The organism is uncultured Cocleimonas sp. (assembly GCF_947495625.1).
GTDB lineage: Bacteria > Pseudomonadota > Gammaproteobacteria > Thiotrichales > Thiotrichaceae > Cocleimonas.
In genome coordinates, this window is the sequence record NZ_CANLZW010000035.1 from 1 (window position 1) to 50,099 (window position 50,099).

Annotated in this window: 44 protein-coding genes; 18 read left to right on the forward strand and 26 right to left on the reverse strand. The window is 39.7% G+C overall.

Going from position 1 to position 50,099, the window contains the following annotated elements; translation table 11 throughout:
* The first annotated feature begins 372 nt into the window (after window positions 1-372).
* The 6 genes from Q1A31_RS16865 (at window position 373) to Q1A31_RS16890 (ending at window position 5,486) form a co-directional block, all read left to right on the forward strand.
* Window positions 373-2,127, forward strand: coding sequence for an acyltransferase (locus Q1A31_RS16865; RefSeq protein WP_299879490.1), 1,755 nt, complete (start codon window positions 373-375; stop codon window positions 2,125-2,127).
* Window positions 2,128-2,388: 261 nt separating this feature from the next.
* Window positions 2,389-2,604, forward strand: coding sequence for a hypothetical protein (locus Q1A31_RS16870; protein ID WP_299879493.1), 216 nt, complete (start codon window positions 2,389-2,391; stop codon window positions 2,602-2,604).
* Between the two features lie 443 nt (window positions 2,605-3,047).
* Window positions 3,048-3,266 (forward strand): GDCCVxC domain-containing (seleno)protein, encoded by a 219-nt coding sequence (locus Q1A31_RS16875; protein ID WP_299879496.1) that lies wholly within the window; start codon window positions 3,048-3,050, stop codon window positions 3,264-3,266.
* A gap of 172 nt (window positions 3,267-3,438) precedes the next feature.
* Window positions 3,439-3,789: a DUF3147 family protein gene (locus tag Q1A31_RS16880; RefSeq protein WP_299879499.1), complete on the forward strand. Its 351-nt coding sequence runs from the start codon at window positions 3,439-3,441 to the stop codon at window positions 3,787-3,789.
* Window positions 3,790-3,880: 91 nt separating this feature from the next.
* Window positions 3,881-4,138: a glutaredoxin 3 gene (gene grxC, locus Q1A31_RS16885; RefSeq protein ID WP_299879501.1), complete on the forward strand. Its 258-nt coding sequence runs from the start codon at window positions 3,881-3,883 to the stop codon at window positions 4,136-4,138.
* A 337-nt stretch (window positions 4,139-4,475) separates the two neighbouring features.
* A complete protein-coding gene (locus Q1A31_RS16890) occupies window positions 4,476-5,486 on the forward strand; it encodes a hypothetical protein (RefSeq protein ID WP_299879503.1) in 1,011 nt (336 codons plus the stop codon).
* Window positions 5,487-5,555: 69 nt separating this feature from the next.
* Here the strand turns inward: Q1A31_RS16890 and Q1A31_RS16895 are convergent, their stop codons facing one another.
* The 5 genes from Q1A31_RS16895 to Q1A31_RS16915 form a co-directional block, all read right to left on the reverse strand.
* Window positions 5,556-6,347: an amino acid ABC transporter ATP-binding protein gene (locus tag Q1A31_RS16895; RefSeq protein ID WP_299879505.1), complete on the reverse strand. Its 792-nt coding sequence runs from the start codon at window positions 6,345-6,347 to the stop codon at window positions 5,556-5,558.
* A gap of 13 nt (window positions 6,348-6,360) precedes the next feature.
* Entirely contained in the window at window positions 6,361-7,458 is a 1,098-nt protein-coding gene (locus tag Q1A31_RS16900; RefSeq protein WP_299879506.1) for an amino acid ABC transporter permease, read from the reverse strand.
* A 5-nt stretch (window positions 7,459-7,463) separates the two neighbouring features.
* Window positions 7,464-8,504, reverse strand: a complete 1,041-nt coding sequence (locus tag Q1A31_RS16905; RefSeq protein ID WP_299879508.1) for an amino acid ABC transporter permease — start codon at window positions 8,502-8,504, stop codon at window positions 7,464-7,466.
* A 305-nt stretch (window positions 8,505-8,809) separates the two neighbouring features.
* On the reverse strand, window positions 8,810-9,832 hold the full coding sequence (locus Q1A31_RS16910; RefSeq protein WP_299879510.1) for an amino acid ABC transporter substrate-binding protein: 1,023 nt from the start codon (window positions 9,830-9,832) through the stop codon (window positions 8,810-8,812).
* 536 nt (window positions 9,833-10,368) lie between these two features.
* Window positions 10,369-10,647 (reverse strand): peptidylprolyl isomerase, encoded by a 279-nt coding sequence (locus tag Q1A31_RS16915; protein WP_299879512.1) that lies wholly within the window; start codon window positions 10,645-10,647, stop codon window positions 10,369-10,371.
* A gap of 335 nt (window positions 10,648-10,982) precedes the next feature.
* Here Q1A31_RS16915 and Q1A31_RS16920 point away from each other — a divergent pair, with 335 nt between their 5' ends.
* From Q1A31_RS16920 to pgi, 7 genes are all read left to right on the forward strand, one after another.
* On the forward strand, window positions 10,983-11,552 hold the full coding sequence (locus tag Q1A31_RS16920) for a hypothetical protein (protein WP_299879514.1): 570 nt from the start codon (window positions 10,983-10,985) through the stop codon (window positions 11,550-11,552).
* Window positions 11,553-11,564: 12 nt separating this feature from the next.
* Window positions 11,565-13,154 (forward strand): rhodanese homology domain-containing protein, encoded by a 1,590-nt coding sequence (locus Q1A31_RS16925; protein ID WP_299879516.1) that lies wholly within the window; start codon window positions 11,565-11,567, stop codon window positions 13,152-13,154.
* Between the two features lie 545 nt (window positions 13,155-13,699).
* On the forward strand, window positions 13,700-15,178 hold the full coding sequence (zwf, locus tag Q1A31_RS16930) for a glucose-6-phosphate dehydrogenase (protein WP_299879518.1): 1,479 nt from the start codon (window positions 13,700-13,702) through the stop codon (window positions 15,176-15,178).
* 74 nt (window positions 15,179-15,252) lie between these two features.
* Window positions 15,253-17,094 carry a phosphogluconate dehydratase gene (gene edd / locus Q1A31_RS16935; RefSeq protein WP_299879520.1) on the forward strand — a complete coding sequence of 614 codons (1,842 nt, stop codon included), beginning with the start codon at window positions 15,253-15,255 and terminating at the stop codon, window positions 17,092-17,094.
* A 112-nt stretch (window positions 17,095-17,206) separates the two neighbouring features.
* Window positions 17,207-17,848, forward strand: a complete 642-nt coding sequence (locus Q1A31_RS16940) for a bifunctional 4-hydroxy-2-oxoglutarate aldolase/2-dehydro-3-deoxy-phosphogluconate aldolase (RefSeq protein WP_299879522.1) — start codon at window positions 17,207-17,209, stop codon at window positions 17,846-17,848.
* A 4-nt stretch (window positions 17,849-17,852) separates the two neighbouring features.
* The gene (gene pgl / locus Q1A31_RS16945) at window positions 17,853-18,545 is read left to right on the forward strand and encodes a 6-phosphogluconolactonase (RefSeq protein WP_299879524.1); all 693 of its coding nucleotides are present in this window, start codon (window positions 17,853-17,855) and stop codon (window positions 18,543-18,545) included.
* Between the two features lie 130 nt (window positions 18,546-18,675).
* Window positions 18,676-20,349, forward strand: a complete 1,674-nt coding sequence (gene pgi, locus Q1A31_RS16950; RefSeq protein ID WP_299879526.1) for a glucose-6-phosphate isomerase — start codon at window positions 18,676-18,678, stop codon at window positions 20,347-20,349.
* A 39-nt stretch (window positions 20,350-20,388) separates the two neighbouring features.
* Here pgi and xylB read toward each other — a convergent pair whose 3' ends face one another.
* The 10 genes from xylB to Q1A31_RS17000 form a co-directional block, all read right to left on the reverse strand.
* Window positions 20,389-21,843 (reverse strand): xylulokinase, encoded by a 1,455-nt coding sequence (gene xylB, locus Q1A31_RS16955; RefSeq protein ID WP_299879528.1) that lies wholly within the window; start codon window positions 21,841-21,843, stop codon window positions 20,389-20,391.
* A gap of 66 nt (window positions 21,844-21,909) precedes the next feature.
* The gene (locus tag Q1A31_RS16960; RefSeq protein WP_299879529.1) at window positions 21,910-22,827 is read right to left on the reverse strand and encodes an AraC family transcriptional regulator; all 918 of its coding nucleotides are present in this window, start codon (window positions 22,825-22,827) and stop codon (window positions 21,910-21,912) included.
* A 48-nt stretch (window positions 22,828-22,875) separates the two neighbouring features.
* On the reverse strand, window positions 22,876-23,664 hold the full coding sequence (locus Q1A31_RS16965) for an ATP-binding cassette domain-containing protein (RefSeq protein WP_299879530.1): 789 nt from the start codon (window positions 23,662-23,664) through the stop codon (window positions 22,876-22,878).
* The gene (locus Q1A31_RS16970) at window positions 23,661-24,722 is read right to left on the reverse strand and encodes an ABC transporter permease (protein ID WP_299879532.1); all 1,062 of its coding nucleotides are present in this window, start codon (window positions 24,720-24,722) and stop codon (window positions 23,661-23,663) included. Before Q1A31_RS16970 ends, Q1A31_RS16965 begins: the two co-directional genes overlap by 4 nt.
* A 108-nt stretch (window positions 24,723-24,830) precedes the next feature.
* Window positions 24,831-25,856: a sugar ABC transporter substrate-binding protein gene (locus tag Q1A31_RS16975; protein WP_299879534.1), complete on the reverse strand. Its 1,026-nt coding sequence runs from the start codon at window positions 25,854-25,856 to the stop codon at window positions 24,831-24,833.
* 86 nt (window positions 25,857-25,942) lie between these two features.
* A complete protein-coding gene (locus tag Q1A31_RS16980; RefSeq protein ID WP_299879536.1) occupies window positions 25,943-26,314 on the reverse strand; it encodes a DUF3461 family protein in 372 nt (123 codons plus the stop codon).
* 138 nt (window positions 26,315-26,452) lie between these two features.
* Window positions 26,453-27,451: an ABC transporter ATP-binding protein gene (locus Q1A31_RS16985; RefSeq protein ID WP_299879538.1), complete on the reverse strand. Its 999-nt coding sequence runs from the start codon at window positions 27,449-27,451 to the stop codon at window positions 26,453-26,455.
* An 11-nt stretch (window positions 27,452-27,462) separates the two neighbouring features.
* The gene (locus Q1A31_RS16990) at window positions 27,463-28,326 is read right to left on the reverse strand and encodes a carbohydrate ABC transporter permease (RefSeq protein WP_299879540.1); all 864 of its coding nucleotides are present in this window, start codon (window positions 28,324-28,326) and stop codon (window positions 27,463-27,465) included.
* Window positions 28,323-29,402, reverse strand: coding sequence for a carbohydrate ABC transporter permease (locus Q1A31_RS16995; protein WP_299879541.1), 1,080 nt, complete (start codon window positions 29,400-29,402; stop codon window positions 28,323-28,325). Before Q1A31_RS16995 ends, Q1A31_RS16990 begins: the two co-directional genes overlap by 4 nt.
* A gap of 157 nt (window positions 29,403-29,559) precedes the next feature.
* Window positions 29,560-30,813 carry an extracellular solute-binding protein gene (locus tag Q1A31_RS17000; protein ID WP_299879543.1) on the reverse strand — a complete coding sequence of 418 codons (1,254 nt, stop codon included), beginning with the start codon at window positions 30,811-30,813 and terminating at the stop codon, window positions 29,560-29,562.
* A 215-nt stretch (window positions 30,814-31,028) separates the two neighbouring features.
* Between Q1A31_RS17000 and Q1A31_RS17005 the strand changes: the two genes are divergently transcribed.
* From Q1A31_RS17005 to Q1A31_RS17020, 4 genes are all read left to right on the forward strand, one after another.
* Window positions 31,029-32,108: a LacI family DNA-binding transcriptional regulator gene (locus Q1A31_RS17005; RefSeq protein ID WP_299879545.1), complete on the forward strand. Its 1,080-nt coding sequence runs from the start codon at window positions 31,029-31,031 to the stop codon at window positions 32,106-32,108.
* 12 nt (window positions 32,109-32,120) lie between these two features.
* Window positions 32,121-33,095, forward strand: coding sequence for a glycoside hydrolase family 68 protein (locus Q1A31_RS17010; protein ID WP_299879547.1), 975 nt, complete (start codon window positions 32,121-32,123; stop codon window positions 33,093-33,095).
* A gap of 112 nt (window positions 33,096-33,207) precedes the next feature.
* On the forward strand, window positions 33,208-35,160 hold the full coding sequence (locus tag Q1A31_RS17015; protein ID WP_299879549.1) for an amylosucrase: 1,953 nt from the start codon (window positions 33,208-33,210) through the stop codon (window positions 35,158-35,160).
* A gap of 308 nt (window positions 35,161-35,468) precedes the next feature.
* Complete coding sequence (locus Q1A31_RS17020) at window positions 35,469-36,155, forward strand: D-lyxose/D-mannose family sugar isomerase (RefSeq protein WP_299879551.1); 687 nt, start codon at window positions 35,469-35,471, stop codon at window positions 36,153-36,155.
* Window positions 36,156-36,159: 4 nt separating this feature from the next.
* Here Q1A31_RS17020 and Q1A31_RS17025 read toward each other — a convergent pair whose 3' ends face one another.
* The 11 genes from Q1A31_RS17025 to Q1A31_RS17075 all read right to left on the reverse strand — a co-directional run bounded on the left by Q1A31_RS17025 (window position 36,160) and on the right by Q1A31_RS17075 (window position 47,748).
* Window positions 36,160-36,411, reverse strand: a complete 252-nt coding sequence (locus Q1A31_RS17025) for a hypothetical protein (protein ID WP_299879553.1) — start codon at window positions 36,409-36,411, stop codon at window positions 36,160-36,162.
* Window positions 36,412-36,626: 215 nt separating this feature from the next.
* A complete protein-coding gene (locus Q1A31_RS17030; protein WP_299879555.1) occupies window positions 36,627-36,920 on the reverse strand; it encodes an FGGY family carbohydrate kinase in 294 nt (97 codons plus the stop codon).
* Window positions 36,921-36,986: 66 nt separating this feature from the next.
* Complete coding sequence (locus Q1A31_RS17035; protein WP_299879557.1) at window positions 36,987-37,904, reverse strand: AraC family transcriptional regulator; 918 nt, start codon at window positions 37,902-37,904, stop codon at window positions 36,987-36,989.
* A 250-nt stretch (window positions 37,905-38,154) separates the two neighbouring features.
* Window positions 38,155-39,549 (reverse strand): D-arabinitol 4-dehydrogenase, encoded by a 1,395-nt coding sequence (gene dalD, locus Q1A31_RS17040; RefSeq protein ID WP_299879559.1) that lies wholly within the window; start codon window positions 39,547-39,549, stop codon window positions 38,155-38,157.
* A gap of 13 nt (window positions 39,550-39,562) precedes the next feature.
* Window positions 39,563-40,579, reverse strand: coding sequence for an ABC transporter ATP-binding protein (locus tag Q1A31_RS17045; protein WP_299879562.1), 1,017 nt, complete (start codon window positions 40,577-40,579; stop codon window positions 39,563-39,565).
* Window positions 40,580-40,634: 55 nt separating this feature from the next.
* Window positions 40,635-41,468: a carbohydrate ABC transporter permease gene (locus Q1A31_RS17050; RefSeq protein ID WP_299879567.1), complete on the reverse strand. Its 834-nt coding sequence runs from the start codon at window positions 41,466-41,468 to the stop codon at window positions 40,635-40,637.
* A 12-nt stretch (window positions 41,469-41,480) separates the two neighbouring features.
* Window positions 41,481-42,359 (reverse strand): carbohydrate ABC transporter permease, encoded by an 879-nt coding sequence (locus Q1A31_RS17055; protein ID WP_299879570.1) that lies wholly within the window; start codon window positions 42,357-42,359, stop codon window positions 41,481-41,483.
* A gap of 204 nt (window positions 42,360-42,563) precedes the next feature.
* Window positions 42,564-43,877, reverse strand: a complete 1,314-nt coding sequence (locus Q1A31_RS17060) for a sugar ABC transporter substrate-binding protein (RefSeq protein ID WP_299879573.1) — start codon at window positions 43,875-43,877, stop codon at window positions 42,564-42,566.
* A gap of 529 nt (window positions 43,878-44,406) precedes the next feature.
* Window positions 44,407-45,744 (reverse strand): NAD(P)/FAD-dependent oxidoreductase, encoded by a 1,338-nt coding sequence (locus Q1A31_RS17065; RefSeq protein WP_299879576.1) that lies wholly within the window; start codon window positions 45,742-45,744, stop codon window positions 44,407-44,409.
* 210 nt (window positions 45,745-45,954) lie between these two features.
* The gene (locus tag Q1A31_RS17070; RefSeq protein WP_299879579.1) at window positions 45,955-46,734 is read right to left on the reverse strand and encodes an L-iditol 2-dehydrogenase; all 780 of its coding nucleotides are present in this window, start codon (window positions 46,732-46,734) and stop codon (window positions 45,955-45,957) included.
* 66 nt (window positions 46,735-46,800) lie between these two features.
* Window positions 46,801-47,748 carry a carbohydrate kinase gene (locus Q1A31_RS17075; RefSeq protein WP_299879582.1) on the reverse strand — a complete coding sequence of 316 codons (948 nt, stop codon included), beginning with the start codon at window positions 47,746-47,748 and terminating at the stop codon, window positions 46,801-46,803.
* A 570-nt stretch (window positions 47,749-48,318) separates the two neighbouring features.
* Between Q1A31_RS17075 and Q1A31_RS17080 the strand changes: the two genes are divergently transcribed.
* On the forward strand, window positions 48,319-49,326 hold the full coding sequence (locus Q1A31_RS17080) for a carbohydrate porin (protein ID WP_299879587.1): 1,008 nt from the start codon (window positions 48,319-48,321) through the stop codon (window positions 49,324-49,326).
* Window positions 49,327-50,099 lie beyond the last annotated feature (773 nt).

Sequence of the window (50,099 nt, forward strand, 5' to 3'; positions counted from 1 at the left end):
GTTAATTGAATGATTTACATCTCCAATTATGGCACTTTGATGCCGCATTAAAGAGGAGGAGACCATCTCATCACCTTATAGGCACTTTTAATTTAAACAAAATTAATCATGGAAGCTTATAAATCTGGCATAATAAAAACGACTTATTTGATTAATATATTCATCCAACAATAATCTAACAAGAAACAGGTGCTGAATTTCTGGTTGTTTAAACAAAAGTTCTGATAAATCGTAGTTTAATAATAGTTATTAGATGCTTAGAAGGGATTTGGTAAACATGTAAAATGAGTTATCGGGAATCCCAATAATATTATTAAGAGGGACAGAGTCCTTATTAATAGACTGCTATGTGTCACAAGGATAATCATATTTTTGAATTTAGTAGATACTAAAACCTACAGGACAGATATTGATGGCCTAAGAGCAATTGCTGTTTTTGCTGTAATAGCTTTTCATTTCGGTATTCTTCCTAATGGATACTTGGGTGTTGATGTTTTCTTTGTGATAAGTGGATATTTAATAACTGGAATAATTGTTAGAGAGCTGAATAATAAGCGGTTTTCAGTTTGCAATTTCTATATTCGACGTATGAGACGAATACTTCCTTTAACGCTATTTTTGACTCTTGTTTCTTTATTAATTGGCATAGCTGTCATGTTGCCAGACGACCTTGAAAATTTGGCTCAATCAGTCATAGCCACAAACCTATTTGGAAATAATATACTACAAGCCATAACTACAAAAAATTACTGGGATGTTGTCAATGAATACAAACCATTAATGCACACTTGGAGCCTAGGTGTAGAAGAGCAATATTATTTAATATACCCATTGCTATTATTAATGATTGGGAAAAACCAAGGAAAATGGTTACTTCCAACGTTATCGATACTTGCGATAACATCGCTTGTATTGTACTTCTTACCATTCAAAAATCATGAGAAATTTTATTATCTTCCTTTTCGATTCTTTGAATTAGCTTTAGGTGGTATTGCAGCAATATATTTTAAAGAAAAGGTTGTTGTTCATAAGTATGCTGCAATTTATGTGGGTGCTTTGATTATGATCTTGTGCATAGACCCAATATTCCTGCCGAGTCAAAGCGCGCTTCTTATTACAATAATACTAACTTTAGGGATAATCATAACGGCCAATGATAAAAATAAGATAGCCTCTTTTTTGTTGCAAAACAAACTATCTATAGCATTTGGATTAATAAGTTTTAGCTTATACATGTGGCATCAAATTGTTTTGTCATATGAAAAGTACTTTGTGTTGCCAAAGCCAGAACCAATTCATCAGACCTTAATGCTTTTTCTTATAATTATTCTTTCTGCGTTAAGCTACTATGCAATTGAACGACCATTTCGAAACAAAAATAAGGTTAGTACGGGTGCGCTTTTATCAGTTTTAGGTTTGTTATTTACTGTTAGCACAATACCTTCCCTTTACATTTATTGGAAGGGAGGTGTTATAAGAGATGTGCCAGAGCTAGGTATAAGTAGATCGAACGCTATTCGGGGTATTCATGCAAAATACAACGCTCGTATTTATGATTATGACAGACCATTCAGCAGCAACTCAAATAAAATAAAAGTTCTTGTGTTAGGGAATAGCTTTGGCAGAGATTGGGCTAATGTTTTGCTTGAATCAAAATATAAGTATTTAATAGAACTATCATATATTTTTAAGCCGCGTAAGCACCCTGAACTTCAATCCAGATCTGTTCAGGCAGATATTATTTTCTACTCCACTAATAATCAAAAAAAAGTAGCAAAATTCCGCCTAAGCAGGCTAAAAACTTTCATGGTTGGTCCTAAAAACTTTGGATTAAATAATGGGTATTTTTATAATTACTCAGGTCCTAATAAATTTAGGCAAAGAACCTTGATGGAAGAGGGCTACTTGGAAAAAAATGAAAAACTAAAACTTGAGTGGGGAAGTAAATATATTGATTATATCGCAGAAATAATTGATGGAAATAACACCGTTCCTGTTTTCACTCCAGAAAATATGTTCATTAGCCAGGATTGTCGGCATTTTACAAAAGCGGGCGCAACATATTTTGCTCATCTATTTGAAGATAAGTTAGCATTGTTGTTTAATGACGTTAAAAATAACGAATAAGGCATATAGCAATCACATGCCAACGGATAGAAAAAAGCGCCACTCATTCTACTTTTTTTGACGATCATGTGAGGCGTTAAATATTAAAAATACCACCTAAATACACGCTAAAGTCTAGAATCGTCTTGCAGACGAACTAGTCTTAAACTCATGGTAAGTAGGGGGTATCATTTACTCTATTAAGCAAGCTCAGTAGCCAATAAATCAAAAATCATTCTGATTCTTCTACTTGTATTGAGCTCTCGATGGGCTGTTAGCCAGATGGGAAATTCTATCGGTTTGAGTGTTGGCAGAGCCTGTACCAACGCTGGTTCTATTTTGACTAATCCTTCTGGCATTATACCTAATCCTGATTTTACCAGTCCCCAGAAGTCATTTCTAGTTCTTGGTGAACCTATAAAAGCCCCCCCCCACACACTTACAGGCATTTTTTCTTCTAATAAAAACAAATCACGAAAGCCGCCAAATCTGGCATAATTAAAACGGCCTATTATGTAAATCTATTAAACAAACCAGAATCAAACAAACGCGGTAACCCGCATACGTAGGTTAGATAAGCTTGCGCCATCTAACGCATGATGACTGGCACATAATCAATTCCTCTGCCATTGGTAGTAAATTCTCGAAACCCAGATGACGCTATCGCTTATCTAGGCTACATTCCAGGCAATACACATCCATGACTAAGATGAATAGTCGAAGTGGATAAAAAGTGCCCAAAAGTAGGGGGGTGACTTAAGTCATTGTAATAACATCTATCCCAGTTTGATCATTCTACATCGACGATTCCTTTCGGAATCTACGATGGACTTTTCAGTCTCTTGGTGAGCCTTGAAAAGCCACTTTTTCCGGTAGGTAAATTTAACATTTTTCCTTAAACGAACTTTGGTACGTTACTATGCCAAAGTAAGGAGTAATTAATGGTTAAAGAGATACTTTTAAAATCTACTATTACGTGCCCAGTCTGTGAGCATAGAGAAACGGAAACTATGCCAACGGATGCATGCCAATGGTATTACGAGTGCACAGAATGTAAAACCCTGCTTAAGCCGTTAAAGGGTGACTGCTGTGTTTTTTGTTCTTATGGGACTGTTGCCTGCCCACCAATACAGGAAGGGACAAACTGCTGTTCAACATAAACGCAGTAACTCACATACTTAGGTTAGATAAGCTTGCGCCATCTAACGCATGATGACAGGCACATAATCAAGTCCTCTACCACTGGTGGCAAATTCTCGAAACCCAGATGACGCTATCGCTTATCTAGGCTACATTCTAGGCCATTCATAGAATGAAAAAAGGAGGTGTTAATTGATCTATTACATAACTAAAATAGTAATAACAACCGTTCTGATTGTAGCTATCTCCGAGATTGCTAAGCGAAGTTCTTTTGCTGGTGCGCTATTGGCATCTATACCACTGGTTTCGGTGTTAGCGATGTTGTGGCTATACGTAGACACTAAAGATGTTGAGAAGGTAAGCGCTCTATCAACGAGTGTCTTTTGGCTTGTATTACCTTCTCTTACTTTGTTTATCGCATTGCCACTTCTATTAAAACAAGGTTTGAATTTTTACGTGAGCATTAGCATCGCTATTGCAATTACTGTCGGCGCATATTGGCTTATGCTGACAGTTTTAAATTACTTCGGGGTTGAGTTATAGATGCGGGATAATAAATCACGGGTCAGGTGTTTTTGATTACATTTTTTATTAACAGATTTGAAGATATTTTTTAGGATGGATAACCCAAATTATGACAGCCAAGGTTGAAATATACGGTACCAGTTTTTGCAGACACTGCGTGGATGCCAAGGAGTTTCTTAAAGCGAAGGGTGTTGACTATGAGGAGTACCTGCTAGATCTGATGCCACTCGACAAAGATGCGATGATCGAGCGCTGCGGGCAGAAGTCTGTGCCGCAAATATTCATCAATGATCAGCACATTGGTAACTTCACTGATCTAAAAGCATTGGATAGCAGTGGTAAGCTGGATGAGTTACTCGCTAGCTAATAACTATTTTAAGCGTTACTTTCAAAAAACGCCCAAAAGTAGGGGGGTGACTTAGCAATCGTAATAACATCTATTCCAGCTTGAACATCGACGATTCCTTGTGGAATCTACGATGGACTTTAGTGAGCTTATCGTTTTGTTTTTTAAACGAATAACTCAGCCGAGTTTACGAGACAACAGCTTTGCTGACCCGATAGGGTGAGGCTTTAGCCGAATAATTATTTGACTTGTCATTCTTGGCTTTTGGTAAGCCTAATAAAGCCACCTCCCCACTTTAGGGCATTTTTCTCATCGGTGTTTAAATCAGGAAACCGCTAAAATAGGAATAATTTAAATAATGAATATGGAAACTTTACAGATACTCTTTCCCTTCTGGGGAGTTCCAGCCTTATTTCTATTAAGTGGCTTGATTATTATTTTGGTCACAAAAAAACTTTGGATTAAGCGAGGTCTGATTTATTTCTTTATAGCTTATGCTCTTTCCTTTTTTCTTGGTTTTAGTGGTATAGGAACTGATAGAAGCTCAACAGCATCATTAGGTTATTTAACATTACCTGTAATTTCACTTATTCCTGCAATTCTTGCTTGTGGCTTAGGTATTAGTCATTATTTTTATAATCTGAAAAAGAAGAATAATGAGACGGGGAAAGTGGCTCTTCTGTTAATGATAATTTTTGGTATTTTGGTTTTGATACCTTATTACTACCAGACACAATACTGGTTTAAAGAAATAAAGCAGAACAAGGAATTTGCCGAAAACTCAAAAAAACAAACACTAGCTCTTGAAGATAATACCTTGAAATTAAAGGTAGAGCTGAAAGAAAACCCAGGCAAGGAATTAGGTATTCTTGAGAGCCTTGCAAATACAACAGATAGAACACAGTTGATTCCTATTGCAAAAAGCAAATATGCATCAATAGAGTTGTTAGATGAATTAAGTAAATCAAATGATTTGGGTGTGGTTTTAACGGTAGTTAGAAACCAGAATACATCTGCTGAAACACTCGAGAGAGTTTTTACAAGCCACTCGTATCCGGATTACTTTTTTAACGATTTGGCATCTAATCCGAATACTCCGATAGTTATATTGGAGGATATTTATAAGCAGAAACATAAAAACAGTGGTATTGCTCAAAACCTTGTAAAAAATCCTGTCACACCTAAAATAATTCTTGAAAAACTTAGTAGCGAAACAGAAGTAAGAGTGTTTCATGCCTTTGTGAAACGCTTAGATTCTAGGTGTGATTTTCTGGATGAGATGAAAGAAAGAATTAATCCAAAGCAAAAAACGTATGGTGTTTATAAATTTGCAATGTCCGACTATAAAAGAAAATGTATTAAGAAATAACTAACTAATTAACATAGAGTCAGTGATTATTTAAAAAAACCACCTAAAAGTAGGGGGGTGACTATAAATTTAATTCGAAAGAATCTGCTCCAGGAATTTTTGGGTTCTATCCATTTCTGGATTGTTAAAAAATTCGTATGGGGCTTTTTCTTCGATTATTTCGCCGACATCCATAAAGATCACTCGGTCGGCGACAGATTGTGCGAATCCCATTTCGTGGGTGACACAAATCATGGTTATACCGCTTTCTGCCAGTTCGACCATGACATCTAACACTTCTTTGATCATCTCTGGATCGAGGGCGGAGGTTGGTTCATCGAAGAGTAGAATTTTTGGACTCATACACAGTGCGCGGGCAATCGCGACACGCTGTTGTTGCCCACCTGAGAGTTGTCCCGGGTATTTATCTGCCTGATCCCCGATTCCGACACGGTGTAGATGTTTTAAGGCTATTTTTTCTGCTTCTATTTGCGGCAGTTTATTCGCCCAAACTGGCGCTAAGCAGAGGTTTTCAAGAATCGTCATGTGAGGAAACAGATTGAACTGCTGAAAAACCATACCCACTTCACGACAGACATTATCGATTTGTTTTTCGCTACCTGCCAGTTCTTGCTGATCAATGAAAATTTGACCTTCTTGTATTTCTTCCAGGTGATTGATGCAGCGAATCAGAGTGGATTTTCCGGAGCCCGAAGGACCGCAAATAACGATGCGTTCCCCTTTATGAACTTTCAGGTTGATGTCTTTAAGTGCATGAAAATCGCCATACCATTTATTCACATTTTTGAATTCGATGGTTATCTCATTGTTGTTTATGGCGTCGTTGTCTATGGTATCGCTGTCTCGTGTATTTTCTGTCATTTCAGGCTCTTAATTATTTTTGTAAAACAGGGTCAGATTTTTCTAAATGAGCGCCATAACGGCTTAGGGAATAGCAGATTGAAAAATAAACCACGGCGCCAAATACATAGGCTTCGGTTTCAAAACCTAGCCATTCAGAATCCAGAGAGGCTGATTTAATCATACCCAAGAAATCCAGTAGCCCCACAATGATAACCAGTGACGTGTTTTTAAACATGGAGATACAACGCCCTATCAGCGGCGGTAACACGTGACGCAGCGCTTGTGGCAATACAATCAAATAAAGTGTTTTAGGGTAGCTAATTCCCAATGAAGATGCGGCTTCAAATTGCCCTTTAGGCAGTGCTTGCAGTCCACCACGGACGACTTCTGCGACATAAGCGGCAGAGAAGAAAATCATTCCGGTTTGAATGCGCAACATATTATCGATAATGAAACCGGGCGGTAAAAACAATGGCATCATCACTGATGACATAAACAATATCGTAATAAGAGGCACACCACGGACCGTTTCGATGAAGCCGATGCACAGTGATTTAGTAATGGGTGATCCTGAAAAGCGCCCTAAGGCTAATACGATGCCCAATGGAATTGAGACGATAATACCGACGAGTGCCAGCAATACGCTCAGCATCAATCCGCCCCACGATGACTGATCGACTTCGTTTAAGCCAAAGCCACCACCAATAATCCAGTAACCAAAAACAGGTAGCAGCAACCACGCTACTATCAAGACTTTTCCTTTCAAGTGATTGGTAATGGTCGTGATGATCAAAATAGCCAATACCAATGCACCAACAATTCCACGCCAACTTTCTGCTGCGGGGTAAACGCCAACCATTAACACACGAAATTTGGCCGCGATAAATGACCAGCAAGCGCCATCGGGACTGGTTTTGCAGTTTGCAGCATCACCCACCCAGGTGGCTTTTATAAACGCCCATTGGATAACTTGCGGAACGGTTAATGCTATTATCGCGATCAGGCTCAACGCTAATGCAGAGTTAAACCAGCCGTTAAAGACATGGTGTTTAAGCCAGTGCAGAAAACCTTTTGCTTGGGCAGGTGCCTCACGATCGGGCTTGGGAACAAAAATAGTTGGATTAGTCATCTGTCTTACCTTTCAACTATTTGAACGCGGCTGTTTAGCCAGTTCATGAGAGCGGAGATGATGAGATTGATGGTCATATAAACGGCCATCCACATTGCAATGATTTCTATCGCTTGGCCATTTTGACCAATAATCGTGCCGCCTATTGAGACCATATCGGGATAACCAATAGCCACCGCCAGCGAACTGTTTTTCACCAAGCTCGTATAATCATTAGTGGTTGCCGGAATAGTCACACGCAGAGCCTGAGGTAATAATACTTTACGAATAATCACGCTTTTAGGTACGCGTAATGCCCTCGCTGCCTCGATTTGACCTGCAGGAACGGACTGCAATCCACTGCGTACGTTTTCTCCAATATAGGCAGCGGTATAAAGTATTAAGCCTAAGAGTAAGGCGGAAAATTCAGGTTTTAAGACAATGCCGCCAACAAAATTGAAACCTTTCAATTCGGCGTATTCCAAACTCATCGGTTTACCCAGGATGAAAAATACCAATAACGGCAATACTATAATCACTAACAGTGAAATCAGCGTTTTCGGTAACGCCCGACCGGTGCGAATCTGTAATTTTTTCGCCCACTTTGTGAAAAAGTAAGCAATAGCAATGGCTGCAAAAAATGCCGCCACCACAAGCCCAAAGCCATCATGCGCAATCGGATCTGGAAGGTACAAGCCTCGCCGGCTTAGAAAGACACCTTCAATCGGGTTGAAGGGTGTTTTTGCGCGTGGCAAAGTGCCAAGAGCCACTGTATAAATAAATAGCAGAGTGAGTAATAGCGGAATATTTCGTAAGGTTTCAACAAAAAATGCGGATACCTTGGAGATTACCCAGTTTTTAGAAGTACGACCGACACCTACGATTACGCCTAAAATGGTCGCAAATATAATCGCAATAAATGATACAAATAAGGTATTTAAAATACCGACTAAAAAAGCAGTGCCGTAGCTTTTGGCAGGGCTGTATTCGATGAGGCTATCACTGATTGGCAGACCAGCTTCGCTATTTAAAAACTTAAAACCAGAATCAATTCCGCGTGCCGTCAAATTCTCCTGGGTTGTTAATAACAGGAAATACGAACCATAAAAAATCAGTCCAAGCACAAACATTTGACCGACTAGGCCGCTGACACTGATATTGTTAAAGCTTTGTTTAATCTGACTGACGAGGGTTTTCAAGCAAACTACCTAAGTGTGGGAAATGAAGGATGTTCTGATTCACTTTAATTATTTTTAAATTATCTAGACGCACCTATAACTTCCACAAGTTTATCTTAATAAACAATGATCCATTCAAAACCATCTGCGTAGGTACTTAGAGTAGTTACGCAGATGGTTTTGAATGGGAATATTTATCTTAAAGGTGAAGCGTAAAGAATTCCGCCTTTACTCCAGAGCTGATTAACGCCGCGCTCAAGACCTAAGGTTTTGGTTAAGTTGCGCTCATATATTTCGCCGTAATTACCCACACTTGTGATTGCGCGAAGTAGCCAGTCGTTATCCAGACCAATAAAAGTACCTAGGTCTCCTGTTTTACCTAGCATACGTTGCACTGTAGGGTCTGTAGATTTGGCTTTCATCTCTGCTGCATTCGCCGCCGTAACACCTTTTTCTTCAGCGTTAATTAAGCCGAAAATAACCCAGGTGATAATATCTTTCCATTGATTATCTCCATGACGAACTAATGGTGATAGTGGTTCTTTTGAGATGATTTCTGGAAGAATGAGATGATTTTCAGGGTCTTTTAACGTCGTTCTTAAAGAGGCTAATTGGCTTGTATCGGTTGTAAATACATCACAGCGACCTGAAGCGTAAGCATTGAGGGCTTCTTTTTTACCGTCAAAAACAACGGCTTCTAATTTCAAATTATTGGCTCTTGAGTAATCGGCAATGTTTAGTTCGGTAGTTGTACCTGTGGTTACACAAACACTTGCTCCACTCATTTCTTTGGCACTTTTGATGCCGTCTTCTTTACGTACCATAAAACCTTGACCATCATAGTAAACAACCGCAGTAAAATCGGCCCCTTCTTTGGTGTCTCGTTTCATCGTCCAGGTAGTTGTACGCGAGGTTAAATCAACCTGTCCGCTGGTTACGGCTATTATTTTCTGCTTTGATGCTAATGGTACAAACTTTATCTTAGTCGGATCACCAAGCACTGCCGCGGCAACAGCACGACACATATCGACATCTAAACCAACCCACTTACCGGAAGAATCAGGATTAGAAAAGCCCGGAACACCTTCACTAACACCACAGCTTAAAACACCTTTCTTTTTTACATCTTCCAATGTACTTGCACTGGCGGTAGTCGTGATCATTGCTAACCCTAAAATGAGGGCTGAAACTTTTGTAAACTGAAATAGTTCTTTCATCTGATTTTCCTTTGTTTTTGCAAAAATTGCTTTCAGACCTAAGTAGCATTTAGCTAAATAGTGGTCTAAGACACTAATATACTAGTAAATAAATTTGATAAAGCAAATGAAGTACGATTAATAGTTAAAATACGCAAAACTAAATCAATGTTTACACTTGCGGCTCTCTACGACTGTTTGACTATTAGATAAGTGCTGGATAAAAATGCCTAGCTCTGCATAAATTCCAATGTCGTTTTTATAAAACAAAAACGAGTTGTTATTTAAGTAGGGGAGTGACGTTGTTTTCCAGATGCTGGCGTGGCCCATTCTGAAGATGTATTTATCGTTTATTTACTAAAAATAAAGAAAGCAAAAACTAATGCACAAATCCTATGCAATGGCATGCAAGAACCATGTAAACGAAGAAGCTTTTAAAATCCTTAGAAAAGTATTGGGCGAGTGATTGGAAATAACACGTTTGGGGGCTTAAGACTATAAAATCCACCCCCCTACTTATAAGGACTTTTTTGTTGTTATGTCATTTGAGTGGTCATTTAACTGCGATATATCGTTTCGATTAGGTGATAGCCAAACTTGGTTTTAACAGGGCCGTGTACTTTAAGGACAGGCTTTTTGAATACCACATTATCAAATGCTTTCACCATTTTTCCGGGACTGAATTCTCCTAGGTCTCCGCCTTTTTTCGCAGAGTTACAAATTGAATGTTTCTTCGCCAGCATTCCAAAATCTTTACCACTGGCGAGTTGCTTTTTAAGCGACTCAGCTTCTTCTTTGGTCTTCACTAAAATATGTCTTGCGCATGCCTTTGCCATGGTGGAACTCGTTGCTGTTTGATAGAAACTGAGTTTACTTTAAATCAGGCATTATTTGGTAAATCTTAAAGCGTGTTAATCATGGCTTATGCTTATATATGGGATCTTTACACGAAAGATATGACGGATAAAAATGACTTAAATCTCCCAGATTTCTCCTAAAAATACGGTCAATAGCCATGCTATTCACCTTATTTTTATGAAAAACCTGAAAAATTACGCCCATTTTTCTATCGCCATGATCTCGTGTAAAGATCTCATAAAAAAACTACAAATAGAGAAGTATACTTTTAACTATAATATGATAAGCAGATTACACCAGAGAGGAGTCACCAATGAACAGTCAAAGCATTGCACCTAAGCTACAAACCTTTGTAGACGGGGTTTCAGATTTACTGGATCAGAATCAAGTCGAGGCTGAATTTCATCCTGAGGTTGGTGAGTTACTGAAGGAATTGGTGAAAGAAGATGATTGGCTAGACCCTAAATATGCAGTGCCTCATCCTGAGTATTATCAGCAGTTTTTACTTCATGTTGATCCGCAAGAACGATTTTCTGTGGTGAGTTTTGTCTGGGGACCCGGTCAGCAAACACCGGTGCATAATCATACGGTTTGGGGTGTGATTGGCATGCTTCGTGGGAAAGAGCGTGAGCAACACTATGAAGCAGGGAGTGATAATTCACTAATAGCGAAAGGTGATGAAGTGACTTTGTCTCCCGGTGATATTGGTTTTGTTTCGCCAACGATTGGCGATGTGCATCGTGTGAGCAATGTCTATGACGATCAGGTATCTATCAGCATACATATTTATGGTGGTGATATTGGCAAAATCGAAAGGCATGTTTTCCCTACTGATGGCAGTCCGAAAAACGATTTTATTTCTGGTTACACGACACCGGCTTAAGCAGATAAAAAGATGAATTACAAAGATTACGATTACGTCAGACAGTGTTTATTAAATCGAGAAGAAATCTGCTTGCTGGATGTTAGAGAAGAAGCCCCGCATGCCGAAGGCCATCCCTTATTCGCGGCAAATTTCCCTTTTTCTTCGATCGAATTGAATGCGTATACCAAACTGCCGCGATTTGACGTACCCATCGTGACTATTGATTCTGGAGAAGGGCTTGCAGAAGCATCGGCAACACGATTTATAGAGCTGGGTTATACCAATGTGTCCGTTTTTGAAGGCGGGATTGAAGCCTGGTCAACTGCAGGTGGTGAGTTATTTATCGATGTAAATGTACCCAGTAAATCCTTCGGAGAATTGTTGGAAGCTACTTGCGATACGCCATCAATGCCCGCGGAAGATGTGAAAAAGATGATGGATAACAATGCGGATATGGTTGTTGTCGATGTACGCCGTTTTGATGAATATAACACTATGTGTATCCCCAGTGGCATTAGCGTTCCCGGAGCAGAATTAGTGTTGCGGGTACCTGATATCGCAACGAATCCAGAAACCACCGTCATCGTCAATTGTGCGGGCCGCACCAGAAGTCTGGTAGGTGCTCAATCACTGGTAAATTCAGGATTACCAAACCCTGTTTATGCCTTACGTAATGGCACGATTGGTTGGACCTTGGCAAAGCAAGAGTTGGTAACAGGGCAATCCCGAACCTACAGTCAAACAGGTGATGAAACCCGGCAAATCGCCAGTGAAAGAGCAAGAGGTGTGGCGGATAGAGCGGGTGTTAGACGCGCGACGAAAGACGATCTGAAAAGTTGGTCTGAGCAAGTAGATCGCACCACCTATTTCTTCGATGTACGCAGTTTTGATGAGTACGAAAAGGGTCATCTATCTGGTTTCAATCCCATCCCCGGTGGACAATTAGTGCAAGAGCTAGAAATGTATGCACCAGTTAGAGGTGCGAGAATTGTGCTAGCCGATGACGATGGTGCGCGTGCCAATATGTCCGCATCGTGGTTGGTACAAATGGCGTGGGATGTGTATGTGCTGGATGGTTTGCAAGCAGCAGACTTCTCGGTAACAGGAAAATGGCAAACTCGCCTGCCAGAAAAACCTCAAGCTGAAACACTATCAGCTGAAACATTAAACAGTTGGATTCAGGATAACAGCGATGTCACTATTCTGGATTTCGCCAAATATGTTACTTATGTAAAAGGGCATATTCCTGGCGCTAACTATTTAATTCGATCGCAGTTAGAACAACAGAGCGTCGCGTTACCAAGCACATCAAAATTAGTCCTTACCAGTGATGATGGTGAATTAGCTGCCTATGCTGTGGCGAATATTCAAGGTCTAACTAGTGCCGATGTTTTTGTATTGTCTGGCGGTACGCAAGCCTGGGCAAAAGCAGGGTATGATTTGGAAGAAGGCGAAACACATTTGCTTTCAACACCAATAGATCGTTATAAAAGGCCTTATGAAGGAACCGCAATCACCGATGATGTGATGCAGGCTTATTTGGATTGGGAATACGGTTTAGTGGATCAATTAGCTAAAGATGGTACGCATCATTTTAAACCACTAAAGGTATCTGCTTAGGGTTTCCTCTCTGATTGATCGATTTAAGCTATTGATAAGCATGGTTTTAAGGTTATTGTTTACAGGCATAGTGTTTAAGGTCACCCCCCACCTTTTGGGCACTTTTTTAGAAATTGATTAGCTTAGAGAATAAGAATGATTTCTGTGTGGTAATCATAAACTATTCATATTCTGTAATGCTTTAATCTAATACTAAATTTACTGATTTATTTTATAAATATTGCTCTAAATATGAAATTTCCAGACGGATTATTTTTGTGAATTCTCGGCTTGGAGCACATCAGAAAAAATAAAGTTGTCATTAACTCTAATTATTTTTATAAATATCAAATAGATAAGTATAACCTGCTTCTGAGTCTCTTGTTTTAAACTCCAAAATTCCTACTTTTTAACTATTTGTTTTTCTGTTGAGATAGAAAAACTAACCTTATCGGTTAGTATTTTTAACGCATTTAGATGTATTAGTGTTTTATTCAAATCTGTACTATCGTTGACATAAGTTACACATTTTAAATGTTTTTTTGATAAGGAAAGGTGTTGTTGGGATGGCTTTAAAAGAGTTACCACTTGTTGATATTGTTATCTTTGGTGGACATGGAGATCTCGCATTACGTAAGATAATGCCAGCGCTGTATTATTTGTTTTGGCAGAATCATTTAGATCCTAGAAGCCGAATTTTCTCAACGGTACGCTCTGATGAAACTGAAGAGGAGCATCGTCAGTTAGTGCTCGATAAATTCCGTGAATTTCACCCAGATAATATTTATTCTGATGAGACCTGGTCGGTATTCGCGTCACAGCTTTTCGTAACAAAAATGGATATTAGTGATGCAGCTAATTATCAACCCTTAGCTAACGCATTAAATGAATTTCCTGATCGAGAAAGAATCAATTATTTATCTACACCCTCTTCTTTATTTGGAGATATTTGTACTGCTCTGAATGCTAACGGTTTGATAACGTCAAAAAGTCGTGTGGTATTAGAGAAACCTATTGGACATAACCTGAATTCTTTCAAAGAAATTGATGACACAGTCTCTGCTGTTTTTCTTGAAAGCAGCATTTTTCGTATCGATCATTATCTGGGTAAAGATACGGTTCAAAATCTTCTGGCCTTACGTTTTTCAAATACTTTATTTTTGCCATTATGGAATAACAAAAGTATCGATCACGTACAAATCACTGTCGCGGAAACTGTCGGTGTAGAAGGTCGCTGGGGCTATTACGATAAATATGGCGCGATGCGCGATATGGTGCAAAACCATCTTATGCAGTTACTTTGTCTTATTGCGATGGAACCTCCGAGAAGCCTTGAAAGTGATAGTGATAGTGTCCGTAATGAAAAAGTAAAAGTACTAAAGTCTTTACGTAAACTGAGCAGTCGTGAAGTCGCAGAAAAAACCGTCAGAGGTCAATATAAGGAAGGTGTTAGCTGTAATAAGTCTGTGCCTGGCTATTTGGAAGATGACGATAAAGTACGTGAAAGTGATACCGAAACCTTTGTTGCCGTTAAAGCCGAGATAGAAAACTGGACATGGAATGGCGTGCCATTCTACTTGCGTACAGGTAAACGTATGTCAGGTCGTTTTTCTGAAATTGTGATTCAGTTTAAAGACGTTCCACATTCTATTTTCCCTAATGATGGTAAAGCACTCGAGCCAAATAAACTGATTATTCATATACAGCCAGAAGAAAGTATCCGCTTGTTGTTAATGAATAAAGTGCCTGGTTTAAGTCAGGGTATGCGACTTAGACCGGTAGAACTTGAGCTTAATGTGGTTCCTGATGATCCTCGTTCACCAACTGCTTATGAGCGTTTATTACTGGATGTGATCAAGAATGATGCAACCTTGTTTATGCGTCGTGATGAAGTGGAGGCGGCATGGGAGTGGGCAGACAATATTTTAGATACCTGGCATGAAGAGAATATTACTGTGAAAAAATATTCTGCAGGCACCGATGGCCCAAGTTCGGCCGTTGCATTAATCGAGCGTGATGGCAGAAGCTGGCACGAAGATTCCTAATAATTTTACATTTAGTGTAATTAACAAATAGCAAATAACTAGTTTCTTATATATCTACTAATCAGGTATACAAAATGAATACCCTTATCCAGAAAGTTACGAATAATATTATTGAACGCAGTAAGCCCTATCGAGAGGTTTATTTGGGACGCATCGCAGATGCAGACTCAAGAGGTGTTCATAGATCTGCATTAGGCTGTAGTAATCTGGCACATGGTTTTGCTGCCTGTTCAGCGGGTGATAAAGCATTGCTTTCTGAGGATGTAGTGCCAAATATTGCGATTGTGTCAGCGTATAACGATATGCTTTCAGCGCATCAGCCTTTTGAAGCATTTCCCAAGATTATTAAACAAGCATTACATGAAGCGGGTGCAACAGGGCAGTTTGCTGGCGGTGTTCCTGCGATGTGTGATGGTGTGACGCAATCACAACCGGGCATGGAACTCAGTTTATTTAGTCGTGATGTTATCGCACAGGCAACAGCCATTGCGCTGTCGCATAATATGTTCGATGGCGCATTATATTTAGGCGTGTGTGACAAAATTGTTCCTGGTCTAATGATTGGTGCTTTGACTTTTGGTCATTTGCCTGCGGTATTCGTTCCCGGTGGTCCAATGCCTTCAGGAATCAGTAATGAGGTTAAAGTAAAAGTTCGTCAAGACTTTGCTCAGGGTAAAGTGGACGAGAAAACATTATTACTCTCTGAATCTGGCTCATACCATAGCCCCGGAACCTGTACTTTTTATGGTACTGCGAACAGTAATCAAATGTTGATGGAAATCATGGGACTGCATCTTCCCGGGTCATCATTTGTTGAGACTAATACGCCTTTACGTACTGAACTGACTAAAGCTGCATCTACACAAGTATTATCCCTCATTGATACCGAATCAGGTTCAATGGGCATTGGTAAAATGCTGGATGAGAAGAGTTTTGTGAATGCTGTTATTGGATTGCTGGCAACAGGTGGTTCGAGTAATCATACTTTGCATTTGATCGCTATGGCTCGTGCTGCGGGCATTGTGATTAACTGGCAGGATTTCCATGATCTTGCACAAGTCATTCCACTTCTTACCAAGCTTTATCCTAATGGCAGCGCAGACGTAAACCACTTCCACAGAGCGGGTGGCATGCCAGTAGTAATGAATGAATTACTAGAGAATGGCTTATTACATAATGAAGTGAAAACCATTATGGGTGAAGGGCTGAGTGCTTATACAACCATGCCAAAATTAAAAGGCAAGGCGGGCACAGAAGAACTTAAGTGGAAAAAGAAAACGCTTAAAGACGAAAACAAAAACATCGTCAGCACAGTCGCAGAGCCCTTTAGCCATCACGGTGGATTAAGTATTCTACAGGGTAATATCGGTCGTAGTGTTATCAAAACCTCGGCATTAAAACCCGAGCACATGCTGATTGAAGCGCCGGCAGAGGTATTTGACTCGCAAGAGGCGTTACAAGACGCTTACCAAAATGGTGAGTTGAATAAAGACTTTGTTGCCGTTGTACGATACCAGGGCCCAAAGTCTAACGGTATGCCAGAATTGCATGGATTACTTCCTGCACTCGGTTCGTTACAGGATGAAGGATTTAAGATCGCGATTATTACTGATGGACGTATGTCAGGTGCATCGGGCAAGGTAGCATCTGCAATTCACATGACACCAGAAGCAAGCGAAGGTGGAGTGATTGCAGAAATAGAGCAAGGCGACATGATTCGACTCGATGTTGAGAATTCCAGTGTGGAATTACTGGTTGATCCAACCGAATTAGCCAAAAGAAAAATAGTCGATCCGGATTTAAGTGGAAATCGCTTTGCCATGGGGCGTGAATTGTTTGCCACATTGCGTGGTAACGTATCAGGTGCGGAAGAGGGTGCGTCTATCTTCAACTTGCCCGGCGAAGAGAGCGCTTAAAAACGTAAATAGAATTTATGCAGAGCTAGGCACTTTTTAATCATATCCTCTAATCCTTTTACCTGTAGTTTAAAAATAGGTAAAAAATTAATATAGCGTAAGGTCACACATTATGAATAATTCAACCTTAACACCACAGGAGATAATGGCTGTTTCTCCCGTTATTCCAGTTATTGAAATTGCTGATGTATCACAAGCAATTGATCTGGCTAACGCGCTTATCGCTGGTGGTATCAATGTATTGGAAATTACGCTTCGAACTGAAGCTGCATTAGCTTCGATTGAACTGTTAGCCAAAGAAGTACCCACAGCAGTCATCGGTGCAGGTACTGTATTAAACCCAGAAGACCTGGCAAAAGTGCGTGATGCAGGCGCTACCTTTGCAATAAGCCCGGGTTGTACTAATGCACTATTACAAAGCGCCACTGATATGAACTTTCCGCTGATTCCAGGCGTTTCAACGGGTTCAGAAGTGATGAATGGTTTAGATCTGGGATATACACATTTCAAACTATTTCCTGCGACCAGTGTCGGTGGTATTTCGCTGTTAAAATCTTTTTCTGGGCCTTTTCAGCAAGCAAAATTTTGCCCAACAGGCGGCATAAATGAAGGCAACTACCTCGATTTTCTGGCGCTGAAAAATGTTCTTTGTGTTGGCGGTAGCTGGGTGGCTCCAAGTGATTTAACCCGCTCAGGCGATTTTGAAAAAATTACTGAATTATCTGCTTCAGCCCTCGCAAAAGTAAGTGGCTAATCTTATGAAAAACACCTTACCTAAAGAAGAATGGTTAGTAGAGTCAGATGCTTCTGCCGTTGCTAAAAAGTCCTATCTAATAATTCTTAGAGCAGCTAAAGAAGCGATTGAAGAAAATGGTGTATTTCGTATCGTGTTAGCGGGTGGAACAACCCCAGAGCGTATCTATAGAATGCTGGCAGCTGCTGAATGTGATTGGCAGAAGTGGGAAATTTTTCTAGGTGATGAACGCTGTTTGCCAGAATCATCACCAGAAAGAAACAGTCAGATTGCGATGAAAGCCTGGTTGAATGATATTGAGATACCCGCAGAAAATGTCCACTTTATTCCATCTGAACTGGGTGCAGATCTAGCTGCCAAAAACTATGCGGAAACGATTAAAAGCAAAATGCCTTTTGATTTAGTATTGCTAGGTATGGGTGAAGATGGTCACACGGCTAGTCTCTTTCCTGGTCATATGCATAACGAGGAAGAGCTAGTTCATGGCGTGCATAATGCACCCAAGCCTCCTTCAGATAGGGTGAGTTTAAGTACAGCAACCTTGAGTAATTCAGAGCAGGTATTAATTATCATTACGGGTGCTGGAAAAAAGGCGAGTGTGAAAGCATGGAACGAGGGTGAACCCCTTCCCATCGCTAAAATTTCAGCGATAAACATGCTAACGGTTATTTTAGATAGCGATGCTTCGCCAGCATAAAGAGGCTTGTTAATAGATGTCTGCTTAGACATCAATTAAATTTCGGACATCATCGACACTTTTGTTAATCACAGTCATATAAAAGCCAAACAAAAAAGTCATATAAAATCCTTTTAAAGAAATAGTATCAATGCCTTCAAAAAAGAATCAAAAACCTTCGCTAACAGAACTTCCAGCATTTAAAGCGTTAGAAGATCATTATAATCTGATAAACCAGCTTAACATGCGTCATTTATTTACGACGGATCCCAAGCGTGGTGAAAAGTACTCAATCAAGCATAAGAGTTTGCTATTAGATTACTCTAAGAATCGTATTGTTGATGAGACTATTCCATTACTTTGTGATCTTGCAAGAGATGTCAATTTAGAGAGTTGGCGCGACCGCATGTTTTCTGGTGAAAAGATCAATAACACTGAAGACAGAGCCGTTTTACACACAGCATTGCGCAATGAAACCAATCAACCTATTTACGTTGATGGCGAAGATGTGATGCCTAAAATAAATGCCACCATGGATAAAATGGAGGAGTTTGCAGGAAAGGTAAGAACAGGACAATGGAAAGGCTTCAGTGATAAAGCGATAACCGATATCGTCAATATTGGTATTGGGGGCTCTGACTTAGGTCCGAAAATGGTTTATAACGCATTAAAGCCGTACCACCATAAAGGTCTAACGGTGCATTTTGTGTCTAATGTAGACGGCGCTCATATCGACGATATTCTCGAAGATATAAACCCGGAAACAACGCTCTTTATTATCTCATCAAAAACCTTTACTACTCAGGAAACCATCACCAATGCACATATAGCCCGAAAGTGGTTATTGAAAAGTAAAGCGGAAGAAAAGCATGTTAGTAAACACTTTGTAACCGTTTCTACAAATCTGGAAGCAGCGATAAAATTTGGTATTGATGCTGAAAATATGTTCGAGTTCTGGGGCTGGGTGGGTGGTCGTTATTCGCTTTGGTCGGCTATCGGTCTTTCAATTGTTCTTTCTGTAGGGATGACTAACTTTAAGAAAATGCTGAGTGGAGCGCACTCGATGGATGAGCATTTTAAAGAAGCGCCTTTAGAAGAAAATATGCCAGTCATAATGGGCTTATTGGGGGTTTGGTATAACAACTTTTTCGGTGCCGAATCACACGGTATTTTCCCCTATGATCATTATTTAAGGGATTTAACTTTTTATCTTGAACAGGCTGATATGGAAAGCAATGGTAAATCAGTCGATAGAAAAGGTAACAAGGTAGATTACGCAACGGGGCCAATTATCTGGGGAACATCGGGTATTAATGGCCAGCACGCGTTTTATCAGGCGATTCATCAAGGGACGCAAATGATCCCATCTGATTTTATCGTTTCGATATTGACGCACAGCACTCATCAAGATCAACACGATATCATGATGGCAAATGCCCTTGCGCAAACGGAAGCCTTAATGAAGGGAAGAACGCTAGATGAAACCTACGCTGATTTTGTTGAAAGTAAGGTTAACTTAGAAAATGCCGAAGATCGTATTCATCATATGGTTTTTGAAGGCAATAACCCGACCAATACCTTATTGCTAACCAAACTGACACCACGTTCGCTTGGTATGCTGTTAGCGCTTTATGAGCATAAAATATTCGTGCAGGGCATTATCTGGAACTTAAACTCGTTTGATCAATGGGGCGTTGAATTAGGTAAAAAATTGACCAAAAATATATTGGCTGATTTTGGGCAACCTGAAACTATAACGACTCACGATAGCTCAACTAACTCTTTAATCAACTACTACAAAAGTGTTGTTTACGGTCAGGAGTAAACACTCCTTGTGAGTTTTTATCTGCTTACTTTTGTCTGCTTATTTAGTAACGCTTTTTATCGCAGGGTATAGCTTTTTGTAAGTATTGTAGGCCTCATCGTATTGATCGATATATTCCTTATCAGGCTCAAAGCTTTGTTCAATCGCAGGGCTTGTTAAAACGCTTGAGATGGCTTGATCAGATGTGGCTAAAATTGCTAATCTGGCGGCACCAAAAGCCCCGCCAAAATCACCTTTGGCTGGAATATCTATCGGTAAATTAAGGGCTGTTGCCAAAACCTTTAACCAGTAGTGAGATTTAGAACCGCCACCTACGGCAGTCAGTGAACGTAATTGAGTACCAGAAGCTTCCAGAGCCGCCATATTGTCTCGTATTGCAAAAACAACTCCTTCTAATACTGATTGAGTGAGTGTTTTTCGATCACTATTGCGACTCATACCAATAAATGCACCACGAATAGATGAATCGTTATAGGGTGTTCTTTCACCCGCTAGATAAGGTAAGAAATAGACACCTGAAGGCGCTTTTAACTCATTACCTAGTTCTTTGCTAAGATCGTTGGCGGGTACTCCTGTTATCTCGCTATACCAATTTAAAGAGTCTGCTGCTGATAAGATCACGCCCATCTGATGCCAGGTATCTGGAATGGCATGACAAAAAGCATGTACTGCGCTTTTAGGATTAGGTGAGTAAGATGAATTCGCCGCGAAAAGTACGCCAGACGTACCGAGTGAGACGAATGACTGTCCCTCTTTAATAATGCCCATGCCGCAAGCGGAAGTTGCATTATCTCCCGCACCACCTGCCACTAACGGTGGGTTAGACACCCCCCACCTTTTAGCCAGTTTTTCTCTTAATTGACCACTAACTTCTGAACCTTCGACCAGCCTAGGCATTTGATTCTGATTCAATTCACACGCATCTAAAAGCGTTGATGACCATTGACGCTTTTCGACATTCAGCCATGAAGTGCCAGAAGCATCAGACATATCACTCACATATTCTCCTGTTAGCCATAAACGCACATAATCTTTGGGCAGTAATACTTTGTGTATTCGGGAGAAGATTTCAGGTTCGTTATTTCTTACCCAGGAAACCTTTGGGGCCGTGAAACCAGGGAAAACAATATTGCCAGAAATCTTTTGGAAGTCTGGATTTGAGTCCATCTGTTCAGCTTCGAAGTTGCTACGTGTGTCATTCCAGAGCATGCAAGGGCGTAGTATTTTATCATGCTTGTCTAGTAACGTTGCGCCGTGCATCTGGCCTGAAAGTCCAATACCTAAAACCGCAGACATTTGTTTGGCATGGGATTGTTTGATGCTATCTAATGTTGCTTTAGTCGCCTCAATCCAGTCTTCGGGATTTTGTTCTGACCATCCAGTATGTGGACGAGATATTTTGATAGAGTGATGTGCCGTCGCAATGATATTTTGGCTTTCATCTATGAGCAGTGATTTCACTCCTGATGTGCCAATATCAATACCTATATACATAATTGATGTTTACTCAGTGAAGGTGACTAGTAAGCATGAGTAAAGTGTCATTAGCATGTTATGAAATTACTGACTAAATCTAATTTTGCTTTGTTTTCTGTAGTCGCTTGGTGTCATGTTTTTTATTTCAATAAAGCGGCGATTAAAATTAGCCACATTGTTGTATCCAACGTGATAGCAAATGGTACTGACGTATTGATCGGTTTCCATCAATAACTGGCAGGCTTTGTTTATTCGCAGTCTATTGACGAAATCAGTAAAGGTATTGCCAGAGGCTTTTCTGAAATAACGAGAAAATTGACTGCTATCCATCCCCGTTTTCTTTGCTATTTCTGCCATCGTAAACTGTGTAGAATAATTCTCCGTAATATAATCGACAACTTTACTGATGCGATTCATCGAGGCAAAATTATCTAAACCCTGTAACTGATTGTTAGAAAGTAACTGATAATCTTTATGTTCTGATAAGGCAGAAAATAGTTCTAAAAACGCATTGAAACGGGGAAGACCAGTTGACGTTTTAATCAGTTTAATTTTCTCTTCTGCAAAGTCACTTATACCAAAAAACTCTATGCCATTTTTAGAACGATCTAGAAGGGGTAAAACCTGGCGTAATTCTGGCAGGTATTCACAACATCTACGAAATGGATCATCCAAAAACTGTAATCCAAGATCTCTACGTTTAACACCTTCCGGAGGAACATCTGTAGAAATCCAGTTGTGAGCTAGGCGTGGACCAGTTAGAACCAGATTGCCGGGTTTAAAGATGCCAATATAGTCTCCGACAAACATTTTGCCACTGGTTTCTAAAATTAAATGTAATTCATATTCTTCATGCTGGTGCCAACGAATTAGAGGGTTGGGTGCGCCATGTTCCACGCATCGCAGAAAACCATAAGAGCCTTCTGGTTCATAACCTAACGTTGAATTGCGTTGAAATGCTTGTTCAAGGATAGGTGTGTATTTAACGCTGTTGTTTTTCATGAAATTGGAAAAATATTTATTTTAAGTTAATCTGATACTTCAGTTTAATTATGTAGTTTCAGAAGCATCATGCGGAACTTTTGCACCGGTCATAAAGGCTACGGCATCTGACATAGAATAATCTTTTGGATCAATTACGCATAATCGTTTGCCGAGTCTGTGAATATGTATTCGATCCGCGACTTCAAAAACATGTGGCATATTATGTGAAATCAAAACGATTGGGATGCCGCGGGAACGCACATCACTGATTAATTCTAATACTTTACGTGATTCCTTTACACCCAGTGCGGCTGTCGGTTCATCAAGAATAATTACCTTTGAACCGAATGCCGCAGCGCGTGCCACAGCAACCCCCTGACGTTGACCACCTGACAATGTTTCAACCGTCTGATTTATATTCTGGATTGTCAATAATCCCAGTTCTGACAATTTGTCACGAGCGATTTGTTCCATTTTAGGGCGATCAAGCATACGTAAGTATTTTCCGAGAAAGCCTTCTTTACGTATCTCACGGCCCATAAACATATTATCCGCGATTGATAGAGCAGGGGAGAGCGCAAGATTCTGGTATACCGTTTCTATACCGGCTTCACGAGCGTCAATGGGTGAGGTGAAATGCACTGGCTTACCTTCAAGCATAACTTCGCCTTCATCAGGAATTGTAGCTCCGGACACAGCTTTAATCATACTGGATTTTCCTGCACCATTATCTCCGATAACAGCTAGGATTTCTCCTGGGTATAAATCGAAATCAGCATGATCTAGGGCGGTGACTCGACCATAGCGTTTTACCAGACCGCGACCCGTTAATATAGGTTCTACGTTGTTGTTCATGCTGACACCCTCCTAATCCATTGATCTATCGCAACGGCAGATATGATTAAAATCCCAATTAACATGTAAGTCCATTGTGGATCAGTGCCGATGAGCCTTAACCCTAATGAGAAGACGCCTACTATGAGAGCGCCGAACAACATCCCCATTATCGAACCACGGCCACCAAATAGAGATATACCACCGATTACTACTGCAGTGATTGATTCTATATTCGCAAATTGACCAGCTGTGGGCGAAACTGAGCCGATTCTCCCAATAAGTACCCAACCCGCTAAAGCGCAAATTAAACCAGCTATTACGTACACTGAAATCAAAGTCTTTTTTACTTGTACCCCTGAAAGTTCTGCTGCTTCAGAATCATCACCGATAGCATAAACATGGCGACCCCAGGCGGTATGATTGAGAATGTAATTTAAGACCACAACTAGAATTACCATGGCAATAACGCCATAAGTAAAAACTGCACCGCCAATCTTCAGCTTTTCGCCAAAAAAGTGCAAAGACGCTGCTTTTTCTGCAATATCCTGACTCCGTATAGTTTCATTAGCTGAGTAAAGAAAATTCGTTGCTAGTACAATTTGCCACATGCCTAAGGTGACAATAAATGGTGGGAGCTTAATTACCGCGACCAAAAATCCGTTGATAAATCCACAAATAGCTCCAACACCTAAGCCGCATAGAATTGCGAGTTCAGCGGGCATACCATAGCGAAAGGTAAACTGTCCCATGACTACCGACGTGAGAACCATGATAGCTCCAACGGACAAATCAATGCCTGCAGTAATAATAACTAGTGTCTGAGCTGCTCCAACAAAACCAACTATGGCGACTTGTTGCAAAATTAGCGTAAGTGAAAAAGGTGAGAAGAACTTATCGCCTAGTATTAAACCAAAAATAAGTAGCGACATTAATAAAACAATTAAAGGCACTAGAGCTGGATTAGCATGAAGTAGACTTTGTATTTTATCTAGTAGTGTTTTTTTCTGTGAAAAAGAAGCAATGTCAGTCGCACTGTCACTGAGGACTGATTCAAAATCTTGTTTTGATTTGGGCATGGTTACACCTTAAATAGATGAATAGTGTTCTTATTTAAAAAACTAATTTTTAAAACCTCATCGACTGAGAAGCAGACGATGAGGTTTTGGTCTTATTTTAGCTCTGGTTTAACCCCAACAGCGTTCTGTACCTTCTTTAACGGTGATTGACTCAACACCCGGAGCTGGTTTATCCGTCACAAGAGAGACGCCAGTATCAAAAAAGTCTTTGCCTTCAGTATTTTTAGGCTTAGTTTTGTCTTTGGCCCAAGCAGCGATAGCTTCGATACCTTTAGATGCCATTAATAAGGGATATTGTTGCGAAGTAGCACCAATAACACCGTCTTTGATATTAGCAATGCCAGGACAACCACCGTCAACAGAAACGATTAGCACATCATCTTGACGATCAAAAGCTTTTAACGCTTCGTATGCTCCAGCAGCTGCTGGCTCATTGATCGTATAAACAACATTGATCATTGGATCTTTAGCAAGCAGATTTTCCATTGCTTTACGTCCGCCTTCCTCATTACCAGCGGTCACATCATTACCAACAATGCGTTTATCAGACTCGTCACCCCATTTTTTTGGATCACCTAGATCAATTCCAAATCCTTGTAAAAATCCTTGGTCACGTAACACACCCACTGAAGGTTGGCTCACAGCTAAATCGAGCATAGCAATTTTTGCGTCTTTGGCTTTATCACCAAGAGTAGCCGCCGCCCATTTTCCGATTAATTCACCTGCAAGGAAGTTGTCCGTTGCAAATGTAGCGTCAGCTGCATCAATAGGCTCAAGTGGTGTATCGAGTGCGATTACTATGAGACCTGCATCACGCGCTTGTTTTACCGCAGGTACAATACCTGTAGTGTCGGAAGGTGTTAGCAGAATACCTTTCGCTCCATCTGCTATACAGGTTTCAATTGCTGCTACCTGACTTTCAGAATCGCCGTCAACTTTTCCTGCGTAAGATTTGAGTGTCATACCCAATTCCTTTGCTTTGGCTTCTGCACCTTCTTTCATCTTTACGAAGAAAGGATTGGTGTCAGTTTTGGTAATAAGACAAGCTGAAATGCCTTCAGCATTAACTGCAGTCATTGCTGTGGTTCCAAGAACCAGTGTTGCTAGTGCGCTTGTGATAGTTGTTTTTTTCATGTGTTACTCTCCTTGTTAAATAAAAAAATATTAATAAGTGGGGGGCATTTTTCATGCTTTCTTAAATTTTCAATCTAGCTCTTTTACTAAAGCCCGTAGTATTGGACACGTGTTACGGTTTCTTCTTTAAGCTGTTTGAATTCTTCCATAATCACCACTATTCGCTCTTTTGTAGATATTTTTTTATCTACAATACTATTTAATTCGGCAGTTGCAGCCAGCAGTGAAGGTGAAACCTCTTTGATATTTTCAATGGTACTGCTTCCACTGTCAGATACGAAAGTATTCTCTGATCGTCCAAAATGATACTTTTTGCTGGCAGGTAGTAGTGAGCCTTTAGTTCGTTTGTATTTGATTCGTAAGATATCGATGTCATTGGTAGTTTGCAGTGAATATCGCTCGATTTCCTGCAAACTTGTCACACCCATCATTGTTAAAGTAGGATATTTATCAGACATTCGTATTTACTCCATTTTGTTGTATTAATTTCTATATAAAAATTTTTTCTATAGGCTTACTAAACTATTAATTAGTAGGCACTAAAAAAATATATTCCTCACATTCATAGGACTACATTCTCATATTTTTAAATTCAATTAATCAATTCGCTTATCGTCACGGAATTTATGGATAAACTGTTCGCGCGGTGTAAGGTAAACAGTTTGACCAGAGGCCACAATTACCGAGCCTTCCGAACGTACAGTCAGCGTCCCCATATTCTCAACATCAACATATGAAATTGTATCGGATCCCAAATTTTCTGAGTAACGCATTATTCCTTGCCAGCTACCTTTAGTTTCATCTAAATCAACATGTTCCGGACGGATGCCAAATACATCACAATCATTTTGCTTAGCGAAGTCACCTTCAACAAGATTCATTTTTGGAGATCCTATAAACCCAGCTACAAAGGGTGAGGTAGGCGTGTTATATAGGTCCATAGGCGTTCCTACTTGCTCAATCATGCCCGCTCGTAAAACTACGATTTGATCTGCCATTGTCATTGCTTCGACCTGATCATGAGTGACGTATACCATGGTGGCACCGATTTTCTTGTGTAATTCTGCGATTTCAACTCTCATCTGACCGCGTAATAATGCATCGAGATTAGATAAAGGCTCATCAAATAAGAAAACCTTTGGGTCACGTACAATGGCTCGACCAATCGCTACGCGTTGGCGTTGTCCGCCTGATAAATCTTTAGGGCGACGATCTAAAAGTTGATCGAGTTCTAATATTTTTGCCGCTTCTAATACGACTTTCTTTTTTTCCGCCTTGGGTGTTTTTTTCAAGGTCATACCAAAGCCAATATTTTCTTCGACAGTCATGTGAGGATATAAAGCATAAGACTGGAATACCATGGCTATGCCACGTTCAGCAGGTTCTTTATGTGTGACATCATCGCCACCAATAGTTATCTGTCCTGATGTAACTGTTTCCAAACCTGCAATCATTCGTAGCAAAGTTGACTTGCAGCATCCAGATGGACCAACCAAAACCGTAAAAGAACCGGAAGGGATTTTCAGATTCATATTGGGAACAACAGTCAACTTGCCATAGCTTTTTACGACATTTTTAAATTCTACAATACTCATCAAAAATTCCTTTAACCTTTAACACCGGTTGATGCAATAGATGCAATAAATGTCCTTTGCATTGAAAGATAAAAAACCAATACAGGTAACGTTATAATAGATAGATATGCCATGATTTCGCCCCAGGCAATATTCAGCTGGAAAAAATATTGAAGACCAACCATTACTGGACGATAACTTTCAGACTGGGTTGTCATTAATGGCCAAAGATATTGGTTATACATAACTAAAAACTTGAGGATGGCCGCAGTGGCGAAGCAGGGGCCTGCTAGTGGCACAATGACTCTGGAGTAGACTTGAAACCAGGTGGCACCATCGACTCTGGCAGCTTCAACAAGATCACGCGGTAAATCTTTGAAATATTGGATAAACAAGAAGATTGTTAATCCATCGGCGATCCATGGGATAATCTGTACATGATAGCTATCCAGCCAACCAATTTGAAAGCCATCCACACCGATCCATGGGAGTTTGTTAACTAACATTAATAATGGAATAGCAATCGTTTCAAAAGGAACGATTAAAGTGGCTAAAATCACTGATAATAAAACTGCTTTTCCTTTAAATTCTAGAAATACAAATGAGAATGCGGCCATAGAGCACAAGAATAAAGAGGAAATTACTGTTATGGCAGTAACAACTATCGAATTAAAGACAAAACGACCAATAGGAACTCGTTCCCAAGCACTGCTATAGTTATTTAATGAAGTCTCGCCGACTGGCAAGAAAGCGCGGAAAGAGGAGCTGTCTTGTAAAAGCTGTAAGTCGGGTTTTAAAGATGACACAACCATAAAAACGACAGGAAATATAAATAGTAAAGCTACCCACGTTAATAAAAGATACTTCAAAAGTGTAGAACGAGTATTTATATTCATGTGCGGTCCCTCGTAAGAAAGCGTTGTATTAAAGAAATACTGAGCACGATTAGGAAAAGCACAACCGCTATGGCAGAGCCTCCTGCAATATCTTGCTTTTCATAACCACGTTGGACGGATTGAAATACCAAGGTTTGAGTACTATCTACTGGTCCTCCTCGTGTCATCACATCAACCTGAGCAAACAACGCAAAGGCTTGCATTGTGATTACAACCATTATCAAAACTGCTGTATTCTTTAGTCCAGGCCAAGTTACATATCTGAAAGTTTGCCATCGGGTTGCACCTTCTAGAGCCGCCGCTTCATAAAGAGATCCGGAAATTGTCTGTAACCCGGATAGCCAGATAATCATATGAAAACCGACACCCTGCCAAATCGACATAACCATGATAGAACCTAAGGCTGTACTGGAATTACCCAGCCAATCCACCGGTTCAAACAGACCAAAACTGAAAAAACTCAACATGGCATTTAACAAACCATTTTCACCGTCATATATAAATCGCCATAGAATAGATACCACGACAATTGATATAACTACTGGCATGAAATAGATAGTTCGGAAAATATTAATACCGGGCAACTTCTGGTTAATCATCAACGCGAGGAGTAATGCAAATGCGCCTTGCAACGGAGCCACTATCAGTACAAATAGGATTGTATTGACCAAAGCTTTCATAAAAAGCTTATCCCTTGCTAATACTACCCATTTCCTATCGTTACTTAAGGGAAAAGAGAACCACTCGCGCATCCCTTTTAGATGTTCATAATCGGGGTTATTACGAGTAAATTTTCTCATGCGGGGATATTGAATATCACCATTAGGCTTGATAACTGTTTTACCTTCTGCATCTTTCTCAGGTTCGACGGTTAAAGTGCCCACACCAATAAGACTACTGAAGTTACTCCAACCAACAAACTCAGTTGGATTAGGGGAGATCAAACGTTGATTGGTAAAAGAAAACCAAAAAGCGAGTAAAAAGGGAACAATTAAAAAAAGAAATATTAGACCAGAAGCAGGTAAAGCCATTAACCAGCCGACTTTGTTTTGGTTTTTGGGTTTGCTATTGGCCATTAGAAAATCTCATTTGCGGGGTTTGTTTTGAAAAAATACCACCTTAAAACATCCTTCCAATCTTTCTAAACCTATCCAAAATAAATTTGGATAGGTTTAGAAACTGCTATTAAACAGATAAACAACGAAGGAAATAAAAGGCTTTCAATCTTATGTATTACTTGTAGTTATTATTCTTTTTCAAGTCAGTATTAATTGCATCAGCTGCAGCATCCAAGGTGTCAGCGACATCAGCACCATTAGCTATATCCGCAAGTGCTTTTTCAAACTCTAGAGTTACAACATTATAAGCAGGAGTTGAAACTCGCTTGGTAGCTTGTTTTTTACTGAGGTCAAAGAAAACATTTAACGGACCGCCTTCTTTGTAATTAGTTGTCATACTTGTAGCAGTCTTAGTTGCTGGAATTAAACCTGTTGCGTCAGAGAAAGCTGCAAGGTATTTATCCTGCATTGCAAAACGGATAAAGTCATTGCCACCTTTTTGATTTTTACTGCTTCCAGATACACCAAACTGCCAAGAAGAAGCACCAATTTTAGGGCCATTGCCCATATCTGGAGCGGGTAAGAATAACAAATCATCACCAAATTTCTCTAATGCACCTAATGCTGCCCAATTGCCATTCCACTGGAGGGCATATTTTCCATCAACAAAACCAGTTTCACGATCAGCCCCATCCTGAGAAGTTCCTGGAACGAGTTTATTAGTGAACAATGACTGCCACCACTTGCCAAATGCTATTGCCTCATCACTATTTAAAACATCTTCTGCAGACGACTTACTTGGATCCATTAAATCCCCGCCCATACTCTGAAGTAACGGACCAAAAGCATATGAATACCACTCGCCTTTCCATGCAAGACCTAAATCTAGTGGATACTCAAAACTCTTGTCTGCTGCCAAAGTGGCGATCGCTTTATTAAACTCATCAAATGACCATGGCTTGTCAAGAGTAGGGATACGTATGCTGTGCTTCTCAAGTACAGATTTACGTGCAAACATTGCGATCGCAGCATCCCATAAGCCTATAGAGTATATTTTGCCATCATAGCGACCAATAGCACCTTCAAGTAAACTCTTGACTTCAGCATCAGTAATTTCCAATGGTGCAAGATATTTTGACCAAGCCCAGTTTGGCATTAGCGGGCCATCAACATCAATAATATCAGGTAATTTTCCGGCTAAGGCTGCTGCAACAACAGACTCATTGTAGGATTCTTGTGGGAACTCAGCTAGATTAACTTTCCAGTCCGATTGTGAGGCATTAAAATCTGTGATGATGCCTGTCAGTACCGTCTTTTCTTTTTCATTACCTGCACCGTGATACCACAGGCTTAGATCTGTCTGAGCCATTGCTAAACCACTGCTCAGTGTTACTGCTCCAGCAATTATTATGTTCAAAGCTAGCTTCATTATTCATTCTCCTCCGTTATATATATAGATAACCTGTCTAAATGACAAGGTTGTCATTTTTTCACCTATACTGCATAACATCATAGGAACTGTCAATAAAAAAATAACCCTATAATCATATAGGCGTAGGTAATTATTAAATATTATGAAAGTGTTGATTCAAATGGATATTCAATATATTCTAATAATGACAAGGTTGTCATATGGAGGGTTTTTTGGCTGATATTCATGATGTTGCGAAACTTGCAGGAGTTTCTATCAAAACTGTTTCACGTGTTATTAATCACGAGCAAGGTGTCCGTGAAATCACGCGTGCAAGAGTGCAAAAAGCAATTGATAAACTTCAATATACGCCTCACATTGGAGCACGCCTAATGCGCTCTAGCAAGTCTAACTTAATAGGACTGATATCCAGTACCATATCAACTGTGAGTCGTGATCCGGTAAAATCAGGATTATCTTCAATACACATAGTTAGTGGAATACAACAATACTGTCGTAAAGCAAACAAAACATTGTTAATTATTGATACCGAGCCAGATGAAGAAGACATCAAGAGTTCAATTGATATATTCAGATCACATCAAGTAGAAGGCATTTTTCATATATTGAATTATCATCATCAAGTTTCACCACTTCAATACTCTGACACACCTTTTTGGATAGTTAATGGGTACTCAAATTCTCAAACAGCTGCAGTAGTGCCTGATGACTATCATGGGCAAAAATTAGCGGTTGAATATTTGCTCCAACAAGGCCATACCAGAATCGGCTATATCGGTTTATCAACCAGTATAGAGGCGGGCAAGCTACGCTTAAAAGGGTTTCAAGAAACCATCCAACAATATGATTTGCCATACGATTTAATGCTTACAGAATTAGGGATTAAAAACGCCAGCGATAATAGTTTTTCACTACTGCATGAAGCATTAGACAAGCTATTGAAACACGCATCACCACCTACAGCTATCTGTTTTGGTAATGATGAAATGGCTTTACAAGCTATTCCAATATTAGAAAAACGGGGACTAAATATTCCGGATGATATTTCGATTATGGGTTATGACAATGACTTCGCAACCGCTGCGGCTGCTCGACCCAAGCTAACGACTGTTTCGTTACCCTATCAGCGCATGGGGCAGATTGCTGCGGAAAACCTGTTACGACAACTACAAGATCCCGATGCAGAATCAAAGTTTGAAGACTACCCAATTAAAGTTAAAGGCGAAGTAGTAGTTAGGGAGTCTGTTAGAGCATTAAGCTCAATAAAAATCGCTTCCAAAAAAATTATATAGAGTTAAATCAATATGTTAGCACTGGATGACAAATGGGTATGGGATTACTGGTTAGTTCGAAATCCTGATGATAATTTGTGGCATGTTTTTTTTCTGCAAGCGGACAAATCAATAATTGATCCTGAGTTACGTCATTGGAATGTCAGTTTTGGGCATGCAACTTCAACAGATTTGATTCAATGGGATTATTTGGGTACCTGTTTTCAACCCGCCAATAGCCCATCGTGGGATGATAAAACAACATGGACAGGCTCTGTAGTCCAAAATGAAGATGGGTTATGGCATTTATTTTACACTGGCTCTAGTGAAGAGGAAAATGGCCTGATACAGCGTATAGGTCATGCTACCAGTAGTGACTTACATCATTGGGTACGTGTAGACAATGGTTTTTGCCTAGATCTTGATGCTCGTTGGTATGATTCGGAATATAGACCAGATTATTGGCATGATCGTGCAATGCGCGATCCTTGGGTAATGCGTGATCCTGAGGGTTCAGGTTGGATGATGTTTTTTACCGCTCGGGTGCCAGGTATTGAGGAAGCCAATAATGCTGGCGCAATTGGTTTAGCACGATCAAATGATCTGTATAAATGGACACTGTCACCACCAGTTTTTCAAGGAGGTTTTGGTCAGTTAGAAGTGCCTCAGGTCATCCAGATAAGCGGTAAATGGTATTGTTTATTTTGTAACTCTGGTGATCATTGGTCGAAGGCATATGAGGCCAATATGCCTGGAGGAAAGGTATCCGGAACACACTATTTGATGGCCGATAATATTAATGGCCCCTGGACTATTGCCCCTGGTAAATTTTTGGATGGTGGGCTACCTTGTCGCCGTTATGTAGGTAAATTGCTTGAGACGGATGCTGGCTTAAGATATATGAGTTTTTGGCACGATACTGCCGAAGGTGAATTTATCGGTACTTTAAGTGATCCAGTTGAGGTGAAGCTTACAAACGGTTTATTAGAGCTGATCGAAAATAACTGAAATTGACAATAATACGTTTCTAAATGGAATAGTATAAAACCTAGCTTTCAATTCTTCTTTAATAAAAGAGCTCTAAACAAATCCCTGCTACTTAACGATTGAAATTTAAACTATGTATGAACAAAAATCCCATGCCCTACTGAATAAAATTTTAATAGAGTTAAAGCAAGACTTTAATGATACAGAGTCGCAACCATTTTTAACCCGATTGGGAGCAAATTTTTATTCAGTCTATCAACTCTTCATTTCTTTTTACGGTCATCGTCCCGATTTTGAAAAGCAACTGAAGCAGCTAGTATCGGTTATGGCGCAGAATCACTATGAACGGAGTAAATCATTAAGAAAAAGTGATTTAAAACGTGAACAAGATCCTGATTGGTTTTTAAGTCAACAATGGGTTGGAATGGCGCTTTACACTGATGGATTTGCTGAGGATCTAAAGGGCTTAAATAAGCGTGTTGATTACTTCGAGGAACTTGGGGTTAATTTAGTTCACTTGATGCCAATGATGAAGTGCCCTGAAGATGCCAGTGATGGTGGTTATGCTGTCAGTGATTTTTGTGAAATTGACAAACGTTTTGGCACCATAAAAGACTTACAGGCAGTAGCAAAAAAATTACATAAAAATGGGTCATTACTAACGATGGACGTGGTATTAAATCACACTTCGGATGAACATGAATGGGCTCGGAAAGCACAGCAAGGAGAAGAAAAATACCAAGATTATTATTATGTTTATAACGATCGTGACATTCCAGATCAATTTGAAGAAAGCCTACTAGAAATTTTTCCTGAAAACGCACCTGGCAATTTCACATGGGATGAATCTATGGGAAAGTGGGTCATGACGGTTTTTAATAACTATCAATGGGACTTAAACTACACGAATCCCGCAGTATTTATTGAAATGGTCAATGTGATTCTATTCTGGGCTAATAAAGGTGCAGATATCTTGCGCCTAGACGCGGTCGCATTCTTGTGGAAAAAAATTGGTAGTGTTAGTCAGAATTTGGAAGAAGCTCACCAGATTTTGCAATTATTAAAGGACTGTTGTCAGATTACAGCTCCGGGTGTTTTGTTCATTGCAGAAGCGATTGTTGCTCCTAATGAAATCATTCGTTATTTCGGTGGTGATAGCGTAGCGGAAAAGGAGTGCGATATCGCCTACAATGCGACTTTCATGGCACTTCTGTGGGATGCTGTGGCTACCAAAAATACTCGTTTATTAAATCAGAGTCTTAAAAGTTTACCTGCTAAACCCGATCAAACAACCTGGCTTAATTATGTGCGCTGTCATGACGACATTGGTTTAGGTTACGATGATAAAGATATCACTGCAGTAGGTTATGAACCTAAGGCTCACCGTGAATTTTTGATAGATTACTATATGGGCAAGTTCGTTGGCTCCACGGCTCGTGGCTTACCGTTCGGATATAACGAAAAGACCGGCGATACCCGTATTTCTGGTTCTTTAGCTTCTCTAATTGGTTTAGAAGCCGCTTTGCTAGCTGAAGATAAGGAAGCCATCGATAATGCTATAAAGAAAACCCTATTATTGTATGCCATGATTTTATCGTATGGCGGTATCCCTCTACTTTACTATGGTGATGAGTTAGGTACTATAAATGACAGCAGTTATCTTCAAGATCCAGTAAAAGCTGAAGACAACCGTTGGGTTCATAGGCCCAGTATAGACTGGGAAAATGCTGAGCAACGTTATGTTAGCGGAACTGTTGAAAACCGCTTGTTTAATGCAATTAAAAAAATGATTTCTGTGCGTAAAGCCACTCAAGCTTTCGCGGATTTTAATAACCGAGATGTGCTTAATGTCTCAAATCCAAATTTATTTCTATTTACACGGTATGAGTATCAAACACCTGAGGTAAGTATATTGGTGGTTGCGAATTTTGACGATAGTCCACATCACCTTTACTACGAAGAGATTAACAATCAAATCTATTTTGACTTTGCAAATAACAAGGATTTAATTACCCAAGAAAAACCAGAAATGCATGAAACTTATATGGTCATTCCCGCCAATGGTTTTTACTGGTTAGAGCAATGAGTCAATTCATAATATTAAAATTAACTTAATAAATTTCAGACGTTCGACTTTTCGGACGTGGTAATGTTCAATCGTATTTTTTGCTTTATGAATATCAGAAATAGATAAAAAACAGTCAAAAAGTAGGGAGGTGTCATTTTAATCATATTGTTGTATAAATATTGATTAAATCAGGACATTTACCACGTCAGATCTATTCAAGTCACTCCATAATTATTGATTAAATTCAGTGTAAGTTTCTTGCATAATCTAACGAGAAACCTAGACTTTTTTGAATAATTTCGAAATATAATAATTGAGAACTTGAAATGAAACGCTCTATAGTCAATCAAATAATGTCTGAGGCTGACAAATATATCCAATCTTTTGGCTTCAAATTACCTCCTTTTGCTTATTGGTCGCCTCTACAAATGAAACAGCAAAAAGCTGAGATACAAGGAATTATCGAAGCTGGTCTTGGTTGGGATATTACTGATTATGGTCAGGGAGACTTTGAGAATCTAGGGCTATTTCTGTTTACATTACGTAATGGCAAGCAACAAGATTTAAAGAATGGCGGTGGCATGTGCTATGCCGAAAAGATAATGATCTCTCGTGAGAATCAAATATCGCCTATGCATCATCATTTACTCAAAGCAGAAGATATTATTAATCGCGGTGGAGCAACTCTAATTCTAAAACTTTATGAATCTGATAAATCAGGGAATATTGATCAAAAATCAGATGTTCGAGTATCCACCGATGGTGTTTTAAGAACATTAGGAGCAGGGGATATACTCGAACTTGAACCGGGTGAAAGTGTTACTTTAATGCCTGGTATGTGGCACTCATTTACCTCTAAAGGTGGAGATGTCCTTATTGGTGAGGTTTCTACAGTCAATGACGATACTACCGATAATTATTTTAAAGACCCTATTGGGCGTTTCGCTGATATTGAAGAAGACGAAGAACCCTTGCATTTATTGGTGTCTGATTATCAGAAATGGTTAAACTAGCCTGTTAAAATCGAAATAGATTTACCTTTTTAATGATCACTCTATAAGTGACTAAATCTGCTTCCACTGAATGCTCAACAATAAATTCCGCATTGTGAATATCATTAGACAAAGCTAGTTGCTTTGCACCCTCCAAGTCATAACCATAATCTAGCCAGCGGTCGATTAATGTTGTTTTGACTGTGTCAATATCAGGTTTGAGGAATATCTTTAAGTCGTAAATCTTATTTAGTTTTGACCAAGATTCTAATTTCAACAGTAGGTAATTTCTCTCAACAATCAGGATACGACGATCTGCAGGAATCGTTTTGGCGTCTGGAATAGTTTCGTCGCTTTGCTGATTGAGCGAAGGGATGTTGATTAATTTATTCGCACAGCTTTAAGATTTGATCAGCTTCACAAAGCCTTGGCTGTCAAAGGTACTTTCTGCAACTTTTCGGTGTAGCAGCTGAAGTTTTCAAGGGTGTCATTTCAGAGCATGCATGGGCGCACAATCTCATCGTCTTTGTCTAGTAGTGTTGCTCCGTGCATTTGACCTGATAGCCCGATGCCTATAACTGCAGACATTTGTCTGGCATGGGATTGTTTGATGCTATCTAACGTTGCTTTAGTAGCCTCAATCCAGTCTTCGGGATTTTGTTCTGACCATCCAGTATGTGGACGAGATATTTTGATAGAGTGATGTGCCGTCGCAATGATATTTTGGCTTTCATCTATGAGCAGTGATTTCACTCCCGATGTGCCAATATCAATACCTATATACATAATTGATGTTTACTCAGTGAAGGTGACTAGTAAGCATGAGTAAAGTGTCATTAGCATGTTATGAAATTACTGACTAAATCTGATTTTGCTTTGTTTTCTGTAGTCGCTTGGTGTCATGTTTTTTATTTCAATAAAGCGGCGATTAAAATTAGCCACATTGTTGTATCCAACGTGATAGCAAATGGTACTGACGTATTGATCGGTTTCCATCAATAACTGGCAGGCTTTGTTTATTCGCAGTCTATTGACGAAACCAGTAAAGGTATTGCCAGAGGCTTTTCTGAAATAGCGAGAAAATTGACTACTATCCATTCCAGTTTCTTTGGCAATATCTGCCATAGAAAACTGGCTTGAGTAATTTTGCGTGATGTAATCTACAACATCACTGATACGCTTCATAGATGCGTCATTATCAAAGCTTTGAATCTGAGTGTTAGACAGTAATTGATAATCTGTAGTCTCAGATAAAGTTAAGATTAACTCCAGAAATGCATTGAAGCGTCTTATTCCTGTTGAGTTTTTGATTTGACTTAACTGCTGTTCGGCATAGTCACTGATACCAAAAAACTCAATACCATTTTTGGCTCTGTCTAAAAGAGGGATTGCCTGTTTTAGTTCCGGTAGGTACTCACAAGATTTACGAAACGGTTCGCCTAAAAACTGTAAAACAAAATCTCTTCTGGCAACGCCTTCTTCCGGGATATCTGTTGAAATCCAGTTATGAGGTAAGCGCGGTCCAGTAAGCACTAAATTGCCTGGTTTGAAGGAGCCAATATAGTCTCCAACAAACATTTTCCCACTGGTATCGGTAATTAAATGCAATTCATATTCTTCATGATGATGCCATCGAATCAGGTCATTAGGCGCGCCATGTTCCAGACATCGAAGGTAGCCATAGGAACCTGTTGGTTCATAACCTTGCGTCGCATTTCGCTGAAAGTCCTGTTCAAGTGTTGGTGTATATTTAGAAGAATTATTTCTCATTTTCAATTCCAAAGTTAAGTTCTTAAGTCGTTGGTATTAATTTACATCCCCAGTTAAGTACAAAAACCTGATAAAAATATTTACAATAAAAATCTATTAAACATTATTTAGATTATAGCATTTTTAGTCACCCCCCACCTTTTAGGGGGTTTCTATATAAATGTTATAGACTGCTATTTGTCTAAACTCTTGTTTATAAATGCTTTATAAACAAATTACAAATAACAGCTAAATAGGTATTAATAAGCTCTTAAGATTTTTCAATAAAAGCGTTTACCCGGGCGTAGGCTTTTATTAATGCTTCTAATAAAGTGGGATTTCCAGCCAGGTCTCCAAACAAAAGTTTGTCATCAGCAAAAGCTTGAACAATGTCATCCGAAGAAACGATTCTTTGTGCGTTTTCTGCGCTCATCATGGCATCTTCATATTCAAAGTTGATTTCACCTTTCTGTTCTCTCACTAAAAATGCGAGAAATAGGGCAGGTAAAACCGCCACACTGTCGATAGATCGACCTGCTTTTATGGCATCCTGTATGGTGGGCAATATGAAACTTGGAATCTTGGAATAAGCATCCATCACCACTCGTTGATTGGTATCTAGAATATTAGGATTACTAAACCTTTCAAGAACAGTGTCTCGATACTTTTCCAAATCTATAGGGCTTGGAGATTCAGCGCTGGTTAGACAAGGAATAACATCATTAGTCACATAATCAAAGGCTAGTTGACGAACTTCTGGGTCGTTTGTTCCCTGATGAATGTATTGATATCCACGCAATGTTCCTGCCCAGGCAATGCAAGAGTGAGTCGCATTCAAAACCCTGATTTTTGCTTCTTCATAAGGTTCTACATCTTCAACCATCTCAACATCGACAAGCTCCCATGATGGGCGGCCCGCAATGAAATCATCTTCGATAACCCACTGGGTGAAACTCTCTCCCATTAATGCTGCTTCATCCTTTCTGTCAGTAGCTGCAAAAACACGTTCGATAATATCTGGCGTTGGTCTAGGTGTGATGCGATCAACCATTGAATTTGGAGAACTGGTATGAGTTTTAACCCATTCCAATAAGTCTGTATCGCCAATGCGTTCTATATACTCAAGCAGTGCATTTTTGAATTTTTCTCCATTACTACGAACATTGTCACAATTAAGTAAGGTGACAGGCTCACCATGGCTAGCCATTCGCGCACGTAATAATTGCGTCATGGTTCCATAAATTGTGCATGGCGCGTTTCCCGCTAAATCGCTCTGTAAATCCTTATAGCTATCATCCAGTTTAAAATCACCGTCCAGATAATATCCGGCTTCCGTTACGGTAAAAGAGATGATTTTAGTATTTTCATTTGCGGCAATTTCTGTGATGCCTTTCATATCTTTTTCCCAATCCACAATATGTTTAATGGATTGAATCAATTGATATTTATGTTCACCAGCAGGGCTAACCGTTTCCAGCATGTACTCGTTATTTTGAGATTTTAAAATTTCAACAACTGCCTGCATGTCCGATCTTATATTACCTGCAGCAATCTCCCATTGTGTCTCACCGATATCATGTAAGTTTTGCATATACATGGCTTGATGCGCACGATGAAATGAGCCTAAGCCCAAATGTAATTGAATTAAAGTGTCAGAATTTTTCATATTTAATTTAGCCTTATGCTAGGTGTAAAACTTTTCCATCATTATCAAAGTAATGAACAATGTCATCGGACCAATTAACACCTACTGTGTCACCTAGCTTTAATGTAGTTCTTTGATATGAGCGAATGATGAGCGGATCAGGACTTTGATCACCAAGATTAAGGTGGATTAATGTTTCGTTACCTAATGATTCAACCAATACAACTTTACCTGTTAAACGTGAATCATCTGAAATACTTAAATGCTCTGGACGTATACCAGCAAATGAACTGCCGGCTGGAACATTTTGCAGTAATGCTGCTGGAACAATATTCATCTGAGGCATACCGATAAACTGCGCTACAAAACGGTTTGCTGGTTTGTCGTATAGCTCAAGTGGCGTTCCTACTTGTTCGATTATTCCATCGCGCAAAACGACCACTCGATCAGCCAATGTCATTGCTTCAACCTGGTCATGCGTTACGTAAATAGTAGTCGCACCTAAATCACGATGTAATTGCGCAATCTCAACACGTGTCTGTCCACGAAGGGCAGCATCGAGGTTAGATAATGGCTCATCGAATAAGAAGATTTTTGGGTGACGAACAATGGCGCGACCAATGGCTACACGCTGACGTTGTCCACCAGACAAAGCTCCAGGTTTACGCTTCAAGTATTGGGTTAAATCAAGCTTATCTGCAGCTTCCTTCACGAGTTTATCGATTTTACCCTGGTCTACTTTTGCCAATCTCAATGCAAACGACATGTTGTCTTCCACTGTCATATGCGGATATAAAGCATATGACTGAAACACCATGGCTAAGTCACGCTTTGATGATGGCGTTTCTGTGATGTCTACTCCATCCAGAATCAATTTACCTTTATTGATAACTTCCAAACCAGCAATCATGCGAAGTAGCGTTGATTTACCACAACCAGACGGACCAACAAATACGATGAATTCACCAGGCTCGATATTTAAATCAATGCCTTTAATCGCATGATGGTCACCGTAATACTTTTCTACTTTTTGAAGTTCTAAAAATGACATTTTCTATTACCTTAAATTTTTAATAACAGCGATATTTCGCAAACGTATTTATTGATTATTTAACAGCACCAAAGGTGAGTCCCTGAACTAACTGCTTCTGGCTAAACCAACCGAATACAATGATTGGACCAATCGCCATTAATGAAGCGGCTGAAAGTTTTGCCCAGAACAAGCCTTCAGGACTTGAATAAGAGGCAACTAAAACCGCTAGCGTGCCTGCATTGGCGGAAGTTAGATTCAACGCCCAAAAGGCTTCATTCCATGAAAGAACCAAACAGAGTAAACCGGTTGAGGCCATGCCGCCCATTGCCAGTGGCAATAGAACGTGACGGAATTCTTCCCATAAACTTGCGCCATCCATTCTTGAAGCTTCAAGTATTTCATGTGGTATATCTTTGAAATTTGAATACAGCATCCAAACCATTATCGGTAAATTGGACATGGTAAAAACAATGATCAGAGCAATTTGGCTATCCAGTAAACCCACCCATTGGAAAAGTAAATAAACCGGAAGCAATGCACCAACCGCAGGCATGAACTTAGTTGAAAGCATCCACACCATAATGTTTTTGGTTTGTATCGTTGGTGAAAATGCAAAACTATAAGCTGATGGAACTGCAATGATTAATCCTAGAATTGTTGATACAACACTGGTGATTAATGAATTCATGGCAAATCGCATATAGTCGCTTCGCTCTTGTACTTCAGTAAAGTTTTCCAAAGTTGGTTCGAAGACCCATAACGAAGGTACAGCAATTGCTTGTAACTCTGTTTTAAAGGCAGTCACCATTAAAAAAAGTAGTGGGAAAAACACAATAAATGCAACAAGCCATGAGGCAACTGTTCTTGTGACAAATAATGCGTTCCAATCGTATTTAGAGATTTTCATAGTAGTTATCCATTAATTATCAAGATTTTTTCCGATCATACGGATCAGAATGATTGCAACGACATTGGCCAAGATAATGGCGAAAATTGCACCGGCAGAGGCCGCACCCACATCAAAGTTCATTAGTGCTTCCTGAAAAATCAAGAATGCTAAGTTGGTACTTTCCGTTCCGGGTCCACCCGAAGTGGTGGTAAATATTTCGGCGAATACACTCAACAAGAAAATAACTTCGATCATGATCACGACCGCAATAGAGCGTGCCATGTGGGGTAAGTATAAAAATCTCAGCTGTTGGAAATAGGTCGCTCCATCCATGCGTGAGGCTTCTAACTGCTCCCTATCCATAGATTGTAAAGCGGTAATGAAAATTAGGCAGGCAAATGGCATCCATTGCCAGCTAAGCATGATGATAATGGAACCCAGTGGTATCTCTGTTAACCAGTCAATTGGCTCTAGTCCAAAGAAGCCTGATATCTGTGCGAATACACCATAGATGGGATTCATCATCATGTGCTTCCAAAGTAATGCATTTACTGTAGGCATTACAAAGAAAGGCGAAATTAATAAAATTCTGACAAACGATTGCCCGGGAAAAGGGCTGTTGATCAGAAGTGCTATTGCAAGTCCGAAACCAACAGTAATTATTACAACGCTACCTAATAAAATAAGCGTGTTAAATACTGAATCCATAAACGCTGGATTGGTAATAAAGAAATCATAATTTTCCCAGCCAGCGAAGCCCGAAATTTCTGGGGACATTAGATTGTAGCGAATTAATGAGAAATAGATCGTCATCCCTAAAGGAACTAGCATCCAGATTAATAAGGTCACTACAGCAGGACTCATTAATAGACGAGGTAAAAATCTACTTTCGGTTGCGTTTGAAGACATAGTAATAATTCCGTTTACAGAATTGGGGGTTTAAAAAGTACTGGCACATCGATATGCACCAGTACTGCTTTTTTACATAAAACTAGAGTCTAGCGAGTAAATCTATATAGATTTCTAACTAGGTTTCTAACTGAGTTCTGTTGAGTTGAATAACTCTGATTGCAGAACCCAGTGTAGAAACATTAAGTACAATGAGTTATTAGCTTAGTAATATTTAGCTTTTTTCATTGTACGATCTGCAGCAGTTTGAGACTTGGCAAGTGCTTCTTTAACGGTTATTTTACCCGCTAGCGCTGAACTCATTTGCTGACCAACAGCGACACCAATTGATTGGAACTCAGGGATTGCAGCAAACTGAACACCAACATATGGAGACTGATTGAATGTACTGTCTTCTGGGTTAGCGCTCAGGATAGCCGCTAATTCAGCAGTAGCAAATTTAGCTGCTTCAAGGAACTTAGGGTTCTCATAAGTAGAAGCGCGAGTTCCTGTAGGTACATTATTCCAACCAACGTTTTCACCAATGTAGTTCACGTAGTCTTTAGAGGTTGCCCACTCAAGAAACTTCATTGCTTCAGCAGTTTTCTTAGAAGAAGCAGGAACAGCTAGAGACCAAGCCCATAACCAGTTCTTTCCTTTCGCAGTCTTCTTAGAAGGTGCTTGAGCAAATTCAATAACGTCTGCAACTTTAGATTGCTTAGGGTCAGATACGAAAGATGCAGCGATAGTCGCATCAATCCACATACCACATTTGCCTTCGTTGATTAGCGCAAGAATCTCGTTGAAGCTATTGTTAGCAGATCCTGGAGGGCCGTATTTAGTGAGTAAATCAACGTAGAAGCTAACTGCTGCTTCCCACTCAGGTGAATCTAACTGTGGCTTCCAGTCCATTCCGAACCACTGTGCGCCAAAGCTATTTGCTAGAGTTGTGATAAACGCCATGTTATCACCCCATCCTGGCTTGCCACGTAAACAAATACCGTAAACACCTTCGTCTGGGTTGTGAATACCTTTGACGATTTGTTCAACATCATCCCAGGTAGGGCTGCTTGGCATATTTAATCCTGCTTTCTTAACAAGATCACCACGATACATAATCATTGAACTCTCACCGTAGAAAGGCGCAGCATATAGCTTACCTTCTGCAGAAAGACCTTTTCTCACTGCTGGGAAAATATCATCAACAGCGTAATCATCGCTGAACTTCAGCTCAGTTAACCAACCTTTCTTACCCCAGATTGGTGCTTCGTACATACCGATAGTCATGATATCAAATTGACCACCTTTGGTAGCGATATCAGTTGTAACACGTGAACGAAGTACACCTTCTTCTAAAGTGACCCACTTCAATTTAATATCAGGGTTTGCTTTTTCGAATGCATCTGTATGCTTCTGCATTTCAACCATATGACCGTTATTTACAGTAGCAATTACTAGCTCAGTTTCGGCATGTGCAATTGTTGCAGCGGTCATTAATAAAGTGCCAGCGAATGCGGCTACTATTTTCTTCAGTTCCATTCTTACTCTCTCCTTTGGATTGTATTATTACTATAGACAAGATTTAACGAATTTTGACTAAACTCTGTAATTAGCCTTACCTAAGTGCAGTAAGATTAGCAGTAACATTTAATTTGGATTGATACTGAAAAACATAGTTGTAATACTTTTTTGACTGATATTGCCGTAACTAATACAAAAGTATGCAGAAAAAGCTTAACTTTTATGAACTTACGTTGAAAACTCAATAGATACTATAAATTGAAAAGAATATGGGGTAGCTAAATTTACTATAAGTTTTTATAAGGTGTCGCCTTGGAATAGACGGTGTGGCGACATTAGGAACGATCTTAATCGCACTGGTTTTTGTTGTTGTTACTAGCTTAAACATGGGTAACTGCATTAGAGTATATGAGTTAATTATAGGTCACCCCCCTACTTTTAATGGGTTTTTTTAAGTCCAGTATCAGGGAATGGCTGTAATTAAGCCCTATGCATGAAAGTATTACTTTCGTGCATAGGGCATACAGTGCTTAAAGTAAAATGATGTTTAATGGAGCTTCAAACGTGGCTTTAAACCACGGTTGGTAATCCAGTTGGCGATCGTCATTAAAATTTCACGGGTGTAGCCGTGCAAAGCGATTAAATGCATTCTATAAAGTGATTTATAAACCATTCTTGCTACAAAGCCTTCCACACTCATGCTTCCTGACCAACGACCCATGAGGTTCCCCATTAAATTACCGACCGTGCTGTAATGCCCTAGATTTACTAATGAGCCGTAATCAACATAACGATACTCGGGTAGATTCGTTTTTCCGGCTAATCGATATTTCAAGGTTTTCACAAGTAGTGAGGCTTGTTGATGCGCAGCCTGCGCTCTTGGTGGAACAAAACCTTCTTCTCCTATCAAGGGGCAACTGGCGCAATCTCCGAAAGCAAAAATATTTTCATCGTTAGTGGTTTGTAAGGTGGTTTTCACCAATAACTGATTAATCGCATTCGTTTCCAGACCATCAATCGTAGTAAGAAAATTAGGTGCTTTAATACCTGCTGCCCAGACCATGGTTTCAGCGGGAATAAATTTCCCCGAGTGCGTAATTAAGCCTTCTTTTTTGGCTTCAACCACGCGTTCATCAGTCATCACTTCGATGTTTAGTTTTCGAAGTTCTTCTAGTGCGGCATCTGATAATCGTTTTGGTAAAGCGGGTAAAATACTGGGTGAAGCTTCGATAATGGTTATTTTAATATCCCGGCTTGCTTCGAGTTTATCAAAACCAAAAGCAATTAATTTCTTGGTGGCACCGTGTAATTCTGCCGCTAACTCTATACCGGTAGCGCCGGCGCCGACGATAGCAACATGCAATTGGCCCGGTCTTAATTCCTGAGTGCGGTTTTGTGCTCTGAGCATTTTTCGCATCAGGTAGCTTTGGAAGTTATTGGCCTCTTCCAAGGTATCAAGGAATTTACAATACTCAACCACACCTTTGGTATTGAAGTGTTTGGTCAAACTGCCGACTGCCAAAATTAACGTATCGTACTTTAGTGATCGGCGTGGAATGGTTTCTTCCTCGTCATCATCCAGCGTAGGGGCAATCGAAATTTCTTTTGCTTGTGGATCGACATGGTCCACATAGCCCAGTTGAAAGTTATAGTGATGACGATGCGCGTGATCAATGTATTCCATGGCTTCGATCGATGAATTCAGCGTTCCGGCAGCAATCTCATGGAGTAATGGTTTCCAGATGTGTGTCAATTTTGCATCGACCAAAGTGACCTTAGCCTGATTATGCTTACCGACGGAATCACCTAATTTTTTTGCCAGCTCAGCACCACCGGCACCTCCGCCTACGATGACAATATGATGCGGACTATTTTTTGTATTCATGTTTGATTATTCAATATTTTTAGAGGGAAATATGGTGAGGAGTATATCAATACTAACTGCCTGGCACTCAATATATGCCAGGTACTTAATATGAAGACACCCCCGTACTTTGAGCGTTTTTTTAAGGATGAACTGTAAAAGTAATAGATTCAGAAATTAAGCAGTATCATTAAATTCATGCAAAAGGAAAACCACGATAAGGAATACACGCTAGCTCATCCACTGTCCACCATCGACATTGTATGTTTGCGCGACAATATAATCTGCGTCACTGCTGGCTAGGAAAACAGCCATTCCTGTCAAATCTTCAGCAACGCCCATTCTTCCATAAGGCACGCTCTTGCCAACCTGTTGTTTCTTTTCGCCAGGCTTAAGGTTTTCATGTTTGGCAAAAAAAGAATCAACCATATCCCAATGCTCACCATCCACCACGCCGGGTGAAATAGCATTGACATTGATGCCGTGTTTTATCAAATCAAGTCCTGTCGATTGGGTCAGACTGATAATAGCTGCTTTGGTCGAACAATAAATGGCAACCAAAGGCTCACCGCGACGACCTGCCTGACTCGCCATATTTATGATTTTACCTCCTGCGCCGCGTTTAATCATGTGCTTTGCAACAGCTTGTAACATGAAGAGTGTGCCTGATACATTGACCGCATAGAGTTTCTCGTAGTCATTGCGCTCAATTTCTATCGTAGGCGCAGCGCTGAAAAGTGCCGCATTGTTAATCAAAATATCGATCTTGCCTAACTGCTGAATAGATTCGGCAACACAAGCGTCAATACTTTCTTGCTGGGTTACATCAAGACCAATAGCAATGCTATTTTCACCGAGCTCTTTAGCTGTTGCCTGCGCCTGTTCGATATTGATGTCGGCTATTACTACCTTGGCACCTTCATCAATGTAACGTTTAGCAAAGCTACGCCCGATGCCTCTTGCAGACCCTGTAATTAAGGCGACGCGACCCTCTAGGCGTTTAGCGCTCATTCAATTTTCCCTTTTTGGTGTTAGAAATGAAATTAATGAGATCTTAGTGACAAAATTTAACTGTCACTAGATGAAATTCAATACTTCGGTCTTTGTCGGCAAATCAGCACCTTGTCGAGAGCAGGTGATTGCTGCCGCAGCAGCTGAGAAGTTACCAATCTCTTTTAGTTTGTTTTCGTCGAGCTGTTCGGACCAATCATTACCATATTGCGCAAATAAGCCACCGACTGAATCCAGTAATGCCGCTTGATAAGTATCACCTGCACCAACAGTATCTATAACTTTTATTTTAGGCGTTTCAAGATTCGTGTGGGCTTGGGCACTCCATAGCGAGCTTCCTTCTCCACCTCTGGTTAGTACGATTAGTTTCAGTCCAGTCGCTAACCATTTCTGGATGATTTCTTCTGGCGCAGTGTCTGGATACATCAATTCTAAATCTTCATCGCTGACTTTCACGATATCCGCAAGGCTAACTAATTCATCAACCCTGTTTTGCCAGACTTTCATATCAGGTTCGACGATCGCTCTGATATTAGGATCGAGAGAAATTAAGCACTTGCCTGAATATTTCTTAACCAGAGACAGTAAAGAATCTGCGGTAGGTTGAGAAACAATACTATAAGAACCAAGGTGTATCGCGATGGGGTCATCTATATCAAAATTAATATCATCAGATGTTATCGAACGGTCAGCAGTACCTTCCCCATAGAAGGAGTAGGTCGGCACGCCATTTTTATCTTTTTCGACAAAGGCAACGGTTGTCGGCAACGACTTTTTTACAATCAATTCTTGCGAAACATTCTCTTCTTCAAGAACAGTACTCAAACGTTTACCAAACATATCGTTAGATATTCCGGTGAATAAAGCGGCAGATTGTCCGAGCCTTGCCAGTCCAATCGCAACATTGAAAGGTGATCCACCCACACATGCCTGCATTGGAAAACTTTCAGCTGGGGGGCGCTGATTATCTTCTACAAAAATATCAATAAGTGCTTCACCACAAATTACAAACATAACTACCTCTAGCTTTAAAAATACATAAGTTAAGTTCAGATTATCATCATTTTTTGAATTGCGTGAATACTCTAATGACAGATAAATATAGGGGAAATATGAATATATTTTTTAGGGAACTAATTTGGATTGTTGCAACTACGTATAAACCGAATCAGTAAAAAGTTTGATAATTTCTTTTAAAAACATATGGTTAGTTAAGTATTTTGCCACTTTGCAGAAAACGTAACTTATTCAAATTGCTACTATTTTCATCTATTCGCTAAAAATTTAGATAAGACACTGATACGGATTATTACAAGAATATGACAAATCGGGTAAAGCATTGTGCAACTGAGTATCACTTATGACAAAACTTAATGTTTAGAATTGCTTTATCTATTTGTAGGTACTTCAAAGAAATTAAATTTTGACGTAATTAAACTTTTTTAATCTGTAAATAAACGGATGTAAGAAGAAAAATATACCCTTTATTTACCCTCTTTTCTTTGAAGTCTTTACCAAACAGAACTCTTACTTTCCAAATTCGGGGTAAGTTAAATTTAATATGAAAATTAACAAGGAAGAGACATGAAAAACAAATTAAGCATAGCGATAGCTTTTGGCCTGAGCACAATGTGTATAGCAACATCTGGATACTCAGCAGGACATGAAAAGATGGGTAAAAGCTTCAGTATTGGTGGTGATGTCGAGCTAGACATTATTGCATCTGAAGATGAAAACGATAGCAACTTTGATCACGGCGGCAGAATTAAACTGAACGCTGTTGGCATGGTAACGAATGATAACGGTTACTTCGGTAAAGGTGTTGCACAACCACTAGTTCTATTTAACCCTGGCGATACGAATATTCTTATCGAGCAAGAAACGACTACTTATCCTGGTAATGACGCAATAGAAGTTGATGATCTTTATTTCCAGTTTGGTAAAACTAATACATGGGATGTTCAAATCGGTCGTTTTGAGGCAATCAACTTAGTACCGTTAGGAAAAGATACCTTAGTTGCAAACGTTGGTGGCGTACAGGTATACGAGGCTAATATCGCTCGCGGTAGAAAAGATGATGTTTTACACACAGCATTCCACGTTGGTAATTCAGACAAGTTCCTATTTGAATTAGGTGTAATGGCTAACAAAAGTGGTGATGATGAGTTTACAGCGATCCGTCCTGCGATGACTTACAACTTCGGAAACATAAAGCTTCATGCTGGTTTAGAAAGTATCAGCGACAATGATTCAGACTTTGATGGATTTGGTATTGGTGCTGGCTTTAAATTAGGCGGTGGCGATTTAAATGTTAGTTATGCTCATGGTGAGCATGAGAATGATGATGAGGTAGATACATTTGCAGTGAACTATACCATAGGTGGATTTGGTGCTGGTTATCTTCATTCTGAAGCTGATGGAGCTGGTTCTGACGATCCGTCTGTGGACACATTATACGCAGCTTACACTATGCCTTTGCTTAACTTGAAAGATGCAAGCGTAACTTTCGCGGTAAATACTTCTAAAGCAGATAATGTTGGTGACAACGATACATTAAACGCTGCAAAGCTTCGTTTTAACTACACATTCTAATTGTAGTTAGTTACAAAATTTATAGCTGCGTTAAGTAAACCCTACCCCGAGTTTATTAGTGGCATAAGTTACAGTCTTTTTCATCGAATACTGGGGCATGAATTCTCTTCTCTCAATGGGGCCATTGGGAGAAGAGAACACGCTTTTTTCTGAGATTTTCTTTTTCAGTTATCTGTTCTTTTCTTTTCTTAAGAATATAGCCAATCGCTATTTATCGAGCTCTTCCACTCCTAGCACTTAATTTGGAAGATACCAGGCTACCTTGATTGCTACTTGTTGATCTTACTTCCGGACTTCTAAAGCTTTCTGAATTACTAGGACCATAATTTACAGTTGTCGGGCTAGAGTAATTAACCTTATCAGCTGTATAAGAGCCCGTCGAACAAGCGCTTAGGATGAAAGGTGCAGCTACAATTAATATAAGTTTATTCATTTTTGTTACCTCAATTTTTTAGATAAATAAGTATTTGTTTGTCATCAGTTAAAACGCTTAATAAATAAAATTAGACGCACGCTGTGAAAAAAGCAGGAGATGTAATAAAAATGGGGAGTGAGAATCAAGCTCACTTATATCTATGACTGTGAGCTTTAATAAGCTAAAAAAAGTTAAAAAAGAGCGAGACGTTTACTATTAATGATTAGTTTTATTTAAAAAGAGAAACTGAGGAAGAAGCTAATAAAAAGTGCCTTAAAGTAGGGGGGTGACCTCACTACTGTCCCACAGTTTACCATTAGAAAGCGAACTTCATCTGAGGCTCGCTTTTCTTATGTCT

What these genes read in the sequence shown, in the direction of transcription:
- Q1A31_RS16870 (WP_299879493.1), top strand. Translation starts at nt 2,389, where the DNA reads ATGGGAAATTCTATCGGTTTGAGTGTTGGCAGAGCCTGTACCAACGCT.
- Q1A31_RS16965 (WP_299879530.1), bottom strand. Translation starts at nt 23,664, where the DNA reads ATGAACAACAACGTAGAACCTATATTAACGGGTCGCGGTCTGGTAAAA.
- pgl (WP_299879524.1), top strand. Translation starts at nt 17,853, where the DNA reads ATGAAAAACACCTTACCTAAAGAAGAATGGTTAGTAGAGTCAGATGCT.
- Q1A31_RS16995 (WP_299879541.1), bottom strand. Translation starts at nt 29,402, where the DNA reads ATGGCCAATAGCAAACCCAAAAACCAAAACAAAGTCGGCTGGTTAATG.
- Q1A31_RS16970 (WP_299879532.1), bottom strand. Translation starts at nt 24,722, where the DNA reads ATGCCCAAATCAAAACAAGATTTTGAATCAGTCCTCAGTGACAGTGCG.
- Q1A31_RS17045 (WP_299879562.1), bottom strand. Translation starts at nt 40,579, where the DNA reads ATGTCATTTTTAGAACTTCAAAAAGTAGAAAAGTATTACGGTGACCAT.
- Q1A31_RS16910 (WP_299879510.1), bottom strand. Translation starts at nt 9,832, where the DNA reads ATGAAAGAACTATTTCAGTTTACAAAAGTTTCAGCCCTCATTTTAGGG.
- Q1A31_RS17055 (WP_299879570.1), bottom strand. Translation starts at nt 42,359, where the DNA reads ATGTCTTCAAACGCAACCGAAAGTAGATTTTTACCTCGTCTATTAATG.
- Q1A31_RS16985 (WP_299879538.1), bottom strand. Translation starts at nt 27,451, where the DNA reads ATGAGTATTGTAGAATTTAAAAATGTCGTAAAAAGCTATGGCAAGTTG.
- grxC (WP_299879501.1), top strand. Translation starts at nt 3,881, where the DNA reads ATGACAGCCAAGGTTGAAATATACGGTACCAGTTTTTGCAGACACTGC.
- Q1A31_RS17020 (WP_299879551.1), top strand. Translation starts at nt 35,469, where the DNA reads ATGAAACGCTCTATAGTCAATCAAATAATGTCTGAGGCTGACAAATAT.
- Q1A31_RS16940 (WP_299879522.1), top strand. Translation starts at nt 17,207, where the DNA reads ATGAATAATTCAACCTTAACACCACAGGAGATAATGGCTGTTTCTCCC.
- Q1A31_RS16915 (WP_299879512.1), bottom strand. Translation starts at nt 10,647, where the DNA reads ATGGCAAAGGCATGCGCAAGACATATTTTAGTGAAGACCAAAGAAGAA.
- Q1A31_RS17010 (WP_299879547.1), top strand. Translation starts at nt 32,121, where the DNA reads ATGTTAGCACTGGATGACAAATGGGTATGGGATTACTGGTTAGTTCGA.
- Q1A31_RS16875 (WP_299879496.1), top strand. Translation starts at nt 3,048, where the DNA reads ATGGTTAAAGAGATACTTTTAAAATCTACTATTACGTGCCCAGTCTGT.
- dalD (WP_299879559.1), bottom strand. Translation starts at nt 39,549, where the DNA reads ATGAAAAATTCTGACACTTTAATTCAATTACATTTGGGCTTAGGCTCA.
- Q1A31_RS17065 (WP_299879576.1), bottom strand. Translation starts at nt 45,744, where the DNA reads ATGAATACAAAAAATAGTCCGCATCATATTGTCATCGTAGGCGGAGGT.
- Q1A31_RS17030 (WP_299879555.1), bottom strand. Translation starts at nt 36,920, where the DNA reads ATGTATATAGGTATTGATATTGGCACATCGGGAGTGAAATCACTGCTC.
- Q1A31_RS16895 (WP_299879505.1), bottom strand. Translation starts at nt 6,347, where the DNA reads ATGACAGAAAATACACGAGACAGCGATACCATAGACAACGACGCCATA.
- zwf (WP_299879518.1), top strand. Translation starts at nt 13,700, where the DNA reads ATGGCTTTAAAAGAGTTACCACTTGTTGATATTGTTATCTTTGGTGGA.
- Q1A31_RS16960 (WP_299879529.1), bottom strand. Translation starts at nt 22,827, where the DNA reads ATGAAAAACAACAGCGTTAAATACACACCTATCCTTGAACAAGCATTT.
- Q1A31_RS17015 (WP_299879549.1), top strand. Translation starts at nt 33,208, where the DNA reads ATGTATGAACAAAAATCCCATGCCCTACTGAATAAAATTTTAATAGAG.
- Q1A31_RS17035 (WP_299879557.1), bottom strand. Translation starts at nt 37,904, where the DNA reads ATGAGAAATAATTCTTCTAAATATACACCAACACTTGAACAGGACTTT.
- pgi (WP_299879526.1), top strand. Translation starts at nt 18,676, where the DNA reads ATGCCTTCAAAAAAGAATCAAAAACCTTCGCTAACAGAACTTCCAGCA.
- Q1A31_RS16980 (WP_299879536.1), bottom strand. Translation starts at nt 26,314, where the DNA reads ATGTCTGATAAATATCCTACTTTAACAATGATGGGTGTGACAAGTTTG.
- Q1A31_RS16920 (WP_299879514.1), top strand. Translation starts at nt 10,983, where the DNA reads ATGAACAGTCAAAGCATTGCACCTAAGCTACAAACCTTTGTAGACGGG.
- Q1A31_RS17050 (WP_299879567.1), bottom strand. Translation starts at nt 41,468, where the DNA reads ATGAAAATCTCTAAATACGATTGGAACGCATTATTTGTCACAAGAACA.
- Q1A31_RS17000 (WP_299879543.1), bottom strand. Translation starts at nt 30,813, where the DNA reads ATGAAGCTAGCTTTGAACATAATAATTGCTGGAGCAGTAACACTGAGC.
- Q1A31_RS16975 (WP_299879534.1), bottom strand. Translation starts at nt 25,856, where the DNA reads ATGAAAAAAACAACTATCACAAGCGCACTAGCAACACTGGTTCTTGGA.
- Q1A31_RS16990 (WP_299879540.1), bottom strand. Translation starts at nt 28,326, where the DNA reads ATGAATATAAATACTCGTTCTACACTTTTGAAGTATCTTTTATTAACG.
- Q1A31_RS17075 (WP_299879582.1), bottom strand. Translation starts at nt 47,748, where the DNA reads ATGTTTGTAATTTGTGGTGAAGCACTTATTGATATTTTTGTAGAAGAT.
- Q1A31_RS16890 (WP_299879503.1), top strand. Translation starts at nt 4,476, where the DNA reads ATGAATATGGAAACTTTACAGATACTCTTTCCCTTCTGGGGAGTTCCA.
- Q1A31_RS17070 (WP_299879579.1), bottom strand. Translation starts at nt 46,734, where the DNA reads ATGAGCGCTAAACGCCTAGAGGGTCGCGTCGCCTTAATTACAGGGTCT.
- Q1A31_RS17060 (WP_299879573.1), bottom strand. Translation starts at nt 43,877, where the DNA reads ATGGAACTGAAGAAAATAGTAGCCGCATTCGCTGGCACTTTATTAATG.
- Q1A31_RS16900 (WP_299879506.1), bottom strand. Translation starts at nt 7,458, where the DNA reads ATGACTAATCCAACTATTTTTGTTCCCAAGCCCGATCGTGAGGCACCT.
- Q1A31_RS17080 (WP_299879587.1), top strand. Translation starts at nt 48,319, where the DNA reads ATGAAAAACAAATTAAGCATAGCGATAGCTTTTGGCCTGAGCACAATG.
- edd (WP_299879520.1), top strand. Translation starts at nt 15,253, where the DNA reads ATGAATACCCTTATCCAGAAAGTTACGAATAATATTATTGAACGCAGT.
- Q1A31_RS16925 (WP_299879516.1), top strand. Translation starts at nt 11,565, where the DNA reads ATGAATTACAAAGATTACGATTACGTCAGACAGTGTTTATTAAATCGA.
- xylB (WP_299879528.1), bottom strand. Translation starts at nt 21,843, where the DNA reads ATGTATATAGGTATTGATATTGGCACATCAGGAGTGAAATCACTGCTC.